The 57,671-nt window shown below is 55.4% G+C and carries 53 protein-coding genes (2 of these 53 cut by a window edge); 24 read left to right on the forward strand and 29 right to left on the reverse strand.

Annotation, left to right across the window (positions count from 1 at the left end; translation table 11 throughout):
- The 4 genes from WC359_05630 to WC359_05645 form a co-directional block, all read right to left on the reverse strand.
- Positions 1-286 carry the 5' portion of a response regulator transcription factor gene (locus tag WC359_05630; protein MFA5399896.1) on the reverse strand. 110 nt of this gene lie to the left of the window's left edge, so 286 of the gene's 396 nt are visible here — the first part of the coding sequence; its start codon is at positions 284-286; its stop codon lies off the left edge, out of view.
- A gap of 170 nt (positions 287-456) precedes the next feature.
- The gene (locus WC359_05635; GenBank protein ID MFA5399897.1) at positions 457-1,104 is read right to left on the reverse strand and encodes a response regulator transcription factor; all 648 of its coding nucleotides are present in this window, start codon (positions 1,102-1,104) and stop codon (positions 457-459) included.
- Between the two features lie 11 nt (positions 1,105-1,115).
- Entirely contained in the window at positions 1,116-3,263 is a 2,148-nt protein-coding gene (locus WC359_05640; GenBank protein ID MFA5399898.1) for a histidine kinase, read from the reverse strand.
- Positions 3,263-4,549, reverse strand: a complete 1,287-nt coding sequence (locus WC359_05645) for a glycine--tRNA ligase (protein ID MFA5399899.1) — start codon at positions 4,547-4,549, stop codon at positions 3,263-3,265. The genes WC359_05640 and WC359_05645 overlap by 1 nt, the downstream gene beginning before the upstream one ends.
- Before the next feature lie 240 nt (positions 4,550-4,789).
- Between WC359_05645 and WC359_05650 the strand changes: the two genes are divergently transcribed.
- Positions 4,790-6,364 carry a triple tyrosine motif-containing protein gene (locus WC359_05650; GenBank protein MFA5399900.1) on the forward strand — a complete coding sequence of 525 codons (1,575 nt, stop codon included), beginning with the start codon at positions 4,790-4,792 and terminating at the stop codon, positions 6,362-6,364.
- 6 nt (positions 6,365-6,370) lie between these two features.
- Positions 6,371-7,675, forward strand: a complete 1,305-nt coding sequence (locus WC359_05655; protein ID MFA5399901.1) for an acetyl-CoA hydrolase/transferase C-terminal domain-containing protein — start codon at positions 6,371-6,373, stop codon at positions 7,673-7,675.
- A 169-nt stretch (positions 7,676-7,844) separates the two neighbouring features.
- Here the strand turns inward: WC359_05655 and WC359_05660 are convergent, their stop codons facing one another.
- On the reverse strand, positions 7,845-8,495 hold the full coding sequence (locus WC359_05660; protein MFA5399902.1) for a thymidylate synthase: 651 nt from the start codon (positions 8,493-8,495) through the stop codon (positions 7,845-7,847).
- An 85-nt stretch (positions 8,496-8,580) separates the two neighbouring features.
- On the opposite strand from WC359_05660, the gene WC359_05665 reads away from it, so the two are divergent.
- On the forward strand, positions 8,581-9,273 hold the full coding sequence (locus WC359_05665) for an HAD-IA family hydrolase (protein ID MFA5399903.1): 693 nt from the start codon (positions 8,581-8,583) through the stop codon (positions 9,271-9,273).
- Between the two features lie 8 nt (positions 9,274-9,281).
- On the opposite strand, the gene WC359_05670 is transcribed toward WC359_05665, so the two are convergent.
- The 3 genes from WC359_05670 to WC359_05680 form a co-directional block, all read right to left on the reverse strand.
- A complete protein-coding gene (locus WC359_05670) occupies positions 9,282-10,214 on the reverse strand; it encodes a radical SAM protein (protein ID MFA5399904.1) in 933 nt (310 codons plus the stop codon).
- 19 nt (positions 10,215-10,233) lie between these two features.
- A complete protein-coding gene (locus WC359_05675; protein MFA5399905.1) occupies positions 10,234-11,076 on the reverse strand; it encodes an ARMT1-like domain-containing protein in 843 nt (280 codons plus the stop codon).
- 98 nt (positions 11,077-11,174) lie between these two features.
- On the reverse strand, positions 11,175-14,876 hold the full coding sequence (locus WC359_05680) for a hypothetical protein (GenBank protein MFA5399906.1): 3,702 nt from the start codon (positions 14,874-14,876) through the stop codon (positions 11,175-11,177).
- Positions 14,877-14,976: 100 nt separating this feature from the next.
- Between WC359_05680 and WC359_05685 the strand changes: the two genes are divergently transcribed.
- The 3 genes from WC359_05685 (at position 14,977) to WC359_05695 (ending at position 18,242) form a co-directional block, all read left to right on the forward strand.
- Positions 14,977-15,375 carry a PaaI family thioesterase gene (locus WC359_05685; GenBank protein MFA5399907.1) on the forward strand — a complete coding sequence of 133 codons (399 nt, stop codon included), beginning with the start codon at positions 14,977-14,979 and terminating at the stop codon, positions 15,373-15,375.
- Positions 15,376-15,440: 65 nt separating this feature from the next.
- Positions 15,441-15,731, forward strand: coding sequence for a hypothetical protein (locus WC359_05690; protein MFA5399908.1), 291 nt, complete (start codon positions 15,441-15,443; stop codon positions 15,729-15,731).
- Positions 15,732-15,755: 24 nt separating this feature from the next.
- A complete protein-coding gene (locus tag WC359_05695) occupies positions 15,756-18,242 on the forward strand; it encodes an ATP-binding protein (protein MFA5399909.1) in 2,487 nt (828 codons plus the stop codon).
- A gap of 34 nt (positions 18,243-18,276) precedes the next feature.
- On the opposite strand, the gene WC359_05700 is transcribed toward WC359_05695, so the two are convergent.
- Both WC359_05700 and WC359_05705 read right to left on the reverse strand, forming a co-directional pair.
- Entirely contained in the window at positions 18,277-18,876 is a 600-nt protein-coding gene (locus WC359_05700; GenBank protein ID MFA5399910.1) for a rhomboid family intramembrane serine protease, read from the reverse strand.
- Between the two features lie 67 nt (positions 18,877-18,943).
- Complete coding sequence (locus WC359_05705) at positions 18,944-19,912, reverse strand: MBL fold metallo-hydrolase (GenBank protein ID MFA5399911.1); 969 nt, start codon at positions 19,910-19,912, stop codon at positions 18,944-18,946.
- Positions 19,913-20,051: 139 nt separating this feature from the next.
- Between WC359_05705 and WC359_05710 the strand changes: the two genes are divergently transcribed.
- From WC359_05710 to WC359_05720, 3 genes are read left to right on the forward strand one after another with little or no spacing between them, the layout of a single operon-like run.
- Positions 20,052-21,053 (forward strand): NrpR regulatory domain-containing protein, encoded by a 1,002-nt coding sequence (locus tag WC359_05710; GenBank protein ID MFA5399912.1) that lies wholly within the window; start codon positions 20,052-20,054, stop codon positions 21,051-21,053.
- Entirely contained in the window at positions 21,050-21,829 is a 780-nt protein-coding gene (gene hisF / locus WC359_05715) for an imidazole glycerol phosphate synthase subunit HisF (protein ID MFA5399913.1), read from the forward strand. The genes WC359_05710 and hisF overlap by 4 nt, the downstream gene beginning before the upstream one ends.
- Before the next feature lie 40 nt (positions 21,830-21,869).
- Positions 21,870-23,117: a Glu/Leu/Phe/Val dehydrogenase gene (locus WC359_05720; GenBank protein MFA5399914.1), complete on the forward strand. Its 1,248-nt coding sequence runs from the start codon at positions 21,870-21,872 to the stop codon at positions 23,115-23,117.
- Positions 23,118-23,239: 122 nt separating this feature from the next.
- On the opposite strand, the gene WC359_05725 is transcribed toward WC359_05720, so the two are convergent.
- The 4 genes from WC359_05725 to WC359_05740 form a co-directional block, all read right to left on the reverse strand.
- On the reverse strand, positions 23,240-24,280 hold the full coding sequence (locus tag WC359_05725; GenBank protein MFA5399915.1) for a hypothetical protein: 1,041 nt from the start codon (positions 24,278-24,280) through the stop codon (positions 23,240-23,242).
- A gap of 169 nt (positions 24,281-24,449) precedes the next feature.
- Positions 24,450-25,337: a hypothetical protein gene (locus WC359_05730; GenBank protein ID MFA5399916.1), complete on the reverse strand. Its 888-nt coding sequence runs from the start codon at positions 25,335-25,337 to the stop codon at positions 24,450-24,452.
- Positions 25,338-25,733: 396 nt separating this feature from the next.
- Positions 25,734-26,276 carry a hypothetical protein gene (locus WC359_05735; GenBank protein MFA5399917.1) on the reverse strand — a complete coding sequence of 181 codons (543 nt, stop codon included), beginning with the start codon at positions 26,274-26,276 and terminating at the stop codon, positions 25,734-25,736.
- A gap of 655 nt (positions 26,277-26,931) precedes the next feature.
- Positions 26,932-27,123 (reverse strand): zinc-ribbon domain-containing protein, encoded by a 192-nt coding sequence (locus WC359_05740; GenBank protein MFA5399918.1) that lies wholly within the window; start codon positions 27,121-27,123, stop codon positions 26,932-26,934.
- A 283-nt stretch (positions 27,124-27,406) separates the two neighbouring features.
- Here WC359_05740 and WC359_05745 point away from each other — a divergent pair, with 283 nt between their 5' ends.
- Both WC359_05745 and WC359_05750 read left to right on the forward strand, forming a co-directional pair.
- Positions 27,407-27,688 carry a DUF3467 domain-containing protein gene (locus WC359_05745; GenBank protein ID MFA5399919.1) on the forward strand — a complete coding sequence of 94 codons (282 nt, stop codon included), beginning with the start codon at positions 27,407-27,409 and terminating at the stop codon, positions 27,686-27,688.
- A complete protein-coding gene (locus tag WC359_05750; protein MFA5399920.1) occupies positions 27,685-28,128 on the forward strand; it encodes a hypothetical protein in 444 nt (147 codons plus the stop codon). Before WC359_05745 ends, WC359_05750 begins: the two co-directional genes overlap by 4 nt.
- 278 nt (positions 28,129-28,406) lie before the next feature.
- Here WC359_05750 and WC359_05755 read toward each other — a convergent pair whose 3' ends face one another.
- The 14 genes from WC359_05755 to WC359_05820 all read right to left on the reverse strand — a co-directional run bounded on the left by WC359_05755 (position 28,407) and on the right by WC359_05820 (position 44,407).
- The gene (locus WC359_05755) at positions 28,407-28,607 is read right to left on the reverse strand and encodes a hypothetical protein (GenBank protein ID MFA5399921.1); all 201 of its coding nucleotides are present in this window, start codon (positions 28,605-28,607) and stop codon (positions 28,407-28,409) included.
- Positions 28,608-29,157: 550 nt separating this feature from the next.
- Positions 29,158-29,358, reverse strand: coding sequence for a hypothetical protein (locus WC359_05760; protein MFA5399922.1), 201 nt, complete (start codon positions 29,356-29,358; stop codon positions 29,158-29,160).
- Between the two features lie 111 nt (positions 29,359-29,469).
- Positions 29,470-30,138 carry a methylenetetrahydrofolate reductase C-terminal domain-containing protein gene (locus tag WC359_05765; protein ID MFA5399923.1) on the reverse strand — a complete coding sequence of 223 codons (669 nt, stop codon included), beginning with the start codon at positions 30,136-30,138 and terminating at the stop codon, positions 29,470-29,472.
- Complete coding sequence (locus tag WC359_05770) at positions 30,135-30,578, reverse strand: hydrogenase iron-sulfur subunit (GenBank protein ID MFA5399924.1); 444 nt, start codon at positions 30,576-30,578, stop codon at positions 30,135-30,137. The genes WC359_05765 and WC359_05770 overlap by 4 nt, the downstream gene beginning before the upstream one ends.
- The gene (locus tag WC359_05775; protein ID MFA5399925.1) at positions 30,575-35,062 is read right to left on the reverse strand and encodes an FAD-dependent oxidoreductase; all 4,488 of its coding nucleotides are present in this window, start codon (positions 35,060-35,062) and stop codon (positions 30,575-30,577) included. Before WC359_05775 ends, WC359_05770 begins: the two co-directional genes overlap by 4 nt.
- 14 nt (positions 35,063-35,076) lie before the next feature.
- Positions 35,077-35,949: a CoB--CoM heterodisulfide reductase iron-sulfur subunit B family protein gene (locus tag WC359_05780; protein ID MFA5399926.1), complete on the reverse strand. Its 873-nt coding sequence runs from the start codon at positions 35,947-35,949 to the stop codon at positions 35,077-35,079.
- Entirely contained in the window at positions 35,946-36,515 is a 570-nt protein-coding gene (locus tag WC359_05785) for a 4Fe-4S dicluster domain-containing protein (protein MFA5399927.1), read from the reverse strand. The genes WC359_05780 and WC359_05785 overlap by 4 nt, the downstream gene beginning before the upstream one ends.
- 22 nt (positions 36,516-36,537) lie before the next feature.
- Complete coding sequence (locus WC359_05790) at positions 36,538-39,195, reverse strand: glutamate synthase (protein MFA5399928.1); 2,658 nt, start codon at positions 39,193-39,195, stop codon at positions 36,538-36,540.
- Positions 39,192-40,772 (reverse strand): glutamate synthase-related protein, encoded by a 1,581-nt coding sequence (locus tag WC359_05795; protein ID MFA5399929.1) that lies wholly within the window; start codon positions 40,770-40,772, stop codon positions 39,192-39,194. The genes WC359_05790 and WC359_05795 overlap by 4 nt, the downstream gene beginning before the upstream one ends.
- On the reverse strand, positions 40,738-42,147 hold the full coding sequence (locus WC359_05800) for a glutamate synthase-related protein (protein MFA5399930.1): 1,410 nt from the start codon (positions 42,145-42,147) through the stop codon (positions 40,738-40,740). Before WC359_05800 ends, WC359_05795 begins: the two co-directional genes overlap by 35 nt.
- A gap of 15 nt (positions 42,148-42,162) precedes the next feature.
- On the reverse strand, positions 42,163-43,065 hold the full coding sequence (locus WC359_05805) for a methylenetetrahydrofolate reductase (protein ID MFA5399931.1): 903 nt from the start codon (positions 43,063-43,065) through the stop codon (positions 42,163-42,165).
- Between the two features lie 10 nt (positions 43,066-43,075).
- Positions 43,076-43,513 carry a hydrogenase iron-sulfur subunit gene (locus WC359_05810; protein MFA5399932.1) on the reverse strand — a complete coding sequence of 146 codons (438 nt, stop codon included), beginning with the start codon at positions 43,511-43,513 and terminating at the stop codon, positions 43,076-43,078.
- A 165-nt stretch (positions 43,514-43,678) separates the two neighbouring features.
- Positions 43,679-44,035, reverse strand: a complete 357-nt coding sequence (locus WC359_05815) for an RNA-binding protein (protein ID MFA5399933.1) — start codon at positions 44,033-44,035, stop codon at positions 43,679-43,681.
- A 75-nt stretch (positions 44,036-44,110) separates the two neighbouring features.
- Positions 44,111-44,407 carry a zinc-ribbon domain containing protein gene (locus WC359_05820; protein MFA5399934.1) on the reverse strand — a complete coding sequence of 99 codons (297 nt, stop codon included), beginning with the start codon at positions 44,405-44,407 and terminating at the stop codon, positions 44,111-44,113.
- A gap of 230 nt (positions 44,408-44,637) precedes the next feature.
- On the opposite strand from WC359_05820, the gene WC359_05825 reads away from it, so the two are divergent.
- The 13 genes from WC359_05825 (at position 44,638) to WC359_05885 (ending at position 57,134) form a co-directional block, all read left to right on the forward strand.
- On the forward strand, positions 44,638-45,789 hold the full coding sequence (locus WC359_05825; protein ID MFA5399935.1) for an MFS transporter: 1,152 nt from the start codon (positions 44,638-44,640) through the stop codon (positions 45,787-45,789).
- 50 nt (positions 45,790-45,839) lie between these two features.
- Positions 45,840-46,817, forward strand: coding sequence for a GTPase (locus WC359_05830; GenBank protein MFA5399936.1), 978 nt, complete (start codon positions 45,840-45,842; stop codon positions 46,815-46,817).
- A 34-nt stretch (positions 46,818-46,851) separates the two neighbouring features.
- The gene (locus WC359_05835) at positions 46,852-47,739 is read left to right on the forward strand and encodes a hypothetical protein (GenBank protein MFA5399937.1); all 888 of its coding nucleotides are present in this window, start codon (positions 46,852-46,854) and stop codon (positions 47,737-47,739) included.
- Positions 47,723-48,493, forward strand: coding sequence for a TatD family hydrolase (locus WC359_05840; GenBank protein MFA5399938.1), 771 nt, complete (start codon positions 47,723-47,725; stop codon positions 48,491-48,493). The genes WC359_05835 and WC359_05840 overlap by 17 nt, the downstream gene beginning before the upstream one ends.
- 96 nt (positions 48,494-48,589) lie before the next feature.
- A complete protein-coding gene (locus tag WC359_05845) occupies positions 48,590-49,618 on the forward strand; it encodes an NDP-sugar synthase (protein MFA5399939.1) in 1,029 nt (342 codons plus the stop codon).
- 23 nt (positions 49,619-49,641) lie between these two features.
- The gene (gene trxA, locus WC359_05850; GenBank protein MFA5399940.1) at positions 49,642-49,971 is read left to right on the forward strand and encodes a thioredoxin; all 330 of its coding nucleotides are present in this window, start codon (positions 49,642-49,644) and stop codon (positions 49,969-49,971) included.
- 2 nt (positions 49,972-49,973) lie between these two features.
- Positions 49,974-50,678 (forward strand): cytochrome c biogenesis protein CcdA, encoded by a 705-nt coding sequence (locus WC359_05855; protein ID MFA5399941.1) that lies wholly within the window; start codon positions 49,974-49,976, stop codon positions 50,676-50,678.
- Between the two features lie 27 nt (positions 50,679-50,705).
- Positions 50,706-51,218 (forward strand): TlpA disulfide reductase family protein, encoded by a 513-nt coding sequence (locus WC359_05860; protein MFA5399942.1) that lies wholly within the window; start codon positions 50,706-50,708, stop codon positions 51,216-51,218.
- A gap of 133 nt (positions 51,219-51,351) precedes the next feature.
- The gene (locus tag WC359_05865) at positions 51,352-51,936 is read left to right on the forward strand and encodes a TlpA disulfide reductase family protein (GenBank protein MFA5399943.1); all 585 of its coding nucleotides are present in this window, start codon (positions 51,352-51,354) and stop codon (positions 51,934-51,936) included.
- Positions 51,937-51,989: 53 nt separating this feature from the next.
- Positions 51,990-53,780, forward strand: a complete 1,791-nt coding sequence (locus WC359_05870; protein MFA5399944.1) for a redoxin domain-containing protein — start codon at positions 51,990-51,992, stop codon at positions 53,778-53,780.
- A gap of 30 nt (positions 53,781-53,810) precedes the next feature.
- The gene (locus WC359_05875) at positions 53,811-54,836 is read left to right on the forward strand and encodes a potassium channel protein (GenBank protein MFA5399945.1); all 1,026 of its coding nucleotides are present in this window, start codon (positions 53,811-53,813) and stop codon (positions 54,834-54,836) included.
- 141 nt (positions 54,837-54,977) lie between these two features.
- Positions 54,978-55,898 carry a CPBP family intramembrane glutamic endopeptidase gene (locus tag WC359_05880; protein MFA5399946.1) on the forward strand — a complete coding sequence of 307 codons (921 nt, stop codon included), beginning with the start codon at positions 54,978-54,980 and terminating at the stop codon, positions 55,896-55,898.
- Complete coding sequence (locus WC359_05885; GenBank protein MFA5399947.1) at positions 55,899-57,134, forward strand: hypothetical protein; 1,236 nt, start codon at positions 55,899-55,901, stop codon at positions 57,132-57,134. It abuts the gene before it with no gap.
- Here the strand turns inward: WC359_05885 and WC359_05890 are convergent.
- On the reverse strand, positions 57,131-57,671 hold the 3' portion of the coding sequence (locus tag WC359_05890) for a VTT domain-containing protein (protein ID MFA5399948.1). 59 nt of this gene lie beyond the right edge of the window; the window shows 541 of its 600 coding nt (coding positions 60-600); its start codon lies off the right edge, out of view; the stop codon is at positions 57,131-57,133. The two genes, WC359_05885 and WC359_05890, sit on opposite strands and share 4 nt — an antisense overlap.

Below are 57,671 nucleotides of genomic sequence, written 5' to 3' on the forward strand. Positions count from 1 at the left end.
CCAGGGCATCGCCCGCATAATCGCCATACACTGTGAGGAAAAGTATCTTTACGTCGGGCATGATCTTCTTGATGGCCCGTATGGCAGTCGGCCCGTCCATGCGCGGCATCTGGCCGTCCATGAGAATTACATCGGGCCGCAGCTTCTCAGCTTTCTCCAGGGCATCCAGACCGTCCACAGCCTGGCCTACCACCTCGATATCCTTGTGCCCGTCAAAGATGCTCTTGAGCCCTTCGCGCACTACTTCATTGTCGTCTGTAATCAATACTTTTATCGGTTCTTCCATCTCTCACTCTTAATAAATTAATACGCACTCACTTTTATTCATAAGTGATACATAGGTAGTCTAACGTATTTACAGGCCTGTATAATCGGGATATGGGTTGGTTTTGCAGGCCGTCCAAAGGTGACTGCAAAACCAGTCGAAAGGTTGGGTGAAATCATACTAAAGTATGATCAGAGCTGAATTATTCCCCGCTTGAGCGCGGTTGTTACAGCCTCGGTGCGGGTGGTTACGTTCAATTTTTGGAATATGCTGGTCACGTGGGTTTTAACCGTGCTCTGCGTAATGGAGAGCTGATCGGCAATATCCTTGTTGGAAACGCCCTTGGCCATGAGGTCGAGAACCTCTATCTCCCTGTCGGACAGGGCGTCGACGCCCGTGCTTTTGCGGGACAGCTCCGAGGCCAGCTTATCCAGCACCTTGGTGGTAAAGACCGGCTGTATCAGGGATTCACCCTGCGAAACAGCCCGTATAGCCTTAAAAAGCTCATCGCGGGGTGCATCCTTCAGCAGGTAGCCCTTGGCCCCGGCCTTGATGGCGGCGAAAAGGTATTCGTCATCGGAATACGTGGTAAATACTATGAACTTGATCTCCGGATGATCCTGCTTGATCCTGATCATGGCCTCAACGCCGTCCAGCTCGGGCATGCGCAGATCCATTAAAACAATATCAGGAGACAGCTCCACCGCTCTCTGCACCGCCTCCAAACCGTTGGATGCCTGGCCGACGATGGCGAAATCCGGCTGCCGCACCAGGTTGCCTACGATACCATCCCTTACCACCTCGTGATCATCTACGACAAGTATCTTTATCTGCTCCACTCTTGCACCTCCTACGACAGAGGGATCGACACCCTGATAACGGTCCCCTCACCCTTACTGCTCTGCACTTCAAATTTTCCATTCTGACCCTGCGCCCTTTCCCTCATGCTGATCAATCCGAAGCCTCCCGCTTTCCCGATCTTGCCTTCAGGCCCCGGCTCAAAGCCTACGCCGTTATCCTTGACCGTCAGCGTGACTCCTTTGCCCTCAAAACTAAGCGAAACATCCACATGCGTCGCCTGTGCGTGTTTGGCCACATTGGCCAGCGCTTCCTGGCAGATACGGAATATGGCGGTCCCGGTATCAGGGGGTATCTCGCGCTTATCCCCGTACAGTGCGAAACCGGCCCCTATGCCGTTATCATGGCGGAACCTTTCCACCTCATGCTGAATGGCCTCATCCAGCTTGAGCTGTTCCAGCGCCTGCGGGCTTAAATTCCACACTGATCTGCGAGCCTCGGCCAGACTTTTGCGGGCCAGGCTGCGCGCCTGGTTCAGGTGTTTCTGTACATCTTCACTGGTGTCGCCCAGTGCCTGCTCGGTGGCTTCAAGCTGCAGGATAATGCCGGTGAATCCCTGGGCCAGCGTATCGTGTATCTCGCGGGCCATGCGATTGCGTTCCTCCGTGACGGCCATGGACTTCATTTCCTGATAAAGCCGCGCATTATCGATAGCCACAGCCAGCTGATCGGCCAGCGTCTGCGCTGTAAACACATCCGCCTCATCGAAACCGTCCACTTCAGTACTTTCGATATCCAGCACGCCCAGTACCCTGCCGCCCATACGCACGGGCACGGCCAGCTCGGACATTGTCTCACCCGTACCCTCCTGCTTCCTGTAGCCGGGCTCCAGCTTGAGGTCGCTGACCAGCACATATTCTCCGGTATGGGCAGCCTTGCCGATTATGCCCTCCTCGTCCATCTCCAGCGGCACGCCCACAGGTATCACATTTTTCTGTCCGCTGAAATGCAGGGTCTTGAGCATCAGTTTGCCCGAGCTCGGCTCAAACAGAAAGATATTGACGTTATGAAAATGAAAGGTCTGGCGCAGCAGATTGCCCACATATGCCAGCAGCTCATCCAGATTGACGATGGAGCTGATTTTGCGGCTGACCTCGTTAATGGTGCGGAGCTGCTCCGCCCTCTGTCTCTCCTTTTCGGTACGTTCGATAACCTTCTGCTCGAGGTTGGTATACGACTCGCTTAAAGCATTGGTCATCACGTTGAACTGTTCGGCCAGCACCTGCATTTCGTCCCCTGTATTAACGTTGAACTTGTAATTGAGTTCGCCGTTGGCGATATGTTCCGAGCCTTTAGTCAACGCCATAATAGGCCGCGTGATCGTCTCAGAAAGCAGGAATGAGACACCCGACACCACCACTACCATGGCCACAATTACGGCAATAAAGATCAACTCGGCTTCCCTGGCCTGTTTGTCGACCTGGTCGCTCATCTCATCCACGGCCGACGCGATCCTTGCCTTGGTCTCTTCAGCCGCCGAGGAGAACTCGTCCAGGTAAGTATTGGCAGCCACGATCAGGTCGGATGACTCGACCGGCACCGTGTACATATACTTGATTCTTTCCTCGGTATCGGTAGGTGCCTTGTATTTATAGTAACCCGAGGCATCCTCCCCCAGCAGGCTGCGCTCGAAAATAGACGAATAATACGATGGCTCCCCGCCAAGCTGGCGCAGGTTTGCCCCTACGATGCTGGGATTTGCGGCGAATATGACCTTTCCCGTCTTATCGTAGACCCTGGTATTCCCCATCCTGCCCACCTTCTGAACCGCGATGGTGCTCAACTCCTGATTTTGCGCAAGTGCGGTACGATCCAGATTGGGATGGAGCTGTAAATAGAAATATATCTCCTTTGCCACATCGGAAGCCTTCTGGTAAATGGTCCGCCTTCCCTGGTCCTCGAGCGCCGCAATGGAGACGGACATGACTGTTTCGCCCATAGAGACGCTATACTCCTTGGTCAGCGCACCCACCGAGCCGATATATCTCAGAGCCAGGGAACTGATAAATCCCACGGAGATCAGTGAAAGGGCCAGGAACGATATGAGAATCTTGTCACGGATGCCGAAACGGATCCTGATCTTCTCGATCCGGCTGACCACCTTGGCCTGCTTTTTTTCATCTGTGCTTTTCTTACCCATTACAATCCAAATTTGTCTTTCAAAATCTCAACAAGTTCCGGCACAGGCACTCTGGACTGCTGCATGCTGTCACGCTCACGGATGGTTACCTGGTTATCCTCCAGCGATTGGAAGTCGATGGTCACGCAATAGGGCGTGCCTATCTCGTCCTGCCTTCTATAGCGCCTGCCGATACTCTGCGCATCATCGTACTGCGCCATAAAATGCGGCCTCAGCAATGCTGAGACTTCTTTCGACAACGGAAGCAATTTGGCGTTACGGCTGAGCGGCAAAATAGCCACCTTCACCGGGGCTATCCGGGGATTGATGCGCAGTACCACACGCAATTCCTTGTCGGCCATCTCCTCATCGTAGGCATCGCAGAGAACGGCCAGCAGCGTGCGGTCCACGCCCGAGGATGGCTCGATAACGTAAGGAATGTAGCGTTCGTTCTTCTCCTCATCGAAATAGTCCAGCGTCTTGCCGCTGAACTTGGAGTGCTGAGTCAAGTCGAAATCGCCGCGGTTGGCGATGCCCTCGATCTCCGACCAGCCGATGGGGAAATTATAATCAACGTCGAAGCAACCCCTGGCATAATGAGCCAGCTCCTCTTTATCGTGCTGTCTGAGCCTGAGGTTCTCCTTTTTTATACCCAGCCCCACGTAGTAGTTAAGCCTCTCATTGACCCAGTAATCGAACCACTCTCCGTCGGTGCCGGGTTTGACGAAGTACTCGATCTCCATCTGCTCGAACTCCCGCGTACGGAAGATAAAATTGCCCGTGGTGATCTCGTTGCGGAAGGATTTCCCGACCTGGGCGATGCCGAAAGGCAGCTTTTTCCGGGTTGTGGACTGCACGTTATCGAAATTAACGAACTGCGCCTGCGCGGTTTCCGGCCGCAGGTATACTATATTGGCGGCATCCTCGACGGGGCCCATAAAGGTCTTGAACATGAGGTTAAACATGCGTGGTTCGGACAGGGCGCCGCCGCAATCCGGGCAGGCGGATGTGTCGATATCGGTGGAGCGGAACCTGTGCTTACAGCTCTTGCACTCGACCAGAGGGTCGGAGAAGCCCGCCACATGACCGCTGGCCACCCATACCTGCGGGTGCATCATGATGCTGGCGTCAAGGCCCACCATATCATCACGTTCCTGCACCACCTTCTTCCACCAGTAGTCCTTGATATTTTTCTTGAGCTCTACACCCAGCGGACCATAGTCCCAGCAGCTTCCCAGGCCGCCGTATATCTCACTGCTCTGGAAAACAAAGCCACGCCTTTTACACAGCGAGACAATCTTCTCCATGTTGACTTTCATATTATCTTCCGGCACATAATCCTCCTGATGAGATACCAAAGGCTGCTAAATTATACCATTGCCTGACCGGGCGGGCAGGTTAATCGGGGCGGCAATTGAGATTAGCTTCAAGCGGCATACGCACTTGATTATAGGGGCAAATGCAGATACAGTCAAAATAGGAAATCAATCATTGGGCCGCATCGGCCGGCAGGCTGTATAATTAGACCGTTGAGGCAGTGATTAGTCATGCTCATCAGATGTTTGAAAACAGCGGCATTTGTCCTTTTATCTTCAGCTATATTAATCTGTCCCCAGGCCGGCTGCTACACTCAGCCGTCGCAGCCACCGGCCCTGCCGACCTCACCTGCTCCTCCCATTCTCCCTTCCGTCGCCAGCCCACGCTTTCATACCGTTATCCTCGAAGGGCCTGTGGGCACCATCAACTACAACACGGTGACGTTCAAATGGGGAAGCGGTCTCTCCTCGGTGGAGCCCTCCAACTTTATGTACGCCACGTTTCTGGATGGCCTGGACCAGGACTACACACCTTTTCTATCGGATACATCGCGTTCTTTCAGCAACCTGCCCAACGGAAGCTATAAATTTTACGTAAAGACGCAGGACATCAACGGCAATATCGATCCTGCGACTCCCAGCCTGTCCTTTATCGTCTCAGGAGTTGTCCCACCTCAGGTGCAGGCCCTGCCCTCGGCGCCGGGCGTCGATGGGGGGCTGCTGTTGATCGGCGCGGACGTCAGCCGCATTGCAGTGGCCGGGGACGGATCAACCGTTTACGCGCTCGATTCCACCAGCTCGCGCCTGTACCGCTCCACCTCGGCGGGAGTCGCATGGAGAGACATATCCGCAGGTCTGGGCGCCGGCGCGCCATGGATAGACCTGGCCGTAGCGCCTGACGATCCCGGCTTTTTAGCCGTGGTCACGGCGGGCGGCAGCCAGGTCCATATCTCAACGGACGGAGGCGCCACTTTCCAGGGCACGGAGATAACCTCACACCTGGGGGCCGGCCAGGCGGTCAGATGCATAGCCATATCGCCGGGCTACGGATCACCGAGGCGCGAACTGGCTGTTGGAACCTGGAATGGGGCCGCCGGGGGAAGCGTGCTGATTAATATTCTCGCCGGTTTTTCAGGAGGGTGGTTCGATGCGGGCAGCAGCATGCCCGGCTGGGCGCCTCCCGACGGAGGTGGAGTTGACGTAGCCGCCATCAGCTATTCACCGTCCTACGGCTCCGACGGCACCCTGCTGCTGGTTACCTCCAGCGCGGCAAAAACCTATCTCTATGCCGGCGTACGTGACACCGGTTCAAACTCCATAACATGGAACTCCTGGACGGGCTATCCCGTAGTTATCGGACAGGCCGGAGAGCCGCTCAACCATGCCGATATAGCCCTGCCCTCCGACTACAGCGGCAGCAATGCATTTTCCCGCAGGGCCTTTGCCTCGTGGAATAAAAATAATCCGGGACGGGATATCTATCAGGTGTCTGATTACCAGGTCTACCGCATGAATGCTCCCGAAGCGATCGCTTCCATTGCGTATCACGGACGCATCTCGGGCGGCAAGCTGCTGGCGGGCGCCGTGAAGTGCCAGACGGGCGGCTGCTACCAGATACAGACATATTTCACGTCCAATCCAACCTCCATGTACCCGGTCTGGCTGCCCAGCCAGAAGGCGCCTACGGGATCGCGAAATGCCATTGTAAAATGGTCGACTGACGGCATCGCCGCATACGCGGGTACCAGCGGGACGGAGAGCGCTTTCTCGCACAGCCTGAATAACGGCGCGACCTGGAACCAGTAGGCCTTTATGCGTGTAAACAGTCAGTACCTGCGCAAACTAACCACGCCGCAGGATGCAGTTACCCGCATCAATAGCGGAGATACCATCGTCCACGGATCGAGCGTGGCAGAGCCTCCTGCACTTCTCACCGCCTTGGCCGACCGCGCCAGAGCGGGAGAACTAACTGGATTAAGAGTATTCTCCAGCCTGCCCATGCAGCATGCCGCTCGCACGGTCCTTTCTCCTGACTTATCCGACTGTATAGAATCGAACTCCTGGTTTGTGACTGAGGCCGACCGGTCACGGCATAAGATCGGCCTGAGCTACTACGTGCCGACACATATCCACCAGATACCCAGGTTGATGCGGGAGCACATGGATATCAGTGTCATGATGACCACGGTTTCGCCCATGGATAAATACGGATATTTCACCTTCGGCGCCGTAAACGATTACACCGGGACGGCCGCGCGCGCCTGCAGGACCTTGATAGTCGAGGTCAATGAGAACATGCCGCGCGTGCTGGGGGATAATCTGCTGCACATATCGGAGGTCGACATTATTGTAGAGAACCACGTGCCCCTATTGGAGATTAAACCACCGGAACCCGGACCCGTTGACGAGACAATAGGCCGCTGCATCGCTGAAATGATACCGGACGATGCAACCATAGCGCTTGGTATCGGCGGTATACCCAACGCCATAGGGCACTGCCTGTCCGGACACAGGGATATAGGCATTCACAGCGGCGTTTTTACATCCGCCATGGTCGATCTCATCGAGCGGGGCGTGGTCAACGGCAGGAAGAAAAATCTGCACACGCGCAAGCATGTTTTTATAGTGGCGCAGGGCGACAGGCGGTTGTACGACTTCATTCACGACAATCCCAGCATGGAGATCCATCCCGCCTCGTACGTCGAGAACCCGGACGTGATCGCCGGCAACGACAACATGATAGCCGTCAATACGATACTTGAGCTGGACCTGATCGGGCAGTGCAACGCAGAGCACATGGCCGGATCGCAATTCAGCGGCACAGGCGGGCAGCTCGATTTCGTCCGCGGGGCTTTCAACTCCCGCGGAGGCAAGTCGATACAGGCCTTTACCTCCACTGCGCGCAAGGGCACCGTCTCACGCATCGTGCCGCTGCTCAGGTCCGGCACGGCGGTGTCCATACCGCGCATGGACGTGCAGTACCTGGTCACCGAGTTCGGCTCGGTCAACCTCAAGGGCAAGTCTACGCGGGAACGGGCGCTGGGCATCATCGGCCTGGCGCACCCGGATTTCAGGGAGCGGTTACTGAGGGCGGCTGAAGATATGTACCTGCTGTAGCCTGCCGATAAGCACCCGGAAGTAACCCCTGTCGCCTCTATAGCTGAAATTCAGAGCGAGTATCTTCATCCCAACTCCTGTGCCGCATCCTGATAAATCCAAGGACGCGATACATGGAGTCTTAAATAGTCTTTTCAGTCGATACTGAAAGGTTCTCAAGAGAAGGCTTCTATTCCAGCGGCATTCTCAGGACCATTTTGGCCAGGTCCCAGGCATGCTCGTAGAGGTGCAGCCCCTTGCTGAAGGCGTGTATCTCGCCGTCCTCAACACCGATCTCGCCCGCCATATATTCCTTGAGCGTCTGCAGGCCGCCCAGGTTGGTGGGCATGCCTCCCCACAGGTCCCACGACCGGAAATAGAGTATGAAGTGCAGGGCGCCGTCCTGCACGCGCGTGTCCACCAGGCGCAGGCAGGGCGGGTCGGCCTGGTGAAGGCTCTTTTCATTGCCCACGCACATGCACATCTGGTTAGTGTCGAAGCCCTTGCGGTAACGGCGGATTACCTCATCGATCTGCGGCGACAGGAACTCACCATAGGTGTATTCCTCGTTCTCCTGCCTGTCCGGGGTCATCAGGTAGGACATGTACTCCTCGATCACCTCGTCGGTGGTGGGCAGGGGAACGCCGGTCGGCACGTCCGGGCTGAGCGGACGTATGCCGGGCTTGCTGATATTTATGGCGACGAGCTCGATCTCCTTGCGGCGCATGCCTTCGAAGCTGCCCTGCTCGATCTTGTACTCACGGCCTTCTGTCAGGGCTTTCTGCAGGCACTGGTACCAGGCGTCGCCCAGGCTCAATGCATCGATAATGGTAAGTTTCATTTTGTCCGTAGCATCATAAGCAAGTAACACAACGTCTGTCAAGGCGGATGAGATTGACATCATACGCCTTCAAACATCATAATTTATGACTGCAATGATCAAAGCTGTCTTTTTCGATTTCTTCAACACGCTGGCCTATTTCGATCCTCCACGCGAGCAAACATACTCGGAAATTGCGATAGGCCTGGGAATAAAGGCCTCGGCGGACATGATTACAGCCGCATTGCCCGAGGCCGACGCCTACTGGCGCGCTGAGAATTTCAAACAACCTGTACGCCGGCGCGAGCAGGATGACAAGGTGGCGGTTTACAAAGAGTACGGTTCGAGGATACTGGCCGGGACGGGTGCAACGCCGGAGCAGGCATTGCAGATGCTGGCCACGGCCTTCAGCAGGGGCTGGGTTTTCAAATCGTTCCCCGATTCCGTGCCCGCGTTAAAGCTGGTCAAGGAGAAAAAAATGATAACCGGCCTCATCTCCAATGTCGGACAGGAGATCGACTCGTACTGCCGGGAGCTTGGATTTGAGCCCTATCTCGATTACAAGGTCACCTCTTTCGAGGTCGGCTTCGATAAGCCCAGGCCGGAGATCTTCCAGCTGGCGCTGGACCGAGCGGGGGTCAGGTCGGACGAGTCCGTGTTTATCGGCGACGTCTATGAACAGGATATCGTGGGCGCCAGGGGAGTGGGCATGAAACCCATACTGATCAGCCGCAACGGCCTTGCTTCATACGATTGTATTGTGATCTCCGACCTTTCCCGCGTGCTTGATCATATATAAACCGCTTCTCACAGGCCCCTTAAGTACTCCGGCCGCAGCAGTGCGGGGTCTTTTTTCGCAAGGATCGCATCGAGCTGGGCCAGCATTTTACCTTTGTCCCCGGGCATGCTCCCGCGTATGGCGAAGTAATTGGAGGCATGCATGGAGCTGAAGAAGCAGTCCGAGAACGCGGCATGTTCGACAATAGTCCTCAACTCCATCAGGGAATCGAAGGGCGTTATAAGCTCGAAATTTCCTTTCTCCCACTCAAGGTAAAGCGGTGTGCCGGGTATCAGCGTCAGAGTAAGCGCGCCCGCATAATCGGGATCCATCTCCGTTAAAATGCGCGCCGTCTCCATGGCGTGCCGCCGGCTGCCCTGCACGCCGCCCAGGCCGAGTATCACGGTCACCGACAGAAGTATACCCGCCTCCCTTACCTTGGCCGCAGCTTCCACCATCTCGGTATGCGTGGCTCCCTTTTTGATCCTGCTTAGAACCTCGTCGTCGCCGCTTTCCACACCCATATAGAGTATGCCCAGCTTGAGCTCTCTCAGTGCCTTCAGCTCTGCCACGCTGCGCCTGAGCACGTCCTGGGGTGTGGCATAGCAGGCTATACGCTCCAGAGAGGGGAATTTGCCGTTCAGGTATTGCAGCGCTTCCACAAGTTTGGGATAGGGATAAACCAGCGCGTCCCCGTCCTGTAAAAAGACGCGCCTGCCGTCCCAGCGGCGCAGGATGGCATAGACGATGTCGGGCTGGCCCGGCAGCGCCATACGGGAGTTCATATAGAGGGACATGGCGTCGATCTCGCTTTTAACATCCTGAAGGTCGCGTATACCCAGATTGGTGAAGGAAAATGCGCAGAAAGCGCAGGTATTGTTGGAGCAGCCTGACGTGAGTGGCAGGTAGTAGCTGGCATGCTCGCTGGGAGGTCTGATAATCTCCGGCCGTTCAAATCTCATATTTTGATCCCGCTCAATATCAATGTAATTTCGCCACGTAGCTGTTGAGCGGCACACCCAGCGACCTGGCTACAGGGCCGCACTTGGCCTTGAGGCAGAAGAAAATTTTACCCTGGGGGTCCAGTTCATCAAGGGTTTCATAATAACCCATGCCCTTAGCGAAAATAAAATCGGCCGCAGCGAAAGCCTGCTTGAACTCCTCAGAGGCCAGCTCAAACAGGACCCCCGGCGTAGCGGTTCCCGTGGTTATCACCTCCCCGGCCTCCTGCTGCAGGCCGGCTTTGCGGATATCGGCGATGGTGACATCGTTCTGTACCGGCAACTCCTTCACCACGTATATGGTCCTTGCGTATCTGCGCATCAAATTGAGCAGCGGCATATCGAAAAACACTTCCCCGCTGTTATCAGCCAGGTACAGCACAAGGCTTGAGCTCCTGACCCGGCCTTCCAGCAGCGCCGAATCGTCGATCGCGAACTGCAACCCGTTTTCCCTGACCTCTTTCTCCAATTCCCCGATCGGCCTGAAGAAATCCATGGCATTGCCCTGCGCCGCCAGCCTGAGATAATCAACGAAATTCTCCTTGTAGCTGTCCTGTACCAGGGCAAACAGCTTGCGGGCCTCGCTGATCTCGATGTCCTTGAACTTTCGATAAGGGTCATGGTTTCCCGTTACCTGCTTGATGAGGTGGTGCAACGGGGCGGCAACTTCAATAGATACGATGCCGGGCTTCAATTTGTCCCTGATCAGCTCCCCGGCGGCGCGCTTCGAATCCTCCCTCAGGACGGGATCGTCGGTGGCAAAGCCGGACGCCTGGTGGGCCAGCCTCATCAGACAGTCATGGCATTCCGTGGATACTTTCACAACTATTATCGCTATTGCGGGCGCACCTGAAGGTACGCCCCTACAGGTAATAAATGCAGGGGCGGGTTTTTAAACCCGCCCGAAATTGAAATACATACTCAGAACTGCCTGCGGGTCCTGAGGATAAGAATCAGGGTCACGATGACCAGCAAGGTACCGATCCCGATAACGATCCAGACCCACAGCGGTGTCTCCTGTCCCGTTGTTGCCGTATCTGGCACAGGAGGCGCCTCTTCGGTGCGGAAGCTGAAGTTTGCGCTCCAATCACTGGTAATCGGCTGGCCGTTGACCTCGGTTGCCCTCACTCTCCAGAAGTAATTGGTGTCGTAGTCCAGCGTCCCGCTATATTCATATCCTGTTGAAGAAGTGCTGACCTGTATTATAACCTGCGTGAATTCGGAATCTGCCGACATCTGGAATTCATAGCGGGTGGCCTCCTTCCAGGGCGACCAGGAGAAAGATGAAGGCCTGACCTTGCAGGCCATGCATCCGTTGTCGGGAGCCAGCAACTGCACACCATAGTAAGGCGAGTTAACAATGAATCCGGGTTTAACAGTGAAGCTGCGCGCATCCGACCAGGGGCTGGCTGCGATCTGCGTGGTGGCCGAGCGGTAGGAACGTACCCTCCAGTAATAAATCGCACCGGCCTCGGGCAATGCCGCCGGCGCAAGCCAGATGCCCGGACTGGTCATGTTGGACTCATCCATAGCGGCCCGGATCGAGCCCGTGACCGCCTGGATATTTTGGGCGTTGGATATGGCCGGATCGACTCTCAACGTAAAGAGCTTATCCTTGGCAACCTGCAGTTCGTAAACGGTGGAAAGGCAAAGCTGTTCCCATGACAGGTCGATTTGCTGGTTGCGCCCCGTCACCGGATCGGCCCCCACCAGCGCGCCGTCGGCAGGCGCGCGCAGCGCAGGCCCCTTCTTGGCCAGGCAATCAGTATATACCCACAACATGCCCCGCCTGTTGTCAGGATCGTAGCCGGGGTCCTGCATATAGCGGCCCCTGAGCAGGCCTGCCAGGGCTGCGATAAAAGCGTTTATATCACCTGTGAAAGGGATCACTGTATTATCCAGGCTGAATCCGGACTGGTTATCGATCGCCCACAGGGATGTATTGGTATTGGGTGAGCAGCAGCCACAGGCTTTGAGAGCGCTCGGCTCCAGCGTGAAATGCACATAGCACTGTGAAGAGGGCTGAAAGATGTCCAGGCAGTCCCAGTAAATACCGGGCTTGGGCATACCATTGCGCGGCTCCAGTGTACGGCATACGCCGCTGTTCGAGGGCAAACCTCCGGGCGCCGGTGCCAGCGAAGTCGAAATGTTATCGTGTACCGCGTAAATGGCCGGCTGCGGACTGCCCGTGAAGGCCATTGCGATGCCGTAGTAACCCACCAGGTGCGGCGGGTCGCCCGGAACCGCTGCCCCACCCCACCAATTGGGACCATCCGCGCCGTTGGTCGAGTCCATCATATCGTTGTCGCTCCAGCGTGTGAAAGCGGGTGCGGTATTGCGGTAGACGGTGCCCGTCACGTTATCGCCAACAGCAGCATAAATAAAGTTATTATTCTGGAAATCAGTATCGAATATGGCATGGACATTGCCTTTGACGGGCATATCATCCAGGTATCTGTAGAAATTCACACCGCTGTCGGCGGAGTAGGACAAAGACGTTCCGGTCAGTGTGGAACCCCAGTTGGCCCCCACCAGCACTTTGCCATCCCGCGCTACGATAGTATGCGGTGTCACGTAAGTATTGGCCCCGGCCAGGTTGGTGGACCAGGCGGTGCCGGTATACACCAGTTTTTGCACCATGCCGGTGACCCCGGCAACATATATCACCCTGCTGGAATCGAATGTAAAGTCCTCCACTAAATACCGGGGAGCAACGGCAGCCCAGTAGTCCCCATAATCGGGTGACCACGCCATTACCCCGGATCCCGAAGTCGAAGACGGCGCGAACCTTGCGGCCCAGGCCACCACACCTCCGTCGGATGAGTCTGTGCAGGATTGTACCGTGCGCAGGAGAGGCAGGTCGGTCTGCGGCACACGGCAGCAGACCGAAGTGGTATGCAGGAAGACCCTCTCCCAGTAGGTGCCCAGGGGCGCCACGGCAGGAAGAGGGGCGGCCACACCCGGGCTGATGGTTGATCGCCATACGCTGTCGAATTCATTGCAGCCGACGCCCGCATCTCTGTGCACAGAGGCCAAATATATCGTTGTACAGTCGGCCGACACGGCCACATCGTTGAACCAGTCGATGGTGGTATCGATCAGTGAGAGCTGGTTCCAGGTGTCACCATTGTTGCGGCTGATGGAGAAAGCCGACTCGTCATTGGGTATCCGGGTGGATATCCAGGGACTGGGCGACCCGCCCGGTATGACTATTGCCGGCGAGTCCCACCATACGGCGTTGTCGCCGATGATGCCCGATCCGGTGGCGGCATAGGCCAGCGACCCATTGGGATTCCAGGCCACCAGGGCGGCGCCGACGCCCGTCAGATTGTCGCTGCACACCGTTGCATTATCGCTGCCGCAGTTGCCCTGGTTGCCGGCGCCGGTGGGCGGCTTGAGAGACACATAACCGCAGGAGCCGGCGCACGCGCAGGGCGTATCCATAAACAAAGTAGGCACCATCGCATTGCAGGGTGACCCGAAGGCGAAACCCGCCAGCAGTTTACCGCTTGAGTAGGTCCCGAAAAAGGCGATGCTGTATACCTGACGATAGGCCAACGTAGAACCGTAAATGGCGGCCGGCACCTCGTTATCGATCCTGAATACACCTGTTACATTGGCCGCATCGGGAAAGGGGGCATACAGGCTGACGAAGGCGCGCCTGAGCGAGGGCGACATGCCGCTGTAATCGGAAGGGAGGCTCAGGTCCGCGACACCCAGGTTATCGTAAGAAGGGGAGACGTTAGCCGTAGTTGCAACTTCCACGCCTGCTCCAGGGAAAACGTAGGACAGTATGGAGTTGCTGCTCATATCACGTAAACCGATATTGTAGTTGGTACGGTTAACATCGGCATAGATCATAACAACAGCGTTGTCCCCGTTGTAAGTCGGCGAGAATTTTAGGGCGAAATAATCGATGTTGGCTGCGGGGGCCTGCTGCTGCATCCACGAGCCGAAGCCTGCGCCCCTCATGATAAACAGCCTGCCGTTCCCAGCTCCGCTGCGCGTGCCGATCGCGTAATCGCGGCCGGTCCCGTAATCCATGGATATATCCAGGGCCCCGATGGCTTCGCCGGCAGCCGCCATGGCCGGGGCGCCGGCATTGTTCCATGCTGCCCCGCCGTCGGTGGTTACCCAGAGCTCGACCGGTCCCGTGGCCTGTGTGCCGGCTGTAATCGCCCAGATTTTGGCATCGTCGGGCGCGACAGCTACCTGGTAAACATGTTTATCGGCGGCCCATGCTGCATTGCCCGCCAGCATTCTATATGCTGAAGTGGTCCAGGATATGCCGCTGTTGGCCGTATTATAGAGAACTCCCAGCGGACCGGGGGTGTTGGTCGCAGTGACCGTCCTGTTATCCACCGTGACTGCAGCCAGCAGTGTCTTGCCGTCATGGGCGACAGCAATGTCGCGTATCTCGCTGCCCGTGAAACTGCCGCCGATATAAGGATTCAGAACGTCATTTCTATTGGCGACCGAATTGGGCGTACTGACAGTATCCCAGCGCATTACGCCGGGATCAGCATCCGAGCGGTACGGATTCAAAAGGCCTGACTGCAGCAGAGTTACAACTGCAGCCAGTATACAGAATATGAACAACTTGCCGGGTTTTGTTTTTTTCATACGCGGTTGGCCAGTCTCCAGTATCCCCGACCTAGCAAAACGTGTACTATAATAGCACAAGCCGATAGTTAAATGAATTATTAAGGATATGTTATAAAATATGCCTGATACATTGAAACGCCTGCTTGAGCACGGTAAAAATGAGCCGGTTGCGGGGTTCCTGGGAATGAGGTTGCTGGAGCTGTCCCCGGGGTATGCCCGTGTGTCCATGCCGATGAAGCCCGAATATATCAATTTCAACGGTATGATCTTCGGCGGCATTATCTCGTCGGTGGCGGACCAGGCTTTCGCCTACGCCACCAACTCGGTGATCAATCCCAACGTTGCATCGCAATTCAATATCCATTTCATAGCAGCGGTCGGTGTGGAGGACGAACTGACGGCGGAGTGCCGCGTTATGAAGAGCGGCAAGCGGGTATGCATCTCCGAGATCAAGGTTATGAACCGGGAGGGACAGCTTATCGCCACGGCCACCGGCACCACCATCCCTCTGATTTAGAGCCCCGCGACGGGCTTGCGCAACTAAACGGCGACATCTTATTATTAACAGGTAACGGTTTAAATATGCGTAAGGTAAAGATACTGTTTACCGAAATACACAAGCCCGAGTACCACGATAAAAACCCTTTCCGCGAAGGTTTTGAGTGGGGCAAGAAAGTGGTGCTGGACCTGTGCGTGGATATCGACCTGGACGAGATGTTCAATATCTACATCGAGCAGCCGGAGAAGCGCGTCAGGAACGGCAGGGTGATCAAATTCAGCGAATTCGCCATGGAATATCTGGAGCAGGAGCAGCAGCGACAGCGCCGGGTGCAAAGCGGCGGAGGCGATATCTCAGATGAGGGCAAGGCATAGCAAATAAAGGCAGGGGGTATTAGGATGGAAGACTTTGAGAAACTGGGGGTGTTCTACATCGGCAGGGAATATGACATGGCCCAAAAGAAATCGGGCGAAAACCTGGTACTTTACGATTCCAAGGACCTTGTAACGCACGGTGTTTGCGTGGGCATGACCGGCAGCGGCAAAACGGGCCTGTGTATATCTATTCTTGAGGAGGCGGCCCTGGACGGCATACCTGCCATTATCATAGACCCCAAAGGCGACATGCCCAACATGATGTTGACCTTTCCCCAGTTGAGAGCGGAGGATTTCCTGCCATGGATTAACGAGGACGATGCGCGCCGCAAGGGCCTTACGCCGCAGGATTTCGCGGCCAAACAGGCCGATCTGTGGAAGAACGGGCTGGCCTCCTGGGGCGAGAGCGGTGACCGCATCGCCAAGCTCAAGCAGGCGGCTGACTTCGTGATTTACACGCCCGGCAGCACGGCGGGGATCCCCGTCTCCATATTGAAATCGTTTGCCGCACCTCCGGCAGCCCTGATCGAGGATAACGAACTGCTGAGGGACAGGATTAATTCCACGGTCACCAGCCTTCTGGGGCTGGTGGGCAAGGATGCGGACCCCATCAAGAGCAGGGAACATATATTGATTTCGACCATACTGGATAACGCCTGGAGGCAGGGCATCGATCTCGACCTGGCAGCCCTCATACAGCAGGTACAGACACCTCCCGTCAGCAGGATCGGCGTCATCGATCTCGACTCGTTCTACCCTGCTAAGGACAGGTTTGAACTGGCCATGCTGATCAATAACCTGCTGGCTGCGCCGGGCTTCAACGCCTGGCTGGAGGGCGAGGCGCTGGACATCGGGCAGATGCTCTACGGCCCGTCGGGCAAGCCGCGCATGTCGATCTTCTCCATCGCGCATCTCGGCGACGCCGAGCGCATGTTCTTCGTCTCCCTGCTGCTCAACCAGGTACTGGCATGGATGCGCCAGCAACCGGGCACCACCAGCCTGCGCGCCATGGTCTACATGGACGAGATCTTCGGCTATTTCCCGCCGGTGGCCAATCCTCCTTCCAAACAGCCCCTGCTGACACTGCTCAAACAGGCCCGCGCCTTCGGCGTGGGGATACTGCTGGCCACTCAGAACCCGGTAGACCTCGACTACAAGGGGCTTTCCAACACAGGAACATGGCTGCTGGGCCGGCTGCAGACCGAGCGTGACAAGGCACGTGTGCTGGAAGGGCTCGAGGGCGCGTCAGCAAGCCAGGGGGCGAAATTCGACCGCCAGGCCATGGAGCAGACGCTGGCCGGCCTGGGCAACCGCGTCTTCCTCATGAACAACGTCCACGACGACGAGGCGACGATATTCGAGACCCGCTGGGCTATGTCATACCTGAGGGGACCACTCACCCGCACACAGATTAAGACGCTGATGGACCCGGTAAAGGCCCAGATGCCCAAAGCGCCTGCGCCTGCCGCGCAGGCAACCGCCTCTCAGTCGCCCGCATTCACAGCACCTACACCCGGGCAGGCATCAGGTGCGGCAGCGCCGGCGAGGCAGGCGGCTATGCCGTCGGGACGTCCCGTAATCCCTCCCGACGTATCACAGTACTTTGTACCGGCCCGGGGCAGCCAGTCTGGAAACGCGCTTTTATACAGGCCGTCCGTACTCGGCGTGGCGCAGGTGCATTTCATAGATGCCAGGTCCGGAGTGGATATGACGGATGATACCGCCGCAACTACTGATATCACAGATGATCCCATACCGGTCAATTGGGACAACGCCCGCGATGCCGGTTTCAGCATCTCCGACCTGGAGAAAGCGCCCCGCGAGGGCGCCCAGTTCGGGACCTTGCCGGCAGTGGCAGGCAAGGCGCGCAGCTATGATGGCTGGAGCAAGGAGTTCACTACCTGGCTTTACGGCAGCAAGAAATACGAGCTATTTAAGAGCCCGACCTACAAACAGGTTTCCAGGCCCGGAGAGTCGGAGAGGGACTTCAGGATAAGGCTGGGCCAGAGCGCCAGGGAACAGCGCGACGACATGATTGATAAACTCAAGAAGAAATACCAGGCCAAGATAAACACGCTGGAAGAGAGGATCCGTAAAGCGCAGCAGGCGGTGGACCGCGAGGCCGAGCAGCAGAAGCAGCAGCAGATGCAGACCGTGATCAACGTTGGCTCCACGCTGTTGGGAGCATTCCTGGGCAAGGGCTTCGGCGCCGGCACCGTTGGCAAAGCGGCCACCACCGCCAAAAGCGCCGGACGTATCTTCAAGGAGAAGGATGACGTGAACCGCGCCAGGGAGAGCGTGGCAACGCATCAGCAGACGCTGGAAGAGTTGGAAGCTGAGTTCAAGGCCGAGATGGACGAACTCGCCGCCAAGACCGATCCGGCCACTGAAGAGCTGCAGAAGATATCCCTTCGGCCGGCCAAAAAGGACATCGTGGTCAAGCTGGTCGGACTGGCCTGGCTGCCCTACTGGCGTGCACAGGACGGCACGGTTTCCGCAGCCTGGCAATAGACGCGATTGAATGACAATCCATCGCAAGATGGATTTATACGGTGATTTTAAGCCTGTGCCTGAGGTAAAGACCTGCCAGCAGGCCGGTGAGCAGCCCGCCCAGGTGTCCCTGCCAGGATATGAATGAGAACGGCAGCAGGATGAGGAAGCCGATGACCACGGCGATCCACAGGGGCATGGGCACCGGTATGGGAAAGATAAACACTTTGACTTTCGGTGCGACAATTGCCAGCGCCCCGCCCAGGGCGAAGACCGCCCCCGAGGCGCCGATGGTCGCCGCGTAGGGAGACGACAACGCCAGGACAAAGAGACCCCCGACAATGCCGCCGGCAAAGTAAACGATGAGAAAATTGCGCATGCCGGCGATGCGGTTGAGGAAGCTGCCGAAAAAATACAGCGTCAGCATATTGGTCAGCAGGTGCCAGAAATCCGCCTGCGTGAACATGTACGTTACGAGTGTCCACGGCCGCGCCAGAAGGCCGCCCCAGGAACCGTACAGCGCAAGGTAAGGTATGATATTGCCCCCGGTGAAGGCGGCTATGTTTACCCCAAGATATACCAGCACGTTCAGGATTATGATCACGATTATGGGGATGAGCTCTCCCTCACCCGTGCGATAACGTACATTAGACATATCTATTTACCCTGATTAATGATTTTTATCCTTATTTAGTTTATCACGACCGGAACGAGAATCGGCATCAGGCCGGCGTGTAGTAGGTCAGCCCGTCCTCATTATATTGCTTGACTTTTCCCCGTTCCAGCAGGTAGATCAGGTGCGCGATGGTCTCCCCCATGGCGAACCATTGCTGCACTATAGGAAAATCTTTCCATTCTTTGGCCTCGATTCTCCACGTGATATACGGCGCGACCTGATATGCCGTCTTGTCACCCTGCTTGAGGGCGGCCACGGCCTCTTCCAGCCTCACCCTGTGATGCTCCTTCAGTTCCTGGATACGCTGCTTGTGCTCATGCCAGGATCTGCGGTGCGCCGGCAACACCAGCTCGGCATCCAGGGTACCGGCCTTATCAAGGCTGTTCAAATAGTCTCCCAGGGCATCGCCCATCTCCGGCCAGTGGGCTATATTGGGAGTGATATCGAAGAGAATGTGGTCTCCCGAGAACAGAATCTTTTTGCCTTCATCATAAAGGCACATATGTCCCGGCGAATGGCCGGGCGTCTCCACGCACCTGAGCGCGTAGCCGCCGACCTCTATGACCTGCCCGTCGTCAACCTCTGTGATATCCACCAGGCGGCTGGGGCTGTAGAGGTAGCCCGGATGCTTCGCCATCGATTCTTTGAGCACCTGGAGGGGGAATCCGTTGGCCGTGTAGTAGTCCAGCAGGTCAGCCCAGTGGCGCGGGCCTTTGACTATTTTCGTCTCGGCGCGCCCGAAATAGCAGATCGAGCTCTCGGTGGCCAGGTCGCCCGTCAGCCCGAAGTGGTCCGCGTGCAGGTGCGTAACGAACAGGTCCGTCCTGTTGAGATCGATACCCAGCTTTTGTATAGCGGGCATCATCACTTCCTTGCATTCCGGGCGGTTCATGCCCGTGTCGATAATCAGGTTTCTGTCGGCGCCCCTGATGACGTAGCAGTTGACCGACTTGAGTGGATTTTTCGGCAGCGGCAACTCGATTTTGTAGAGGCCCGGTAAAATATCTTCTATCATTTCAACCCTTTTTAAACATAATCGCTTAATTATACTTGTATCCGGGCAAATTGGCATTATCGCCCTTGCGAAACCCTGTTGACACCCCCCAATCGGTTTTGTTATGATACGGCAATAGGTTTCCGATAACCGTTTAAAAATGACTTTTGAAACGCAGGACGTGGAAAGAAAGACCCTGTCCATCCTCAAGGTATTGGCAGGAGAAGAGGAGCCGCTGGGCTCCATCGTTATTGCACGCAAGCTCAAGGACCTTGGCATCGACCTGGGTGAGAGGGCGGTGCGTTACCACCTCAAGATGATGGACGAGCAGGGCCTGACCAGCCTGGCCGGCCGCCGCGACGGCCGTCTCATCACACTGCTGGGGAGGAGGGAATTGAAGCAGGGCATGGTCAAGGACAAGGTGGGCTTTGCCCTGTCCCGCATCGAGATGCTGGCCTTCCGCACCTCCTTCGACCTGGAGAAGCGATCGGGAATGGTGCCGGTCAACATCACCGTGTTCGGGAAGTCCGATTTCCAGAAGGCGCTGCGCCTGATGAAGCCGGTGATGGGTTCACGCCTGACCGTGAGCAGGCTGGTGGCGGTGGGCCGCGCCGGTGAGAAGATCGGAGATTTCATCGTGCCGTCCGACAGCGTCGCGCTGGCCACGGTCTGCAGCATAGTGGTCAACGGGACCCTGCTCAAGGCCGGCATACCCATGGATTCCAAATTCGGCGGGCTGCTGCAGATGCAGGACCATGAGCCGCTGCGCTTCGTGGAGCTGATACATTATGCGGGATGTTCGCTCGATCCTTCGGAGATTTTTATCAAGGCCGGGATGACATCGGCCTCACATACGGTTAAGACGGGCAGCGGCAATATACTGGCCAATTTCCGCGAGATACCTTCCATCTGCCGCCCCATAGCGCATGACGTCATCTCCGGGCTGGCCAGGGCCGGCATTAACGGCGTCCTGGTCTTCGGGTCGGTCAGCGAAGCGGTGTGCGAGGTGGCGGTGGAGCTGAACCGCGTGGGCATCGTCCTGCTGGGCGGGCTCAATCCGGTAGCGGCGGTGGCGGAGGCCGGCATACCGTTGGAATCACACGCCATGAGCACCGTAGTGGATTATAGAGAGCTTGTTGGTTTCGAGGAGTTGCTTCAATGAAAGAGATCAAGGTCATACCCTGTCTGGACATCAGGGAGGGCAGGGTGGTCAAGGGCGTCAAGTTCGTGGACATCCGGGATGCCCGCGACCCGGTAGAGGCTGCGGAAGCCTATTGCCGCGAGGGGGCCGATGAACTGGTCTTCCTCGACATATATGCCAGCGTGGAGAACAGGAAAACGCGGCTGGACTGGGTGCGCAAGGTGGTTGAAAAGGTAACCATACCGTTCGCAGTTGGCGGCGGCATCGGCAGCCTGGCTGACATGAAGGCGCTGATTGATTCGGGAGTGGACAAGGTGTCCATCAACACCGCCGCGGTCACCAACCCCGACCTGATCAAGCAGGCGGCGCGCGAATTCGGCAGAGATCGCATCGTAGTGGCCGTGGACGGCCTCAAGAACCCCTCCGGCAGCGGACGTCCCAGGCTGGAGGTGGTGATCAAGAGCGGCAACGAGCCGACGGGGCTGGACATCGTGGACTGGGCGCGCAAGATCGAGAAGCTGGGGGCCGGCGAGATACTGCTCACCAGCAAGGACGCGGACGGCACCAAGGAAGGCTACGACATCGAGATGACGCGCGCGGTGGCGGAGGCCGTTTCCCTGCCGGTAACAGCCTCGGGCGGCGCAGGCACGCTGGAGCACCTGTACCAGGCGGTGGTAGACGGCAAAGCCTCGGCGGTGCTGGCGGCTTCCATCTTCCATTTCCGCGAGATCTCCATCAGGGAAGTCAAGGAATACCTGAAGAGCAAGGGGATACCTGTTAAGCCGCTCCCCAAATAGCCGTTAAATCCAATTATATTTAAATTCAAGAGGAGGAAGCATGTCTCAAATCAACCCGTTTGAAATCGTCAGGAAGCAGGTGGATAAATGTTCGCGCATCCTGAAACTGGACCAGGACGTAACCGATATATTGAAGAACCCGTTACGTGAGCTGCACGTATCGCTGCCGGTCCGCATGGACAATGGCGCCGTGAAGGTGTTCCAGGGCTACCGCGTGCAATACAATGATGCCAAGGGCCCGACCAAGGGCGGCATTCGTTTCCACCCGGACGAGACCATCGACACCGTCCGCGCCCTGGCGGCCTGGATGACATGGAAGTGCGCATTGATGGACCTGCCGCTGGGCGGGGGCAAGGGCGGCATCATTTGCAACCCCAAGGAGCTGTCCGAGGGCGAGCTTGAGCGCCTGAGCAGGGCCTATGCCCGCGCCGTCTACCAGTTCATCGGCCCCGAGAGGGACGTGCCGGCGCCGGACGTATATACCACACCCCAGATCATGGCCTGGATCATGGACGAGTATTCGGCCCTGGCCGGCAAATCGCAGTTCGGAGTTATCACGGGTAAACCGCTGGCGCTGGGCGGATCCAGGGGACGCGGCGACGCCACGGCCATGGGCGGCATGTACTGCATACGCGAAGCCGCCAAAGAGCTGAAGATCGATCTGAGCAAGGCGACCATCGCCGTACAGGGCTTCGGCAACGCAGGATATTATGCGGCCAGGCTGGCCAAGGAGATGTTCGGAGCAAAGATCATAGCCGTCTGCGACAGCCAGGGCGGCTGCTACTGTAAGACGGGCATCGACGCCGATGAGGCCCAGAAGGTCAAGACCAAGACCACCTCGGTCTGCAACCTCAAGGCCGGCGACAGGATCACCAGCGAGGATATACTCGAGCTTGATGTCGACATACTTATCCCCTCGGCCATGGAGAACGTCATCACAGAGAAAAACGCGGCCGACATCAAGGCCAAAATCGTGGTTGAGCTGGCCAACGGCCCGACCACGCCCGAAGCGGACGATATCCTCTACAAGAAGGGAGTGCACGTTATACCTGACTTCCTGGCCAACGCCGGCGGCGTGACCGTGTCCTACTTCGAGATGGTGCAGAACTTCAACATGTATTACTGGACGGAGAAAGAGGTTTACTCCAGGCTGGACGAGAAGATGACCACCGCCTACCATTCGGTCTACGATACCCACAAGGAATACAAGATCAATATGCGGCAGGCGGCTTATGTGAGGGCTGTGGAGCGCGTCGTGGAAGCGATGAAGCTGCGCGGCTGGGTATAGACTCTAATTTAATATTACGTGTAATAAAAAGGGGCGGCTTTAAAGCCGCCCCTTTTTAGTGTTTTTCATTTAGCAGTTTTGATCACAAAAACACCACTCCCTAGTAATCAAACAATAAGAAATCATGAAACCACTACTAGTTCCCCATCTATTACAATAAGCTCATCTACTATTTGTAATTTTCTCTTCGTCTCTACGTTTGCGAAAAAGTGTATTTCGTCGCCAACAATGCTGATATCGAAATTATTAGCTGGGTACCCGCTAATGTTCAATTTTGAGGGTCGTTCCCATTCCTGCAATACATCTGAGACCTTAAGCAAGAAGGCAAGTGGCGCTTTTGTTATGTCGATTTTACTACCATTATAACTACTGCTTGGGAGACTATGAATATAGATTGCAGCACACGCTGAGCAAATATCTGTATCAAAATATTCTTGGCTCCAGTTTATGCTGCTGTAATTGACATATTTATCTTCATAAGCCCTTCTCTTATTATTTTTCTGGTACATCTGGTCAATTAAATAGAGAATAGTTAAGGAACTAACAATGCCATGATTGATTCTATCGGACCTACACATTTTATCAAGTTCATTCTTAGCCATGATTTTTAAATCCCATTTATATAAATATGTCTGAATTATATTGAGACTATTCCAGCCATTTGTTAATCGCGTTAGCCTCCTGAAATCCATCGGCAACCTCATTGCGCAGCGGTTAACACCAGTTTTTCTTGCTATCATGTCAACTCGTTCGAAATAGGTAAAAATTATATTGGACGCATATTCAATCGGATAACCCACATCATGGAATAGGCCTGCCAGCTTCCATTGTAACTTGTCGACTTTGTTACCCAATTTTGGCTTAATGTAGCGCTCATTGAGATATATTCCGATTAAAAACGTGAGTAATGAGTGCGTACCATGTTCTCTGGCCCATGGCTCTAATTCTCTGATACCCCTTTCAATCTCTATTAACCCAGTAATCTCGTCCAGTAGCTGCTCTTTCCCATGAGCTGCCATAATATTTCTAATAAGTGCAACAGCCATTTTCTGTCTGTCATCAAGTGCATCCATCTCGATAAACTCACTAACATCACGATATTGACAATCGTAGTGGTACAAATACTCTGAACATTCTGTGAGCAGAAAGCTGTTAATATCCATGGATTATCGCCCTCCAATATTACTCGCTGGACATGAAGATTTCTTTAACGCTGCAGTCCCTCTACTTCATGATACACTCAAATTATGCGGATAATATTGATCCTTTTCTCATTTTATAGATTGCACCCTGTTAAAATAACCCTCATGACCTCACCCTAATTGAATATCACTACTCGAATCCAGGCAAGCACCGTTGATAGATTTTCATATTTCTTTTATGGTAGAACAAATCCTCAGACAGCGTATTTCCATTCGTCTCTATATGAGACAGATTCTTTGCTGGGAAAAATGAAAAGGCGCATTTTTTATAATATCTACTATTCTTATTGTAAGGATTTTGCGTCAGTCTTCGACAAAGAGGATATAGGCATTCTGCCACCTCATTACAGCCCCTTGCAGTTACGCTGGTTGCGTCCATAATTTGAGAAAATCCACCTAATAAGACATCCACAAAATTAATTATGTCTACGTACTCAGGATTATGGAGCTCTCTTTGTGAATCACTGGCTATCGAAGTTATCTGCGAACACCTAACGGAAACATTAGACTCCCGACTATTTACTTTATAGGGAGAATGCACTAAAAATGGATCATCCACAGAAAGGTTTCTATCTTCTGAGTAGATTTGTGCGACTTCTACAGCGTCACTATTAGCATCGAAGAAAAAGCGACATGCAGAAAATAAACCTATGTGAAAGAATGTGTTATATATTCTGTATTTTCGAAGTTGTCCATCAGATGGAGGGCCGAATTTGTTATAGTCAAGATTATCTGTATTTATGCCAAAAAGATAGAATTTTACGTGGTAATACAATTCTTTTACATATAATTTGGCCCATGCCTTCGCTGTCCTTGATCTGCTGCTGATCTGGCTATTCGAGCGCAATTCACTGAAATGAATTCGCTTACTGGCATCACAACTTGCATCATTCTTGGCTCTACGTAAGCACTCGCCGAGTAACACTGATGTATGTGAATTGCAAATAATGTAGCCGTGATACAGCCATCCTGGAATCATTCTTTCATCGTGAAATATCAATGCCTCGATTTTAGCCATGATTCTTACCTGGATAACGCATTGACCTGTGCAGTTTTCATAAATAATATTACATCAATGAATTAATGCGAATCTGACTAAATTACTTAGATCACCATTGTGAGTCATATCGATGAGCACTTAGAATACAAACCCATCTATTTGTTACTGATTTGCGATTTTCATGGCCTTACTATTCCCAAACACCCAAATCGCTTCAAAAATCTTTCATGATAAGTTGCCCCTTTAAAATATGGATATTTAATAATAGTGAGTGCAAATATAACAAAGATTTATCAAGACTAAAGTTTGTTTATAATTATTCTAAAACTTAAAGATTTTATTTACATAGAAATAATAAGTGAATCGGAGGCTAATATCCTACTAATCAAAATCTCGCAACGATCATGCATGAATTTATTTAACTAAAGCAATTCTGTCTGGCGTACGGAATCCTCTTTTTATTAAGATGTCTCTTTCCTTCAGCAGACAAGCGCGATTATGTGCTATTGCATCATCAAATTGCTTCCGTTCCCACGCACCAATACACTTATAACCATCATCATAAAAAGGATCATTATAATTCGGAATGTTCAAATATCGCACGACATTTTTCTTTTTCTCATACTTTTCACTGTTCAACTCGCATTCAATGTCAAATTCTCGGCCAATATGATGAAAAAGAACGCATTGTTCGAATTCACTATTAAATGCATACAACGGTCTTCTCAAGCTGTCAATAATTGTATTTGTTATAGATTTCAGCGCCTCGATTCCATCATGTGACTTGGCACAGTAAATGCGAATATGATCCCCATCAATATATCCTAGAATAACTTGGATTATGTCTTTATATCTTCTAGAATCATTAAAATAATCACTAAAATTTCCGATAGTCTCAATGTCAATTATAGTTCCTATAAAATCAGACGCAATTTTTTCTTCGTAGTCTGCTATCATTCAATTTTCCTCCTTTCTATCGATTCAGCTTCAATTTAAAGGTTATAAATTTACATGCAATTAATAATACACAGGATACTTTTTATTACGACAATTTTGAGACCATTGATATGACTAATAAAAGTGCAGTAAAAAACTCAAGTAACTAAAACCATGCATAATCGCAGAAAATACAAGAGACTCCGTCTATCACTCTATATCTCCCCCTATGATGATTATATCAGTATATGCATATACTGATAATTTTACAGGAAGTTCACAGTCGGGATACAATGATGAAATTGCGCGGCTGGGTATAGGTTCTAATCCAAAATCACGTGTAATAAAAAAGGGGCGGCATGAAAATGCCGCCCCTTTACTTTATATACCGTCCACTACGCGATTGTCTGTCTTTTTTTCGCAGAATACTGTGCCCTGTGGCTCCTGGCCAAAGGACAACTGCAGGATTTACAGTTTTTTATCGTGATCTCGCTGTGGGAATGTTCTACCAGGTGAAAGGTGAACTTGCAGCCCCCGTCGTGAATATTAACCCCGTTGCAAAAACCTTTGTTCTTATCGAATTCCATTTCGTCTCCCCTTAATACTTGACCGGGGACATACGTAAGCCCTTTACGGACCTGCATATATCCCCGGTTCAAATTGTGTGCTACTTTATTTAGTTAGTGCTGTAGCTGCGCTCGCCGTAATTTGAGTTGCCGCTCTGCTGTTTCTTAGCTTTTCGGCAGCCCTGGCAGCGCTTCGGTTCGTTGGTATAACCTTTGGTGGCGAAGAACTCTTGTTCTCCCGAAGTGAAGGTAAAGGTAGTACCACAATCGACGCACTTGAGCGATTTGTCTTGAAAACTCATCGGATGCCCTCCTTTAATAAATTTAGTCAGTATTCGGGCCATCCAATGCTTGTCTTGATCCGGTGGGATATAAGGAGCTTGTAATAACCTAAACTTGAACTATATCAGAAGTATACACCGAATTGGAACTTATGTAAATAAATTGTATCGGCAGGTAATGGGTCAGTTTGGATATAATGTCGCTTAGCAGTTGTCATAATTACCTATGCAAAACCCAGTTATTATGCTAATATTGTGACACATACGTATATATGGACGTCCAAAATTTAAGAGGGGTATGTACATGGAAGCAGAAAAGGTACAGATTAAAAAATTACCTTTCGAGTTACCTGAAAGTTTAAGAGCGGGCGTATATTCCAATGTTTTTTCTGTCACTATTACCAATGAATTTGTTGTGCTAGATTTTGGTAGTTCCATACCAGACGCTGGTAAGGTTGTTCCTGATAAAAATGTTGTTGTCTCAAGAGTAATTACTTCAAGAGAGGGTGCAGAAAAACTGGTTGGGCTGATAACTAAACTTATCAATCGAGTAGAATCCACTGATTCTGATAAAGTGAAAAAATGAAAGTTGACGCATTAAATGAATCCGCCTGGGTGACCGGATCAATCCGCACTGATAATTCAGCCGTAGCTGTAAAAGATGCAAAGTTAATATCTGGCGAGGTCGCAACAAGTTACACGCAAAGGATTGGACAACTTTCGGTGATAGGTGAACATGCGGGCTCAATTACCCAATTAAGATTGGAAAATAAAATATTACAAGAAAAACTGCAAATGATAGAGAATAGACTTTCCACTGTAGAATCACTAATACCCAAGGAAAAGATCGTGGTTATTAAGGATATTCCTTATGAAGATGCTAAAAAAGAGATAAAAAAGTTATTTCTCAAGGGTCAAACTCTTTATTATTCAGATATTTCTCAAGAATTAGGAATTAGTCTTCAGACTGTAGTTGAAATTTGTAACGCGTTACACAATAATGGGGAAATTGCGATTGATGGCTGAGCTAACAGGTATGGGTGATAGTCTTCGTGGAGAGAGAATAGCTGTTGAGGCGTCAGCTATAAGTAGCCCAATGGTTCAAAAACGTAGCGGTGCACATAAGGGGCAGTTTGCTACCCTTACTCGGAATGCTTACTGTGTAATAGAAATGCCATTGAAATGGGTTTTAAATAAGAGAGCAGAACTCAGTGAGTAAACAATGCCGAAGATGAAAGGTCTAAAGAAACGAACAGTAAAAGACATAAACCAACCCCTTTATCCCCTCAGGATATGTGGTTAGTTTAGGCTGGTTTAAAAAGAAAAGCTAATGCTATATAAAACACAGCCAACATAACCCATAAAATACCCAGTCCGATTAATTGAGACCCTAATTTATGAGTATTGCTCGGATTTTGTAATGCTTTACCTTGAAACCAAAAGGAAGCCCCTGCCACCGCCATTGTTACGGCTATTCCGATAATCCCCCACATTGTTGCACTCATGTTACCCTCCCAAATATTAAATCCCCTTTATCCCTAAAGGAGTATGGGGGCACTTTATGCCTTCGCGCCCTTTATTTTACCCTAAAAGGATAGTGGAGTAACTACCGTCCTCTTGCGAGATATTTAAGTATGTTTATCAGATTGGTGTTTGTCTTTTTAAGTGTTTCGTTTATATGATCCAAGTCGTTATCTAATTCACTCATCATATCATCTCCATTAGTTGCTATACTTACCAAAGAACACCGACCTTTACCTAAATCAAATATATGAAACCAAGCACATTCTTCTTCTAAACAATCAATTTCGTCTAATTTACTTGTTATAAAAAGCGGGCATTTCATATTCTATTTCCCCCCATATTAAAATCGAGGTGATTTTATGACAAATCAACTAGCATTTATAAAACCGTGGGAATATAAAGACAATCGATCAGGAGATCATATTCTCATCGGCGCATCTAATCTATATTCAATCTTAATAATAAATGATAGGCATTATTAATTCACAAAAGAAACCGGTGAATTTGACGGGACATCCTTTAATATTAAGGCTAGCTATAACCGTTGTCTTTCTCCCAATCCCTCGCCGCTTCTTCAGTAGTTCTTCGTCCCACTTGCTTAATATGCCCCTTAGGAGATTCTATTTGGTGTTCTTGTTCTCTCCTATCTAAATTATCTGTTATGCCGCCATGCATAATCTTGTTGCCAACCTTGAAAACGTACTTATACGTGTCTCTGGGTTTGTCTGCCATAACGCACCTCCCATCCGATGATTATTTAAGTATAACAGGAGTGTCAAACAAATATTCAAAATGATACACTACCCATCTGTCGATTAGGTTGATCATTTTATTGATCCAAGGTTATATGCGGTGGTCTTCGCGGATGATAACTCGTGGGCCTCCGCTCAAGCTGGTATTCCATTGCTTGGGCGGCTCGATCTTCTCCAGCCTGTCCAGTTGCCCGATACCCTTCAAGCGCTGGTAGATCAATTGCCAGGCGCAGGGACGGTCCGGCCTGACCTCGCAGCGATCCTCTCTTGAGCCTCCACAGGGACCATTGAGGAGATGCTTGGCGCAGCGGGTGACCGGGCAGATGCCGCCGTACTGGTGCAGTACGCAGGACCCGCACTGGGCGCATTTCTCGGTCCACATGCCCCTCTCCTCAAGTATGCCCAGGAACTTGGTGTTGAGCCCGGCGTAGACCGGCTTCTTGAGGAAGCGCTCGGCGATGGCCTGCACGCCGGCGCCGCAGCCCAGCGACAGCACCACGTCGGCCTTCTCGATGGCCTCGGCAGCCTGCTCGATAAAGATGTTGTCGCACTGTCGCTCGATGGTAAGCTCGCTGACTTTGTAGCCCAATCCCCTGGCCCGGGACGCAATGCGCAGAGCGGAGGCAATGATGCTGACCTCGCGCTCCCCACCGGCCAGGCACACCGTCACGCAAGTGCCACAACCCAGCACCAGTATTTTGGAGTCGTTGGGCAGCATATCGACAAGTTCATTTATACTCTTTCTCTCTGCGACTATCATAGCTTTGCCTCCTGGGGGGCGGATTGTTTTGCCTTATTTAATGGGCTGGGACCCAGCTTTACCACGGTCTCGGCCATCTCCTTTATATGCTCGATCAACTGACGAGCCCCGGCGGCGCTGACGTTGACCATTTTGAGCCTCTCCGGCTCAAGCCCGCTCTCAGCTAAAAATTTGCGGGAATAAGCCACGCGACGTTTGGCGATGAGGTTGCCCTCCTTGAAATGACAGCTCCCCTCCTCACATCCGGCCACCAGCACGCCGTCCGCGCCGTTCTCGAAGGCCCTGAGGAAATACTCGACCTCCAGCCTGCCAGTGCAGGGCGTACGCACGATGCGCACGTTGGATGGATACTGCAATCGCATGGAGCCGGCCAGGTCGGCCGCCGCATATGCGCAGTAGATGCAGCAGAAGGCCACTATGGTTGTTTCTTTTTCATTCATAGCACACCGCTCTTCTCCGGCAGCGCCGGCGCCGTTTCTTCTTTCATATCCTTAAATAGTTCGTCCAGCATGTCCTTGAACTGCTTTGAAACGAAGTGATTAAGCTGTATGGCGCAGGCGGGACACTCGGCGGCGCAGATGCCGCAGCCCATGCACTTGGCGGCGATTATCTCGGCCTTACGGTCGGCGTTCACCGTCGGCGCCCCGTAAGGACAGACCTTGGCGCAGGTCATGCACGAGATGCACTTGTCCTGGTCAACGCGTGAGACCTGCGCGCCCACCTCGAGATACGATTTGGAGAGCACGACCGAAGCGCGCGAGGCCGCGGCGCGCGCCTGCGAGATATTTTCGTCCAGGTGCTTGGGCGAATGCGCCAGGCCGCAGAGATAAATGCCCTCGGTGGCGAACTCCACCGGACGTAATTTAAGATGGGCCTCGACGAAGAAGCCGTCGGCATTGACCGGCACCTTCAACATGTCTGCCACACGCCGGTTGCCCTCAGCAGCATCAACGCCCGTGCTGAGCACGACGTTGTCCGCCTCGATCTCGATCGGTTCGGGGAGATCGGGACTCCTGAGGCTGACCTTCAGACCGTTCTCATTGCTGACTGCGGGCGGCGCATTCTGGTCATAACGTATAAATATGACGCCCGCCTCGCGCGCCTGCCTGTAATATTTCTCGCGGAACCCGTACGTGCGGATGTCGCGATACAGCACGTATATATTGGCGGACGGATCACTTTCCTTTATCTTGAGGGCGTTCTTGACCGCCATCGAGCAGCAGATGCGGCTGCAGTAGGCCCTTTCCTCGTTGCGCGAGCCGGCGCACTGCACCATCACCACGTTCTTGCCCGCCCAGGTCGAATCATCCCGGCTCAAACGCTTCTCCAGCTCAAGCTGAGTGATCACCCTGCCGTCCTTCCCGTACAAATATTCCCGGGCCGCGGCCGGCTCGGCGCCGGTGGCCACGATGATGGCGCCGCAGGAGACCTTGATGTCTTTGGCATCCTGGAAAATGGTCGCTTCGAACTGCCCAATAAAGCCGGATACGCCGGTCACGTCGGCGTTCAGATGCATGACGATGTTGGGACTCTCCTCCACCTGCCTGACCAGGCCGGCGACAAATGGTTGAATGTCCTCGTGCTCCAGCGTGTAATTCAAATCGAGCGCGTTGCCGCCCAGCCTGCCGGACTTCTCCACCAGGTGCACTTTGAAGCCCTGACCCGCCAGCGCCAGCGCGGCGGTCATGCCGCTCACGCCGCCGCCCATTACCAGGCCCGTCTGGTCCACGGCAAAGGTGGTGCCGGTCAGCGGCGCCAGCAGCCTGGCCCGCGCCACCGACATCTTCATAAGCTGTATGGCTTTATTTGTGGCCTGCTCCGGCTCGGCGGAGTGCACCCACGAGCACTGGTCCCTGATGTTGGCCAGCTCGAATAGATACGGGTTGAGGCCGGCCTCCCTCAGCGTCTCGCGGAAAATGGGCTCGTGCGTGCGCGGCGTGCAGGACGCCACCACCACACGGTTGAGACGGTGCTTGTGTATCATGTCATGTATGTTGTTGAGACTGGAATCGGCGCAGGTGTACATGGTGTGCGTGGCGAAGACCACGCCCGGCAATTGCGCTGCGGCCTGCGCTACCTTCTCAACGTCCACCACCGAGGCGATGTTCTTGCCGCAGTGGCAGACGAACACGCCGATCCTGGGCTGCTCGTCGGTTACATCGTGCTCCTCCGGGTAGACCGGTTTGCTGATCAATGAGTTGCGCGCCTCGGCCAGCAGCTCCATCGACAGCGAAGCCGCCGCGCTGGCCTGCGTCACGGTCTCGGGTATGTCCTTTGGCTCCTGGAAGGCCCCGGCCACGTACACACCGGGACGCGAGGTCTCAAGCGGCGATAGCCGGTCGGTGGAGCAGAACCCGTACTCGTTCAGATCGATGCCCAGGCGTAAGGCGGCCTCCCCGGCATCTTTGCCGGGCTGCATGCCCACCGAGAGCACGACCAGGTCGAACTCCTGCTCCTGCATTTCGCCATCGTCGGCATAATATTGCAAACGCAGGTCGCCCGTGCCCGGAACCTGCAGGACGCGCGAAGGCATGCTCCTGATGTAATTTATATTTCCGCTGCTCCTGGCGCGCTCGTAATACTGGTCGAAGTCCTTGCCGTGGGCGCGGATATCCATGTAGAAGATCGCGCACTGCAGCCCGGCCGCGTGGTCGGACGCCACCAGCGCCTGCTTGGTGGAGACCATGCAGCAGACCGAGGAGCAGTAGCCGCTGCCGCACTTCTCGTCGCGCGAACCCACGCACTGTATCCAGGCGATGCGATGCGCCTCTTTACCGTCGGAGCGCCGTACGACGCGACCCTCGAAGGGGCCGGAGGCCGACAGCATACGCTCGAACTGCACGCTGGTCAGGACGTTGGCATAGCGGCCGAAGCCGAACTCGCCCTTCTTCTCCGCCGGAAACTCCTCGAAGCCCGGCGCCAGTATGACCGAGCCCACCTCCAGTTTGACCTCGCGCTGCCCCATGTAATGGTCTATGGCGTTCTGCTCGCAGGCGCCCACGCACTCACGGCACTCGGAGCACAATGCGCAGTTTAAACAGCGCTCGCTCTCGGCCAGCGCAGCATCTTCACTCAGTCCACCCTCGGTCTCATCAAAATTGCCGCTCCGCTGAGCGGCTGGCAAATATTCCGGCACGGCCCGCGCGACCTTCCGCTTCCCGGAGATATCCGGCAGCAGGTCCTCGGGCAGCGGTCTTACCGTATCCTCGAAACGGCCGCCGCGCAGATCCTGGCTCTTCAAATAGCGGTCGATGGACTCCGCGGCCTTCTTGCCCGCGCCCACCGCCTGTATGATGGAAGCGGGTCCCGACACACTGTCGCCGCCGGCGAATATACCCGCCGCCGAGGTCTCAAACGTCACGGGATCGATCTTGAAGCAGCCGCGCTCGATGTCCAGCCCGGCGGCGCCGATGAAGCCTTTGTCCAGCGCCTGCCCGATGGCGATGATGACATGGTCGGCCTGTATCGTCCTCAGCTCCTTTTCATCGTAGGCCGGGCAGAAGCGCCCCTCGTTATCAAATACGCTGGCGCAGCGTTTCAATTCGATGCCGGTTACTGATCCCTCACCAAGTATGCGGCGCGGTCCCCAGCCGTTGGTCACCGTGATGCCTTCCGCAAGCGTGTCGGCGACCTCCTCCGGCAGGGCCGGCATCTCGTCCCTCTGCTCCAGCGCTACCATCTCCACGCTCTCCGCGCCCAGGCGCAACGCCGTGCGCGCCACATCCACGGCTACGTTGCCGCCGCCTATCACGACCGCCCTGCCGCTAACTTCAGGCGGATTACTCACATCGGCCGCCCGCCTGAGAAACTCCACACCGTAATCTATGCCCGCCAGGTTCTCGCCTTCCAGGCCCAGCCTTCGGCTGACCTGCACGCCCACGCCCACAAAGACCGCGTCATTGTCCTGCCTGATCTTGCCGAACTCGATTTCTTTGCCGATACGGCAACCGTATTTAAAGGCAACGCCTTTGCGGCGGATAAGCTCCACTTCATAATCGAGAATATTCTTGGGCAGGCGGTACCCGGGTATGCCCCAGCGCAGCATGCCGCCCGCGGCGGAAGACGCCTCGTAAACGGTAACGGCATAACCTCGATCAGCCAGGTCGGCGGCTGCCGTCAATCCGGCCGGTCCGGCCCCGATCACGGCCACCTTCTTCGCGCCCGGCGGGGGCGTCTTCTCCTCGGGCAGGGCTATCTGCCCGGACTCCACCAGCTCCATCTCACGGTCGGAGGCGAACTTTTTAAGCAGTCGTATTGCGACCGGCTCGTCCAGGTTGCCGCGCGTGCAGACGGCCTCGCAGGGATGGTTGCAGGCGCGCCCGCAGATGGCGGAAAGCGGGTTCCGCTCCCGTATCAGGTTGACCGCCTTCACGTACTCCTTCTTCTTGATCAGCTGTATGTAGCCCTGCACATTGATATTGGCCGGGCAGGCTACCTTGCAGGGCGCGTGTCCGTTTTTCAGTATGCCGAAGATGTTGGGCGTGGCCTGGGCGTAATGCTTGGCGATGGCCTTGCGCGTGCCCATCTCGCGATCAAAGTGGTTGGGCACGTCGACCGGACAGACATCGGTGCACTGCTCGCAGGCTGTGCACTTAGACTCGTCGACGTAGCGGGGATAGCGCCTGACCGTGGCGGTGAAGCTGCCCGGCTCGCCCTGCAGGTCGGCCAGCTCAGACAGGGTCAGTATCTCCACGTTGGGGTTGCGCGCGCATTCCACCAGCTTGGGCGACACTATGCAGGTGGCGCAGTCGCCGGTGGGGAATGTCTTGTCCAGGTGCGACATCATGCCGCCGATGGCGGCCAACCGCTCCACCAGGTAGACCTTGAAGCCCGACCCGGCCAGGTCCAGCGCCGCCTGTATGCCGGCGATGCCTCCGCCCTGCACCAGCACCGCGCCCGTCTTTTTCTTTATATCTTCACCCATATCACAGTTACCTTTTACGTTCCTTTTGAGCCCAGGGCCTGAAGCACCGCATCCGGCGGCGCCATCAACCTGTTCAATCCCAGCTCCCCGGGACCTATACCCAGGCATAACCCCAGTAATTGTGTTATGTAAACTATGGGCAGGCGGCCTTTTCCCGCACCGCCCTTCATCTCGTTCTGCCTGAGGTCGAGGCTGGCCTGGCACATGGGGCAGGCCACGGCGATGCAGTCGGCGCCTGAGGCCCTGCCCATATCTATAATAGAGTTCGACAGCCGCACCACCACATCGGTGCGCGTCAGGTTCAGTCCTCCCCCACAGCAGTCCACCTTGCAGGACCAGTCCACTCCTTCTCCACCCATGGCCTCCACCAGACGATCGAGCGACGTCGGGTTCTCCGCGTCGTCGAAGCCGGTGATGTCGTGGGGACGCACCAGCAGGCACCCGTAGTAGCTGGCGACCTTCAGGCCGTTGAGCGAGCGAGCCAGCCTTTTCTTCAGATTCGGAATGCCGACATCCTCCAGCAGCACCTCGATCAAATGCCGTACGGCCACCGACCCGTCGTAGGGTCTTCCCACAGCTGCGGCTACCTTGTTACGCATGTCCGGCGAGGACGACACCTCATGGTTGGCGGCTTTCATGCGGCTGTAACAGGCCGCGCAGGTCACCACCGTATCCAATCCCATCTCCTTCGCCAGCAGCAGGTTGGCGGCGGGCAGTGACGCGGCCAGCACGCGGTCGGTCTGGTGGGCGGCGGTCGCCCCGCAGCAGGACCAGCCGTCTATCTCGACCAGCTCGATGCCCAGCGCGCGCGCCACGGCCGTGGCCGATTCGTGCATGTCGCGCGCCGTGGAATGCGAGGAGCATCCCGGATAATATGCGTACTTCATTTCGTCTTACTCTTTACCCCGGCGGTATTTTCGAAGATGCGCCGCACGGTTTTTTTATCGGCGCCCGAGGGAGGAAGAATAGCCATCTTGCCCTTTCCCAGCATAGCGGGGAATTTCTCCGCATCGTCCATGATCTTGCCGCTGCCCAGCTTGTATCCCATAATCATGGACAGGTCGTAGGAGCGGCCGAAGATCTTCACATTCTGCAGGAACATGCGGTTGAAGAGAGGCATGTCTCCCTTCGGCGCCTTAATGCCTTTTGCGATGGAAAGGCTGCGCAGGGTGTCGATAACGGCGGGGAAGTTGATCTGCATGGGACAGCGGCCGTAGCAGGTCTCGCAGGACAGGCACATCCATACCAGCCCGCTTTGCAGCAGCTCGTCGCCGGCCCCCAAATGGAGGCGCCTGATAATCTCGGAGGGCGCCGATCCGGCCGGCCCCGCCACCGGACAGCCTGCAGAACACTTCCTGCACTGGTAGCAGGTGTCCAGTTTTACGCCGGACATCTCTTCCACCTGCGGCCTGATTCCGGCTGTTCGTCTCTTTTTGCTTATCACAATCGTCATATCAGTACACCATTACCCGTTACTATTCTCCGGTCGACACGGTCAGCAGTTCCGTCTCGGTGAGCGCCGCAGAATCCGACTTCTTGCCCAGTGCGGCGACCCTGACCGGGGCCACCTTGCGGTAGACCTCCGAGGGTTTGAGCAGCCGGCCGTCCACCGTCAGCAGGTCTTCGACCCTGATGCCGAAAAGCCGCTCGTTCTCCTGCAGGTACGGCAGGATCAGCTGCCAGTCTTCGTCCGTCATGCGGTAGAACCCGCAGCCGTTCAACTGCTGCCAGACGACCTGCTGGCGCGGATCGCGGATATAGATGGCGCCGCCCGAGGCCAGCGAAAAGAGGTTGCTTCCGGGATACGGCTCTTTAAGCGCCTGCAGGCGTCCCTCATCGTCGAAGGCCACGCCGTTGAGTATGACGAAGCCGCCGCCGTTAAATACGTCACCGGCCATGAATGACTCCCCCAGGAAATCGAGGCAGGTGCCGTTGATGACGACCCTGGGCCTGCCCACCGAATTGATGAGGGGCCTGCCGGCGGCGTTGCCCATGACGTAGACCGATCCACCCTTGGCGCCGTACATGAAAGTCTGGCCCACGTCGCCGTGAATGACCAGTACGCCGCTCTTGATGATCTGCCCCACCTGGTCCTGGGCATTGCCGTGCACGTTGATGGTCAGGCCGTCGATACCTGAGGCCAGGTAATCGCCGGAGCTGCCGTATACGTCGATGGTCGCATCGTCCGAGACGGGTCCCAGCCCGCAGCCGATGAAGCGCTGCCCGCTGCAGTTGTAGCTGATAAAGCGCCGCCATCCTATGTTGTAGGCGTCCATTAACAGGCTGGCATCGCTTCCCAGTCCTTCCGCATCGAATCCCCGCGCGTTGATCACCAGGACGGCCTCGCCGTTGCGGGGTGGCCGCAGCAGGCCGTGCGTATTATGGTCGATCAGGCGATACCCGCCGTTCCCGTCCTTATCACCATCAAGCCCGGGAAGGCCGTCGAAGACCTGACGCAGCGCACCGCGCACCAGATGGATGACATGGTTGCGCTTTTTGGCGCCGGCAGGATACCTGCGGTCGTTGAGCAGCGTGAGCACTTCAATGGTCGGCGCGGTGTACCTGCGGTCGGCGGCAATCTCGACAATTGCAGACAGCGCGGAACGCGTGTCGTCGAATGACCACTGCCCCATGCCGCCGGACAGGTGTGCGAAAACGGCCGCAGCGTCACCCTTCTCAAATAGCTGCGTCAGCCTGTCCCTGACATGGCCGTTGGATGACCTGACTGAAGCGGAGAAATCGCAGGATTCCGTTGCCGACGGCAGGGGCACAGGTGCGCCGAACTTGTCCGTGCAGGAGATGCGCAGGCGTCCGCCGCTGTCCGGCTTGAGGTCGAAAATGAAGGCGCCGCCGTCCGTATGGCTGCCGCCCCTGGCGTTCCAGTAGCGGTCGGCAACCGGGCAGATGCGGCTGTCATCCGCATGCAGGCTCTGCAGCGTGGCGTCGATGGCCTGCTTCTCGGAGGCTATCAAACCCACCTGCACATCGCCGTCGCAGAAGGCGAAGACCTGCGGCCGCAGCATGGCGGTGTCCGTGATGCCCATCAACTGAAAGGCCCGGCTCTCCGGCAGCGAGCGCGCGATGATGAAGAACCAGGGCCCGTCGGGCGAGCCGTGGATATGTGCGGTCTGGATGGCGCGGTATATAGATTGCCTGTCCTGCGGAAGCCGATCGAAATCAAGCTCGGAGGTGGGCGCCAGAGCCTCGATAATATATTCCAGCGGGTATCCGTAGGTCCGCTGCAGCAGGTCGAACATCAAGATGGAAGCCTCGGTATCGGTGAGGAACTGCGGATGTATATGCCGCTCGGCCAGGTATTCGCACACCGAATGGTAGTTGGCGAAGTCGCCGTTATGCACCAGGGCGGCATTGATACCGCCGAAGGGATGGGCGCCGCCGGGATGCCAGACACGGCCCTTGGTGGGGAAGCGCTGGTGCGCTATCCACACGTGGGCGCGCAGCTCCTCGATCTTATAGTACTTCACGATGGCCTCGGCATAGCCGACCACCTTGAGTATCATGATGTTCCTGCCCTCGGACATAACAAAAGCCTTCTGCTCGCCCAGCGACGCGTAATATTCCTGGTTGAGCCGCACGCTGTTCTGGTTGATAAACTCCGCCTCCGCCGCTTCCCGCGGCAGGCTATTAAGTTTGTTCTTCTCAATGAAGGCATCCAGCGCGTCCGCCCTGGCGCGCACAAAATAGCGGTAGACGTCGGGAGGCCTGGCCTCTAAGCCCTCGACCGCCGTCCAGTCGTCCACGGTATCAAGCCTCTGCCTCGCCCTGACCTCAAAATAAGGCGTGATGTATTTGCCTTCAAGCTCATTCAGTATCCCCGCATCGAGGAAGGCCACGTGCAGCATATAGCAATCTTCCAGCACCTCGCGGCTGACCCCGAGTTGCTCGGGCACAAAGCCGAGCGCGGCGATGCCGCCGCCCTTGCCGTTGCCGCGGTTGTGCATCTGTCTGGACGGCTCGTAGATATGCCTGGCCGCCGCCGGATGCGAGCAGCAGAAGCCTACTACGCCGCAGCCACCCTCCTCCTCGATCTTCCTGTCGGGCGTGGCAGGTTGCAGCTCGCGCGCCAGCCCGGCGCGTGAGTCCAGCAGACGCTCGATCAACTCTCGTTTCATCCGGTTTGCCCCGCATCGTTACTGTAGTCGAGGTGCTCGAGCAGATCGGTGCGGCCCCTCAGCTCGCTGACGCTGCGCAGGCCCAGCCTGCGCAGTATGTCGACCAGCTCGATACGCCAGGCGTTGTAGAGGTTGATCACACGCTGCGAGCCCCATTCCACGTTGAACTGGCCCTGCAGGCCCGGGTCCGTGGTGGCTATGCCGCGCGGACAACCGCGCCCGCTCTCGCAGCGCGCGCAGCGGACGCAGCCCAGCGCGACCAGCTCCCCCGTCCCTACTACCACACCATCCGCGCCCAGGGCGATGGCCTTGGCGATATCGTGCGCGTTGCGCAAACCGCCGCTGGCCATCAGAGTTATTTTGTCACGCACGCCCTCACGTGTGAGGAAATCGTGGACCTTGACGATGGCATATTCGATAGGCATGGCGATATTCTTCTTGGCGATGTCGGGGGCGGCGCCGGTGCCCCCGTATCCGCCGTCCATATGAACGATATGCGCCCCGGCCGAATAGCTCCCCACCGCAACCATGTCCACATCGGCGGGGGTGGACACCTTGGCCGAGACCAGCGCATGGCGATTGATATGTTTGATCCAGTCCATGTGTTTCTTATGGTCTTCGATGGAATATACGCTGTGGAACGGAAAAGGCGAGAAGAGCGAGATGCCCGTCACCGTTTCGCGCATTTTTGCCACGGCGGGGGTGACCTTATCGGCCAGCAGGTGGCCGCCCAGACCCGGCTTGGCGCCCTGGGCATATTTGAACTCAACGATGCGCACGCGTTGAATCGTCTCCTCGCGCACGCCGAACAGCCCGGTGGCGACCTGTGTAATGGTGTGCTCGTCATAGGGCCTCAGCCTCTCCATGTAGCCGCCCTCGCCCGTGCAGGTGAAGGTATTGAAGGCCACGGCGGCCTGCGCCTTGGAAAGCTGTGTCACGTTGCTGACCGACCCGAAGGACATGCCGCCGCCGTACCAGGGAACATCGATCTTGATCTGCGGCCTCCCGTCTCCCCGCCTGTTCAGCTCAAGGCTGGTGTCGATCTGGTCCGGCGCTAGGTCGATCGGCGGCACGGCGGGGAATTTGAAGCGCAGGCGGTCGAACCCGCCGCCCGAGTCGCCGCACTCGTATTGATATCCGTACCCGGGAGCGGGAGGCGCGCCGGTCTCCGCCATCTTCCAGGTGGCAAGTATCAGGTCGGAGGTCCAGCGATGATCGCCCAGCACCTTCATCATGGGATTTTCCACCATCTTCAACGCGCCGTTGGGGCAGAGGTCCACGCAGTAATGTCCGGTGTCCTTGCACGAGGGCCCGATGCATACGTTGTGTCGCGGGTTGGCGAAATACTTGTAGCCGCCCTTGAGCACGTGAACGCCCTGAGGGCACGCCTCGGCGCATTTGCCGCACAGTTTGCAGGCATCGCTGCGGCGAATAATATATTTGGCGATCTCGTTGCGATAACGCGGCGGCGCCGGCTTGATTACGCGCCGGACCTCGACCTGTGGCACCAGCGTCTCGATAGTGCTTTGCGGCAGGTCCTGTTCAGCCATTTCTTCTTGTACCAAAGAGTTTGCCAAAGGTTGCCTCCTCGAGTTCCTCAAAGAAAAGCGCCCTGCCCGCCTCGCCGCGCAGGCGGCGCACATCGCGTATACCCATTGCGCCCATGACCTCTATCAACTGGTCGTGCCATGCGGCGATCAGGTTGGTCATGCGGCCCACGCCGTAATCCGTATCAATCTCCCTGATGCCGGCCCGGCAGGCCAGGCCGTCGTTGCACTGCCTGCACAGGGTGCACTCCAGGGCTATTAACAAAGGCAGGTTAACGGAAACCAGGTCCGCGCCGCAGATGATCTGCTTGGCCATGTGCTCGGCCAGCGCGACGCCCCCGCCGGATATCAGCGTGACCTCGTTCCTGATGCCGCGCTGAACCAGCGACGTATGTATTTGCCGAAACATGTCCTTTATGAACCGCGGGCTGCCGGCGTTAAGCTCGTTGCCGTTGACGTCGGCCACCAGGTGCAGGGCCTCGATATACGGTTCCCCCGCCAGCTCAATGCTGCGCTCCACGCCTTGCGCATCCAGGTCGATCCTGACCGCCACCACGATAGCGGGATTAACGGCCTTGAGCTCCGCAATGCGCTGTTCCAGGCCGGCGCCGTCCCCGATCTCCACCAATCTCATTTTCCGCAGCAGTGCGGCAGCAGGCAGAGCCGATGAGGGGCCGATGTAGGCGGCCAGGCCGGGCAGATACTGCTCCAGGTCGTTGCCCAGCAGGTCCCAGTCGTTGAAATCGACGATGGCGATGGTCCCCGTCTGAGCCGCAACCACTTTGAAGATGGGCGGCAGATTGGGCAGCCGGTAGCCCTGCGGCATCATATCGATGACCATGGGGATGGGTATGTCCACCAGCGGCGGCAGACGTCCTTCAAGCGTATTGGTCCCAAATTGCAGCAGGGAGGGTTTCCTGCCGATATCCACGGCCGTGCTGATATACTCGCGGCCGTGTATGCCGTCGCGTGTGGGACGGACTATCTCCGACATATCGGTCCACATCGAATCGAATCCGGGCCCTGAGAAGGGGCCGCGGTACCCGGCGCCCGAGACAGGGATCCTGGCGGTCTCCGCCTGCGTCCAGGTCGTCTCTATCATCTGGGGCGTCCAGTAGCCGTTGCCCAATCGCTCATAAACGGGATTCAGCGCGAGCGAAAGCAGGCCCTTGGTGCACTGCTGCACGCAGGAGAAGCAGCCCATGCACTGGAAAAAGAGGGCGTCCATCTCGCGCAAATCGCGTATATAAGCAGCTTCCTCGCGGTAGCGATCGAACACGCAGGCACGCTTGACGCAGTTGTGGCAACCGGCGCAGTCCTCGCGCCAGTCGACCACGCCGCACCTGCCTATGCGCGGCCGCCGCGGCGGCACCGGTCTGGTTTTGATGTGATACTTGTCAGGCATATCTTCTTTCCCCGCTTAAAGGGCCATGGATATCAGCGCGGGCACGGCCGATTCGTTGCCCCCGGAAAAGATGTGTATACCGCGCAGCCCCGGCAGGGCCTTGAGCCTGCCGATCATCTCGGCGCAGATGGCCAGCCCCTCTTTTCGCTGGGCTTCTTCGCCGCCGGCCGACTCCAGGCGTGTGATCACATCATCCGGAATATTGAAATCCGTGAATGTATCCTTCATCCTCTTCGCTTCAGCCGCGCTGCCGAGCGGCAGTACGCCGGCCAGGATGGCGGTCTTTTGAGCAATTGCTTCGCCTCTGAGGGTATCGAGCCACAGTTTGAAGTCTTCGATATCGAAGACGGCCTGTGTCTGCAAGAACCCGGCCCCCGCCCTGATCTTCTTTTTGATGCGCATAACATTGAGTTCGAGCGGCCTGAGCGCCGGATTGGCGGCGGCGCCCGCCAGCATGGAGAAGGGACCTTCGATCTTGCGCCCGTCCATCAGCAACCCCTCTTCAGCCATAGCATTTACCGCGGCGATGAGCTGGATCGAATCGATGTCGAAGACGCCCGCCGAATCGGGGCACGCGATGAGGGTCTGATGGTACCCGCTGAGACAGAGAACGTTCTTGATGCCCAGTGAAACTGCGCCGAGCAGGTCGGATTGCAGGGCGATGCGGTTCCTGTCCCTGGTCACGACCTGATAAACAGGTTCGATACCGGCACGGAGCAGGGTGATGGACGCGGCAAGGCTGGACATGGCCACGCCGTAATGGTTGTCGGCGACGTTTACGGCAACGGGGCCGTCCCTCAAAGCGGCGGCGCACTCTTCCACAACGCGTGTGCCCGCCCCGGGACGGGGCAGATACTCCGCCGTCAGTATGAAATCCGTACCCGCGATTTTCGCGGCCAGTCTGCTGTCAGGTTTCATGAGATTACTTCTACTCCTTATCGAGCTCCAGCTCGTCGCCCGCGTATGCGCTGCGCGGCGATGTTTCGATCCTGTTACGGAAGGCTTCCAGCTCTTTTCTGACCTGCTCCACGCCGCCTTCGCCCGGCTGGATCATGACCATGCGCCCGCGGCCCAGGCCTATCTCCTCCAGCAGGGCATCCACCGCCTCCACCCGTTTTTGAGCGCGCAGGTTCCCCTCGATATAACGGCAATCACCTTTATTACATGTGACCACGGCCACTCCGTCCGCGCCGGTCTCGAAGGACTTGGTCAGGTAGAGGATATCGACCTTACCGGAACACGGCAACGGGATCAGCCTGACCTCAATCCCCTGCATGCTATCTCCTCCCGACAGCTCGGACGGATCCAGGCTGCTTGAGCAGCAGAAGAGATCGATCTTGACCCTGGCCTTATTTGCTACGTACATTTCATGCCACCTATACGGCTTATGGAAGCCTGTTGCCGTATTATAGCAGCACAATATGGGGCTGTCAAAATCTTTTGTCACAAATTTGCCGCAAGGCAAGCTGAAAATGGAAACGGCCCGGTTAAGGGCCGTTTCATAATAGTCTATGGTTTTAGATATCTTTGATTAATACCTTCTCGAGCCGCCTCTGCCGCCGCCGTAGCCTCCGCGCTGGCCGAAGGAGGACTTGCCTCCACGACCACCGCCGCCGCCGCTGCGTCCGCCGCCACCGCCGCCCTCTCCTCTCGGTCGGGCGCCGTTGACGGTGATGGCACGTTCCTTTAGCTTCTTGCCGTTCAGTCCGGCGATGGCCGCCTGGCCTTCCTGCAATTTGGGCATCTCCACAAATCCGAAGCCTTTGGATTGCCCGCTGTAGTTGTCCTTGATAATGGCAACAGACGAGACCTCGCCGAAGGCTTCGAACTCAGTCCTGATGTCGCTCTCGGTTACCTCGTAAGCCAGGTTCCCCACGTATATATTCATGGTACGATTATTTCCTCCTTAATTTAAAAGGCGCGGGGATAGAATCTCTCCTTGCGCCCGCAGTGCCTGCCGCGATTACCTTCTGGGATTTATGGTGCTATAGCAATCGCTGCAGTAAACCGGTTTGTCCTGTCGCGGCTCGAAGGGGACCTCGGTCTCTTTGCCGCACTGTGCGCACTGCGCGGGGTACATCTTGCGCTGGTAGCCTGACCTGCCGCCGTCGCGGCTTGATTTCCTGGCCTGCCTGCAATCGGGGCAGCGTTTGGGCTCATTGGCGAACCCCTTGGATGCGTAGAACTCCTGCTCCGTCGCGGTGAAGGTGAAATCCTTGCTGCAATCCGCGCAGTTGATAGTTTTGTCGGTGAAACCCATGTGATGACCTCCTGATTTAATTTTAATGGCTTTTGGTTGCGGTCATCCAACATGAGAAGATATTAGAGGAAGATCGAGAGTTAATCTACCGAAGCTGGCAATAACCTTTACAGAAACCACTATGTATACTTTACAATAAAATACTACATAATGCAATTGGTCGATAATACGCTGTCACTATTTAACACCGGGCTTCCGCATCTGTTATACTTCTCTTTCCCAAATTTAATATGAATGATCTGAGTTTCTTCAGACGTTACACCGCACCCTGTCTGGTCGCTTTCCTGGGGTCGACTTTCCTGTGGGCCATCCTGACCTATATCACGATCTACTGGGTGGACATGGGCTACAGCCACCTGCAGGTGGGGATACTGATTGCCGTTTTCCCGCTGGTGTCCCTGGCCCTGATGATACCTTTCGGTGTTTTCGTCGACCGCATCTCGCCAAAAAAGCTGATCCTGGCCAGCCAGTTTATCTTCGCCCTTAGCATCTCGGGGCTGATGATGACGCAGGATTTCTGGCTGACCATGCTGTTGCTGGCGGTGGGCGGCGCAGGCAACGCGCTTTTCAATAACGCACTTCCCGCGCTCTTCTACAAGACCCTGGGCAGCAGCATACGCGGCCTCAAGCTGGGTTTTTTTACGGCAGGCATACTGGTAGGGTACGGGCTGGGCTCCCTGCTGGGTGGTTACATATACACGGACTTCGATATGAACGCCATCTTCCTGTTCGCACTGATCGGTACGGTCCCCATGTTGCTGCTGAGCCTGCTGCTGGCGGACGTCCCCGGCACCAGAATCAAGCTCAGCGATTACCGGGCCGACCTTTCCAGTAAGTCGGTGCTTGTCTTCGTCATACTTGTTTTCGCATTCTCCCTGCACGCCGGGGCAGAGCAGTCCAGCTTCAGCCTCTTCCTCAACAAGGACATCGGGATGGACAAGGAAGCGGTGGGCTGGCTGTACTTCATCCATGCCAACGTTATGGCCGTGCTTTCGATCGTCAGCGGGTACTATGCCGATCGCGTCAACTCGCGGGGAAAGGGGCTGGCCGCACTTTATTACGCCGGTATAGCCCTGTCGGGCCTGACCAATATACTGCTGATGTTCACCACTAACTTCGGCAATGTCCTGGCCACGCGCCTGACCCATGCCGTGGGCGACAGCCTGACGCTGGTGACCCGCAGCCTGATAGTATCCAACCTCTTCATCACCACTCGCATGGGCGGCAACCTGGCCACCGTCCAGACCACCGTGACGCTGGGTACCCTCTGCGGCGCCATCATCAGCGGGGCATTCACGGGATATGCGACTGGATTCGCCATCGCCGGCGCCGCGGCCGTCCTGGCGGTGATTTATGCGTTAATCGTCAAGCCTGAATTCTGACCGTGTTTTGAGTTAGAATATAGACAGTATGGCTTCCCGGGTGATGCAGTATGCCGGCTAACCTGACGCCGCAGTATTTTGAAGCGGAGCGACGCTTCAAGAGCGCAACCACGCCGGAGGAGAAGATCCAGGCGCTGGAGGCCATGCTGGCTGTGATGCCCAAACATAAGGGCACCGACCATCTGCAGGCCGACCTGCGGCGCAAGATCGCCAAAATCAGCGAAGAGGCCGAGAGAAAATACGCCACCAGCCGGAAAAACTTCAATGTGCGCAGGGAGGGGGCGGGACAGGTGGGGCTGATCGGACCACCCAACACAGGCAAGTCGCTGCTGCTGTCCTCACTGACCAGCGTAAAGCCTGAGGTTGCCGCTTATCCCTTTACCACCAAGTCGCCCAACGTGGGCATGATGCCCTTCGAGAACATCCAGATACAACTGGTGGACATGCCCGCCATCAACATGGAGGAGTCGCGCGTCTGGGCCAACACGGTGCTGCGCAATGCCGACCTGCTGGCCATCGTGGTGGACCTCACCAGCGATCCCGTACGACAGGTGGAAGAAACGCTGCAGGGGCTGGAGGATATTTCGGTCGTGCCTTTTAAGCCCGGTGCAGACAACAGAGGCACCGGCCTGAGGGAACGGCGCGCCTTTATCATAGCCAACGTGGGAGACCTGGATATAGACGATGAAGGAATTAACGCCCTTAATGCCAGGTTCGGTGGGTGGCTGGACGCAGTCAGAGTATCGGCAGCGGAAAAACAGAACCTGGAGGAGCTCAAACGTCAGATCTTTACGCGCCTCAAGATCATGCGCGTGCATACCAAGTCGCCCGGCGCCAGGGTGGACCTGACCGATCCGGTGATACTGCCGGCAGGCGCGACTATCAAAGACGCAGCCGAGGCTGTGCACAAGGATTTTAAGTCCGGGCTGCGCTATGCCGTGATCTGGGGCTCAGGCAAGTTCGACGGACAGCGCGTCGGCCCCGAGCACGTGCTGCGCGATAACGATATCATCGAACTGCACGTATAGGCCTCAGACTGGTTTAAGGTATAATTCCATATAAATGATCGTCGCTATCAGGAAAAGTATCAGCTCCCTGAAAAAGGATAGGGAGCACGGGGCCGGATGGCTCACCCTGCGTTCGCTCGAGATACTGCGCGAGGCTGCCTCTCTGGACCCGGCCGAGAGCCCGCAAAAACTCCTGTCATCGCTCACCGGCGTCGCCGGCGCGCTGATCAGCGCGCGCCCGGCCATGGTGTCCATCGCCAACTATGTTCTCTATTATCAGGAAGAGCTCCAGTCAGCCGCTGCGACCTCCAGGTCGCCCCAACGGCTTAAAAAAGCAGCCTTCAGTATGGCCGACCGCCTGATCAGGCGGCAGGGTAAATCCGCCGCTGCCGCTGCGCGCAACGCGGCTGCGCTGATTGGCAGGCGCAGTATCGTTATGCTCTGCAGCTACAGCTCAGCTGTCTGCAGCGCACTGGAGCTGGCACGGCGCGGGGGTAAGGACTTCAAAGTACTGGCCGTACAGTCTCGCCATAAAAAAATATCCTACGGCGAGATGGCGCTGCGCCGCCTGCAGGAGTCGGGCATCAGCGGCAGTATAGTGCCCGATAATCAAATAGCCTGGCAGCTCGCGCGTGCGGACCTGGTGCTGTGCGGCGCCGACGGTGTCTCGCTTCACGGATGGCTGATAAACGGGACACCCTCTTTGGAGCTGGCGCAGACGGCTCTGCGCAAGAAACGCCCTTTGTATGCCGTATGCGAGACAAGTAAGATCGACGCCCGCGGACTGACCGCCGGCCTGCCTGAGCCCGAGCCGGGCTTCGACATGGTTCCACTCGAGATGCTCTCGGGGCTGGTCACGGAAAAAGGGATGATGACGCCGGAGGAGATATATAAATTCACCTTAGATGACCTGACGGGGAGCATGAGTGACCGGCCTCATTGATGCGCACGCCCATCTCGATGAGATGGAGGACCTCGCTGCAGCCGTCGGGAGAGCCAGGCTGGCGGGTGTGGCCGCCATCATCTCCATGGGGCAGGATTTGAGCTCCAACGCCCGGAACCTGGAGATGTCGGCCAGTTATCCCGGATACATTTACCCTGCGCTCGGCCTGCATCCCTGGGCCATCGGCAGGCTGGACGATGCGCAAATCGAGCAAAATATCGGTTTCATATCGGACAACCTGCACAGGGCCGTCGCGCTGGGCGAGGTCGGCCTGGATTATGACAAACGGGTGCTTAAAACGGCGGGCAAGGATATGCAGAAGGAGGTGCTGCGGCGGCTGCTGGCGCTGGCCCTGCGCCATGATAAGCCGGTCTCGCTGCACAGCCGCTACGCCTGGAAGGATGCTCTGCAGGAGGTCGTAGCCGCCGGGATAAGGAAGCTGGTCTTCCACTGGTATACGGGATTCTCCAGCACGCTGGCCGAGCTGATCGAAGCCGGATATTACATCTCGGCCACGCCGGCTGCAGAGTACCACGATGAACATCGCCGCGCTATCAGGGAAGTCCCGCTCAATAGTCTGCTGCTGGAGACGGATTGCCCCGTTTATTACGGCAGGGAGCAGCGCTACCGCTCGCAGCCGTCCGACGTCATGCGCAGCCTCAAGGCGGCGGCTTTAATCAAAGATACTCCTCAGGAAGAAGCGGCAACCGTCACCACGGCCAATGCCTGCCGGCTTTTCGGCCTGCCCCTGTAAATTCGAGTATTACCACAAGCTTCGAACTTGCATTCATCACCCCCGCGTATTTGCCCACCGAAATCAAACGGATTAAAATTAGTCAACTATCCTGATATGAAGGCTATTATTCTTGTCGGCGGCGAGGGCACCAGGCTGCGTCCCTTGACCTATTCATTAGTTAAACCGATGGTCCCTGTTGCCAACAGGCCCTTTATAGAGCATGTTATCCGCAAGCTGGCACGGCACGGGATCGACGAGATTGTGCTGGCCATGGGTTACAAGCCCGACTCGATCTACGCATATTTCAAGAACGGCAGCGGCCTGGGAGTCAGGCTGACCTACAGCCTGGAAGAGAAGCCGCTGGGCACCGCCGGCGCCGTTAAGAACGCCGGCAGCTATGTCAAAGAAGCCTTCTTCGTCCTCAACGGCGACTGCTTCTCCGATCTCGATTATTCCGATATGTACAGGCAGCACGTACACAATAAAGCGAAAACGACTATTGCGCTCACACATGTGGAGGATCCCACCAGGTTCGGCGTGGTCGAAACGGATGAGTCGGGACGTGTTCTGCGTTTTATAGAGAAGCCGAAATGGGAGGACGTGACCAGCCACTGGATAAATGCGGGAGTATATATACTTGAGCCCGAGGTGCTGGATTATATCCCGGACAACCTGTTCTACATGTTCGAGAACGGTGTATTCCCCCGCTTACTGGAAAACGGAGAGCCCTTTTACGCCTATCACAACCGGGCGTACTGGATCGACATGGGCACACCCGAACAGTACCATCTTGTCAACAGCGATTTACTGCTGGGCAATTGTTCCTCTCCTTTGCACGTAGCCCGCGACCTGATCATCGGCGATGGATGCGAGATAAATCCTTCCGCCCGTCTGACCGGACCGGTTATGCTGGCGGAGGGATGCAGTGTGGGCGCAGAGGCGCGGATTACGGGTCCCGCCGTCCTGGGGCGCGGCTGCCGCATAGCCGGTGGCGCGGTTATTGAGAATTCCCTGCTGTGGGACGAGATAACTGTGGCTGAGGGCGCGATCATTATTAACAGCATTATTGCCAGCGGTGCTAAGATAAATAAGGGACAACGCCTGCAAGGGCAAACAATCAACCAGAGGGCGCCAACTACATAATAATCAACTATTTTGGAGGCGAGATGGCTGACAATGTAAAAACCGTTAGTGAAAAGGAATTCAAGGCAAACGTGCTGGATGCGGCGCGGCCGGTGCTGGTGGATTTCTGGGCGGTTTGGTGCGGGCCCTGCAAAATGATCGCTCCGCTCGTGGACGAACTGGCCGGCGAATATAAGGACAGGATAGAATTCGCCAAGGTCAACGTGGACGAGGCGCCCAAGGTAGCCTCCAGCTACAACGTGATGAGCATTCCCACACTTATCATATTTAAGGGAGGTAAACCCTTCGAGCAACTGGTGGGCTACCGCCCCAAGAAAGACATTCAGAAACTACTGGATAAGGCCTTAGCGTAATAGTGAACCCGATAAGCGACGTCACCTACTGGACAGCTTTCATAGCGGGTTTGCTGTCTTTTTTTTCACCCTGTGTGCTCCCTCTGGTCCCAGCCTACCTGGCCAACCTGGCGGGAACATCGGCTATAGATACGGGCGCCAGCCGCAGGGTATGGCCCACGCTGCTGCACAGCGTGGCCTTCGTGCTGGGATTTTCCATCCTCTTCATCCTTATGGGGGCATCGGCCGGCCTGATCGGATCGTCCATCATCGCATACTCCGATACCCTTCGTATCATCTCCGGCATAGTCGTTATAATCTTCGGTGTCTTCCTCATAGCCGCCTATAAGATCCCCTGGCTCAACTACGAGAAAAGGCTGCATATGCAGGGGGCGCGCAACCCCGGCTATATCAGGTCGCTGCTGATCGGGGCGGCCTTTGCCGTGGGATGGACGCCCTGCATAGGGCCCATCCTCGGCTCGATTCTCTTTATCGCATCTTACACCGGCGAGACGGCCAAAGGCGCCACTCTGCTGGCTGTCTATTCCATGGGCATGGGGATACCCTTCCTGCTGATCGGGCTGGCCTGGAGCTATGTAGTGCCTTTCTGGAAAAACATCACCCGTTACCTGGGCCTCATTTCTATTTTAAGCGGCGTGCTGCTTATAATAGTCGGTATATTGATGCTGACCGGCCAGCTTACCTGGCTGAGCCGTTTTGCAACCTGAATGCGTTATAACAGGAGAGAGACGTCCATGAAAATTGCATTACCTATCATTCTTACAGTGCTCTTCTGCGCCGTCCTGCTGTCCGGCTGCGGGGCTCCTGCTGTGTCATGCCCCAAAATCGGCGACAAAGCTCCAGACTTCACCCTCCCCGGTATCGATGGGATAAACCATAGTCTGAGCGATTATGCCGGCAAACCGGTCGTAATCAACACCTGGTCGACCAGTTGTATCGAATGCAAGAAAGAGATGCCGTACTTTAAGGAAGTAGCCGAGCAATACGCGCCAAAGGGACTGGTCCTCCTTTCCATAAATACACAGGACAGCATCAATACAACCAGGAATTACCTGAACCAGAACGGATATAGCTTTACAACACTGATCGATTTAAAAACAGTCATTTATCAGAAATTCTGCTGCCCCAAAAACGCGGACCCCAACACGTTCTTTATCGGAACAGACGGCAATATCAAATCCATAAAGATAGGCAGCTTTGCCACCCAGGAGGAACTGGTCAGCGAAGTACAAAAAATTATGCCCTGACGCATGAAGAGAATGACCGCCGATTCGCCTCACAAGCTCCAGCGATATTTAAAAAGGGACTGAGACGTTGATCATATTATTATTCTCTCAAAGGAGATATTCTTCAGGATCATCGCGGTGAGCGGGAAATATTATGGATTTTTCAAAGACGAACAAACTACTGTATATAGTCCTGGCTGCAATTATCATACTTATTGCAGCGGTTGCTGTTGCAGACAGAGCAATACATGCCAATTCCGCGATAGCGGTCCCCGGGTCAGCAGCTGAACCTGCAGCGCAAACAGCGGTTAAAACAGGAACAAAGATCGGCTTTGCCGCGCCCGATTTCACACTACCCACCACGGACGATAAGGAATTCAAGCTCAGCGATTACCGCGGTAAAAATGTGATACTTAACTTCTGGGCATCCTGGTGCGGCCCCTGCCGCCTTGAAATACCCGCGTTTAAAGAAATACATAGTAAATACAACGACGGCAGCATTGTGATTGTCGCCGTCAGTTCCCAGGACAACCCAGACAACACGGCTTATTTCGCCGCGGTCAACGGCATGGATTTCGTTATACCCCTCGACCCGCGCGGCGTTGTATCCAACCTCTACAACATCAGGGGAATGCCCACCACTTATTTTATCAACGAAAAGGGCATCATTACATCCATTAAAATCGGCCCCTTTATCAACATTGAGGAGATAGAGGAACGCCTGGACTCATTCAAATAAAGCTGACCTGACGCTAAAATTCAGTTATAATATGTCAAATACGGTGTTTTTACATGAGTAATAGTGACGACATACTCAAGAAAGTTGAGCTGGACAAATGCCGCGAGGACCTGGTCCTGCTGCAAAGCCGTTTCAAAGTCGGAGAGATCGGAAGCGACGTATTTGATTCCGAGAGCAAGATACTGCTCAATAAAATAAGTCTGCTGGAAAAAGAAGTAAATAAAATACCCCTCTCCGCGGGCGATAAATTTAAAAAGCACCGGGCGCTCATCGTGATTATAGCCGCTGTGGCGCTTGGCCTGCTTCTTTGCGCAACGGTGATACTGCTGGTGCCGAGGTCGGGCACAGACGTAGGCAATATAGCCCCCGACTTCGTAATGCAGCTCACCGACGACAACACCACGGCGCTCAGCTCTTTCCGCGGTAAAAATGTCGTGCTGGTTTTCTGGGACAGGGATTTCTGGGACGATAACTTCTTCAGCGTAAACGGCGTGGTGCGCAGGCTTTACACGCCGGATAAGCTCAACGAGCTCTTAAAAAAGTATCCTGAGGGCGATCTGACTATTATCGCCATCGCCTCGGGCGCCGGCAGCAGCGAGATAGATGACCTGATAAAGAAGTACGATATAGCATTCCCGGTCATCAGCGACACTTCAGGCAAGCTTCGTTCAAGCTACAACATATCGTATGAGCCCACCTGTGTTTTTCTGGATAAGAACGGTATCATCAGGGCCAGGGTGGAAGGCCCCATCACAACCATATCCGATTATGAACAGATCATCCACGCTGCCGGCAGCGGCCGCAGCATTAATAATTCGCAAGCACCCATAATGAACGTGCTTGTCCAGTCCAACAACGAGAAAAGCGCCATGGTGACCTGGAGTACCTTGCTCCCGGCCACCACACAGGTCGATATTGACGGCAAGAATATACAAACAGTTATAACGCCCGCTCCGGTCACCCTCCACTCGCTCAGTATTAATGACCTGTCCCCAAATACCTCCTACCATATCAGGATTTTATACAACGTGAATTACATCAACGTTTCGGAACACTCCTATGACGCGCTGGCCGATACGATAGTCTCGAAACGCTATCTGGCCACGACTTCGGGAACGGATTCGAGCTATCCGGAGATATCAGGAGCCGGGACCAGTTCGATTACGGATTCATCTATACTGGTAACATGGAAAACCGACGAGCCCGCCGGCGGTGAAGTCGATTTCAGCATCGGCAGCGATATTCTGGGCACAGAATCCCAGGGAGACCGTCCGACAATCTGGCATACGGTCAAGCTCGATAGCCTTATGCCGGATACGGAGTATCGTTTAAAGATCAGATCAAAGGACACCAGCGGCAAGGAGTCTACTCAGGACCTGCCGTCGGTCAAGACGCTGAGCATGGTTGAGACGGCTCCCCAGGTGGGCAAACGGGCGCCTGACTTTATCCTGAAATCTTTAGACGGCACGGAGTATTCCGTGAGCCAGTTCCAGGGCCGCAACGTCATGCTGAATTTCTGGCTGGAAGGCTGCCGCGCCTGCGAGCTCGAGATGCCAATTATTCAGACAGCTTACAATAAATACGGCCGCGACGAGCTTGCCGTTTTGGCAGTCAACGTGCGTGGAGACGCCGACAAGGTCAAATACTTCGTCGCCAATGAGAGATTATCGTTCCCCGTGCTGATGGACAGCGACGGCCAGGCGGATGCCCTCTACAAGGGGCCAGCCTTCCCCACCACATTCTTTATCGACTCCACCGGCATTATCCGGGAGATCAAGACCGAACGTTTCCAGACCCTCAGCGAGATCGATGACTCATTGTCCAAATTAGACTGCTGCAAATAGCCCTGTTTACCGGGTTGAGGGGCCAATCATATGGGTAACAGACATCATTACATCACGTGGCTGACAGTACTTATTGTCCTCTTCACATCAGGCACGATCGGCTACATGCTCATCGAGGGCTGGAACTTCTTCGATTCCTTGTACATGACGGTCCTCACCATCGCCACGCTGGGCGGTGAGGTGCACCCGCTCTCCACTGCCGGCCGCGTTTATACCATCGTTCTAACGCTGTTCGGAGTAGGTACTGTAATCTATATCCTTACCAGCATTGTGCAGGCAACACTGGAAACTGAGTTCGGATCGTTCAGGAGGTCCCGCATGGAAGCCAGAATCAGGAAACTTGCAAACCACTTCGTGCTGTGCGGCTACGGCCGCGTCGGCGAGGCTATAGCCGGCACGTTAAAACAACAGAAATCCAACTTTGTGGTTATCGACCACAGCATCAACAGCTACAACCGGGCCGTCCAGGACGGCTGCCTGGCCATTATGGACGACGCCACAAAACACGATGTCCTCAAGCAAGCCGGCATTGAAAAGGCCAGGGGCCTGATCACCGCCTTCGGCGACGATGCCTATAATACCTATGCGGTGCTGACCGCACGCGAGATCAACCCCATGCTCACCATCATCGGACGAGCCAATAACAACGATGCCGTTCGCAGGCTCAAACAGGCCGGCGCCACCCATATCATCCTGCCCGAAGTGATAGGCGGCCAGCAGATGGCCCGCCTGGCCTTGAGGCCAACCACTGTGCAGTTCATCGAGACAGTCCTGGCCGACCACGAGGGCGAATATCTGGTGGAAGAAGTAACCATCAACGAGAACTCAACTCTCATCGACAAAACCATTAAGGACATCGGGGAGAGGTTCGCAGGTGTACGTATCATGGCCATCAGGGAAAAGGACGGCGATATAATCATTAATCCCAGCCTGAACACCACCGTCGAGATAGGGGGTAGCCTGACTGCTTTCGGCACCATGCAACAACTGCAGGAGATCGAAGGCTGTTGTTCAATTACACGCGACAGTAAGGGTCAGATAGTGCCCGACCTGTAAGCGCCTCGATGCCGCAATCCGGCATCGGATAAGCAGGGAAAATGTGCTCCGGGTTTACGGATTTTCTGGCAACCTCCGGAGTTATACTGTAAGATTTATCAGGCCGTAACCCGGTTTATTTTTCTTCATAAGGACTTGCCAATGAGTTTACGCGTCAAAAAAACACTGCTCTTCATTCTGCTTACATTCTTCATCGACTGGTCGATTGTCTTCCTCTATATCGCGCTGGGGGGCAAGGTCGACAGCCTCGGCATTGTGCTGCTGGCCGCGGTGTATATGTTTATCCCCATGATAGTCACAATTATCGTACAGAAGACTATTTACAAACAGCCGCTGGCCGGGCCGATGGGCATCTCATTCAAGTTCAACCCCTGGTTCTTCGCGGCATGGTTCCTGCCTCCCATAATCGCCTTTGCCGTCATGGGAGTCAGCCTGCTCATGCCCGGGATAACATTTACGCCCGATATGTCAGGCTTTCTTGCCCAGATGGCCTCCGCCCTCAGCCCGGAGCAGATGGAGCAGGCTAAAGAGCAGCTGGCCTCCATGCCGGTACATCCCGTATGGCTGATACTGGTGCTGGCTCTCATCTCTGGAACAACCATCAACGCTGTTCTGGGATTCGGCGAGGAGCTGGGCTGGCGCGGTTTCCTTCAAAAGGAACTCTCCGTCATGGGTTTCTGGAAATCCTCCGCGCTGATCGGATTCATATGGGGTATCTGGCACGCTCCCCTGGTCCTGCTGGGCCTTAACTATCCGCAGAATCCACAGATGGGCGTGCTGTTGATGACGGGCTGGACGATACTCCTGGCGCCTCTTTTCAGCTACATCCGCCTCAAATCGCGCTCGGTCATCGCCGCCTCAATCTTCCACGGCACCATCAACGCCGTACCCGGCCTGGCTGTTATACTTATATCCGGAGGAAATGAGCTGACCGTCGGCCTGACCGGGCTGGCCGGATTCATCGTTTTTGCGCTGGCCGATGTATTGATCTTCATCTATGACCGGTTTATAACCAGGGAAAAAGTTGATACTATTTTGAGACAGATGTCTACGGAGCCCTGAATGCAGCGCGGAGGATTGATCGAGCGTCTACCTCCACCACTTCTCAAGCTGGCCCTGACCGCCGGCAGGCTTGCCGGTAGATCCGGTGTAAAAGTATACCTGGTGGGCGGCATCGTGCGTGACCTGATCCTGGGCCGGTCGTGCGTGGATATCGATCTGGCTGTTGAGGGCGATGCCGTCAGCCTGTCACAGCAGATGGCGGAGAAAATGGACGCCCGGCTGACTCTTCACAGGTCCTTCGGCACCGCATCATTGAAAATCGATGGCTTCAACGTGGACCTGGCAACCTGCCGCAGCGAGATCTACCGCCACCCGGGCGCGTTGCCGGTAGTCAAACCAGGCAGTTTACGGGACGACCTCAAACGCAGGGATTTCACCATAAACGCCATGGCCGTCTGCGTCAATACCCCCGACCGGGATGTCCTGACAGACCTTTTCGATGGACGTCGGGACCTTTGCCAGGGACTGGTGCGCGTTCTGCACGATAAAAGCTTCCAGGATGATGCTACACGCATGATGCGGGCGGTACGCTACGAACAGCGGCTGGGCTTCAAGCTTGAGCGCAGCACGGTCAGGCTGTTAAGGCGCAGCCTGGATATGCTGGATACGATCAGCGGAGATCGTTTGAAAAACGAATTGATGCTCTGGCTTAATGAAGACCATTGTTATAATATCCTGCGCCGGGCCTCACAACTCGGTATTACCGGCAAGCTGCATCCCGCCCTCAAATGGAATCAAGCCATGAGTGCGGCTTTCAGGCGGGCGGCTGCGCCGGATATCGTTAAAACATCGCCGCTGTATTTCTGCCTGCTCGTGTACAACCTGAACGAGGATGAGCTTTATGAACTGCTGGGGCGACTCAACCTTGACGGCAGCCGTCTGGACCTGCTGAGCAGCCAGTCTCTGAAACTCAGGAGCATGTGCAAAACGCTCGTTAAACCGGCTATCAAGAGATCAAAAATATATTCAACGCTGCATGAATTCGATCCGGTTGCCATACAGACTGTCGGTTGTTACGCTGTGATTCCCGGCCTGCGACGCAATCTCAAACTGTATCTGGACACGCTCCGTTACGTTAAAACTTCGCTGGGCGGCAACGAACTGTTGAAACTGGGTCTGTGCGAAGGACCGAGGGTGGGAGCAATCCTCAATAAACTCCTGGCCGCCAGGCTGGATGGAGCGATACGATCCAAATCAGACGAGACCAAACTGGCGCGCCGGCTGGCCGGCTTTTAAAACCGCCAGCCGTTCAACAGCACCGGCAACTGGTGCCCGATACTGCAAAGGATAATCGCCCGCGGCACCTTGCCGCACCAGGCGGCCAGCATAAATTTCCACCACTTTATCTTGAGCGCCCCGGCGGCCAGTCCCATCAGGTCGAAGGGCACAATGGGCACGAGGGCCCCACCGAAGACGGCCCATACACCATAGCGCTGCATCCAGCCGACCGCTTTTTGATAGGCAGGCAACTTCTCATCGACCACTATCCTTTCGCCCGCATATCCCACCCAGTACGATGTCATTTCACCGATGGCATCTCCCGTGCCGGCGGCTAATCCTACCGGCAAGGGGTTCCAAATGATAGCAGCGGCAAGCATTAAGGCTGCGCCGGGCGTGGGAACGAAAATAGTACAACTGCTGATCAGGCTGACTATAAATACAACCAGATAGGCCAGCCACTCATAACTCTGCAAAGAAATGCTGAAGATGTCACGAAACTGAAAGAGCAGGAAGGCGATGGCGACGGACACAGCCAACATGCCCAGCAGAAGC

The organism is Dehalococcoidia bacterium (assembly GCA_041653995.1).
GTDB lineage: Bacteria > Chloroflexota > Dehalococcoidia > GIF9 > UBA5629 > CAIMUM01.

What these genes read in the sequence shown, in the direction of transcription:
- WC359_05640 (MFA5399898.1), bottom strand. Translation starts at nt 3,263, where the DNA reads ATGGGTAAGAAAAGCACAGATGAAAAAAAGCAGGCCAAGGTGGTCAGC.
- WC359_05645 (MFA5399899.1), bottom strand. Translation starts at nt 4,549, where the DNA reads ATGGAGAAGATTGTCTCGCTGTGTAAAAGGCGTGGCTTTGTTTTCCAG.
- WC359_05650 (MFA5399900.1), top strand. Translation starts at nt 4,790, where the DNA reads ATGCTCATCAGATGTTTGAAAACAGCGGCATTTGTCCTTTTATCTTCA.
- WC359_05655 (MFA5399901.1), top strand. Translation starts at nt 6,371, where the DNA reads ATGCGTGTAAACAGTCAGTACCTGCGCAAACTAACCACGCCGCAGGAT.
- WC359_05660 (MFA5399902.1), bottom strand. Translation starts at nt 8,495, where the DNA reads ATGAAACTTACCATTATCGATGCATTGAGCCTGGGCGACGCCTGGTAC.
- WC359_05665 (MFA5399903.1), top strand. Translation starts at nt 8,581, where the DNA reads ATGACTGCAATGATCAAAGCTGTCTTTTTCGATTTCTTCAACACGCTG.
- WC359_05670 (MFA5399904.1), bottom strand. Translation starts at nt 10,214, where the DNA reads ATGAGATTTGAACGGCCGGAGATTATCAGACCTCCCAGCGAGCATGCC.
- WC359_05680 (MFA5399906.1), bottom strand. Translation starts at nt 14,876, where the DNA reads ATGAAAAAAACAAAACCCGGCAAGTTGTTCATATTCTGTATACTGGCT.
- WC359_05685 (MFA5399907.1), top strand. Translation starts at nt 14,977, where the DNA reads ATGCCTGATACATTGAAACGCCTGCTTGAGCACGGTAAAAATGAGCCG.
- WC359_05690 (MFA5399908.1), top strand. Translation starts at nt 15,441, where the DNA reads ATGCGTAAGGTAAAGATACTGTTTACCGAAATACACAAGCCCGAGTAC.
- WC359_05695 (MFA5399909.1), top strand. Translation starts at nt 15,756, where the DNA reads ATGGAAGACTTTGAGAAACTGGGGGTGTTCTACATCGGCAGGGAATAT.
- WC359_05700 (MFA5399910.1), bottom strand. Translation starts at nt 18,876, where the DNA reads ATGTCTAATGTACGTTATCGCACGGGTGAGGGAGAGCTCATCCCCATA.
- WC359_05705 (MFA5399911.1), bottom strand. Translation starts at nt 19,912, where the DNA reads ATGATAGAAGATATTTTACCGGGCCTCTACAAAATCGAGTTGCCGCTG.
- WC359_05710 (MFA5399912.1), top strand. Translation starts at nt 20,052, where the DNA reads ATGACTTTTGAAACGCAGGACGTGGAAAGAAAGACCCTGTCCATCCTC.
- hisF (MFA5399913.1), top strand. Translation starts at nt 21,050, where the DNA reads ATGAAAGAGATCAAGGTCATACCCTGTCTGGACATCAGGGAGGGCAGG.
- WC359_05720 (MFA5399914.1), top strand. Translation starts at nt 21,870, where the DNA reads ATGTCTCAAATCAACCCGTTTGAAATCGTCAGGAAGCAGGTGGATAAA.
- WC359_05725 (MFA5399915.1), bottom strand. Translation starts at nt 24,280, where the DNA reads ATGGATATTAACAGCTTTCTGCTCACAGAATGTTCAGAGTATTTGTAC.
- WC359_05730 (MFA5399916.1), bottom strand. Translation starts at nt 25,337, where the DNA reads ATGGCTAAAATCGAGGCATTGATATTTCACGATGAAAGAATGATTCCA.
- WC359_05735 (MFA5399917.1), bottom strand. Translation starts at nt 26,276, where the DNA reads ATGATAGCAGACTACGAAGAAAAAATTGCGTCTGATTTTATAGGAACT.
- WC359_05740 (MFA5399918.1), bottom strand. Translation starts at nt 27,123, where the DNA reads ATGAGTTTTCAAGACAAATCGCTCAAGTGCGTCGATTGTGGTACTACC.
- WC359_05745 (MFA5399919.1), top strand. Translation starts at nt 27,407, where the DNA reads ATGGAAGCAGAAAAGGTACAGATTAAAAAATTACCTTTCGAGTTACCT.
- WC359_05750 (MFA5399920.1), top strand. Translation starts at nt 27,685, where the DNA reads ATGAAAGTTGACGCATTAAATGAATCCGCCTGGGTGACCGGATCAATC.
- WC359_05755 (MFA5399921.1), bottom strand. Translation starts at nt 28,607, where the DNA reads ATGAGTGCAACAATGTGGGGGATTATCGGAATAGCCGTAACAATGGCG.
- WC359_05760 (MFA5399922.1), bottom strand. Translation starts at nt 29,358, where the DNA reads ATGGCAGACAAACCCAGAGACACGTATAAGTACGTTTTCAAGGTTGGC.
- WC359_05765 (MFA5399923.1), bottom strand. Translation starts at nt 30,138, where the DNA reads ATGATAGTCGCAGAGAGAAAGAGTATAAATGAACTTGTCGATATGCTG.
- WC359_05770 (MFA5399924.1), bottom strand. Translation starts at nt 30,578, where the DNA reads ATGAATGAAAAAGAAACAACCATAGTGGCCTTCTGCTGCATCTACTGC.
- WC359_05775 (MFA5399925.1), bottom strand. Translation starts at nt 35,062, where the DNA reads ATGGGTGAAGATATAAAGAAAAAGACGGGCGCGGTGCTGGTGCAGGGC.
- WC359_05780 (MFA5399926.1), bottom strand. Translation starts at nt 35,949, where the DNA reads ATGAAGTACGCATATTATCCGGGATGCTCCTCGCATTCCACGGCGCGC.
- WC359_05785 (MFA5399927.1), bottom strand. Translation starts at nt 36,515, where the DNA reads ATGACGATTGTGATAAGCAAAAAGAGACGAACAGCCGGAATCAGGCCG.
- WC359_05790 (MFA5399928.1), bottom strand. Translation starts at nt 39,195, where the DNA reads ATGAAACGAGAGTTGATCGAGCGTCTGCTGGACTCACGCGCCGGGCTG.
- WC359_05800 (MFA5399930.1), bottom strand. Translation starts at nt 42,147, where the DNA reads ATGCCTGACAAGTATCACATCAAAACCAGACCGGTGCCGCCGCGGCGG.
- WC359_05805 (MFA5399931.1), bottom strand. Translation starts at nt 43,065, where the DNA reads ATGAAACCTGACAGCAGACTGGCCGCGAAAATCGCGGGTACGGATTTC.
- WC359_05810 (MFA5399932.1), bottom strand. Translation starts at nt 43,513, where the DNA reads ATGTACGTAGCAAATAAGGCCAGGGTCAAGATCGATCTCTTCTGCTGC.
- WC359_05815 (MFA5399933.1), bottom strand. Translation starts at nt 44,035, where the DNA reads ATGAATATATACGTGGGGAACCTGGCTTACGAGGTAACCGAGAGCGAC.
- WC359_05820 (MFA5399934.1), bottom strand. Translation starts at nt 44,407, where the DNA reads ATGGGTTTCACCGACAAAACTATCAACTGCGCGGATTGCAGCAAGGAT.
- WC359_05825 (MFA5399935.1), top strand. Translation starts at nt 44,638, where the DNA reads ATGAATGATCTGAGTTTCTTCAGACGTTACACCGCACCCTGTCTGGTC.
- WC359_05830 (MFA5399936.1), top strand. Translation starts at nt 45,840, where the DNA reads ATGCCGGCTAACCTGACGCCGCAGTATTTTGAAGCGGAGCGACGCTTC.
- WC359_05835 (MFA5399937.1), top strand. Translation starts at nt 46,852, where the DNA reads ATGATCGTCGCTATCAGGAAAAGTATCAGCTCCCTGAAAAAGGATAGG.
- WC359_05845 (MFA5399939.1), top strand. Translation starts at nt 48,590, where the DNA reads ATGAAGGCTATTATTCTTGTCGGCGGCGAGGGCACCAGGCTGCGTCCC.
- trxA (MFA5399940.1), top strand. Translation starts at nt 49,642, where the DNA reads ATGGCTGACAATGTAAAAACCGTTAGTGAAAAGGAATTCAAGGCAAAC.
- WC359_05860 (MFA5399942.1), top strand. Translation starts at nt 50,706, where the DNA reads ATGAAAATTGCATTACCTATCATTCTTACAGTGCTCTTCTGCGCCGTC.
- WC359_05865 (MFA5399943.1), top strand. Translation starts at nt 51,352, where the DNA reads ATGGATTTTTCAAAGACGAACAAACTACTGTATATAGTCCTGGCTGCA.
- WC359_05870 (MFA5399944.1), top strand. Translation starts at nt 51,990, where the DNA reads ATGAGTAATAGTGACGACATACTCAAGAAAGTTGAGCTGGACAAATGC.
- WC359_05875 (MFA5399945.1), top strand. Translation starts at nt 53,811, where the DNA reads ATGGGTAACAGACATCATTACATCACGTGGCTGACAGTACTTATTGTC.
- WC359_05880 (MFA5399946.1), top strand. Translation starts at nt 54,978, where the DNA reads ATGAGTTTACGCGTCAAAAAAACACTGCTCTTCATTCTGCTTACATTC.
- WC359_05885 (MFA5399947.1), top strand. Translation starts at nt 55,899, where the DNA reads ATGCAGCGCGGAGGATTGATCGAGCGTCTACCTCCACCACTTCTCAAG.